Genomic DNA, 55697 nt, shown 5'->3' on the forward strand with positions numbered 1-55697 from the left:
TTTTAGATAGTCAAAAAACAAAATTTAAGTTGTTTAACATTAATCTAAAATTGTGGCATCTCCAATCATCCATCTTGAGTGCGAGGGCTGCAGACCAATTTCAAGTTTAAAATTAACCTAGGCTGAATTACAATTAATGGCGGAAAACAGATGGAAATGATGCCAGACGAGGAGTATACAATCCTTGCAGCCCTTCAAGCTCTCGATACCCTCGACGAGTCAGAACGTGGCGCATTTGCAGAGAAATTGAAAGAGTCCCCAGAACTTACAAGTGAATTAGCTGCTTTGGAATCCACAATTGCCGCGATCGCCTACACAGCCCCCCCAGTTCCTGTCGCCCCCGACCTCAAAAACCGCCTGTTCCAGCGTATAGCCCAACTGCCGCCCACCCTGGCCGAATCAGGCAATATAAAGCCAATTGTTACTTCCCCAACCGAGAACAATACTCCATCTTTAATAGTGCGATCGCACGATGTCAAATGGAAATCTTATGGAGTTCCGGGAGTCTCGTTCGGCAAGCTTTACATTGACAAAAAAAAGCGCGAAATTACCTGCTTGATGCGCCTAGAACCTGGAGTAACATTTCCCATGCACCGACACGCTGCCTCGGAGGAAGTGCTTGTATTAGAAGGAGACTTAATTGTAGAAGGGGAAATTTGCCATCAAGGCGACTACATTCGATCGGTTCCCGATTCCACACATTCGCCCCTCACACAAGGGGGATGTTTGCTGTTAATGAAAACTTCCCTAGACAACGAAATGTTCGTCTGATATTATTTTTGTTGAATTGCCGACAGCTTGGAGGGCGGATTTATGTAGATTTTTAGTTAGAAGTATAGATGGTTGGTGAAACCCGCCCCTACAATTATTTCGGTTAATTTACCGGACACGCTCTAACTCAAAAACACCACATTGCTCCGCATTCGGCGGTTAAGAATCCCAAATATATCACGTAATTCCCATGCTAAATTACTCGCGTTTAACTGCTGTTCTGTCCGCCGTTATTATTATACAATTTGTACCCAGCAACCAAAGCGCGAGCGCCCAAGAACGCGAAGGATGTTTTCTTGTCAATTCAGTAGGAGAAGTAATTAACTTAAATTTGTTGTGTTCGCCCCAAGAATCCGACATTAAGCTGACAGGAAACGATGGGAAATTTCTCGAAGACTATCAACGCTTAGCAAAAAGCTACTCTCCCGAAGCAACGGACAATTTACTGCAAGCAATCCGAAGGGCCCCTGGTCAAAAAATTGCGGCCGCTAAAAGAATGTGTGCGGAAGCAAAATCGGGACTTTCTCTGCCGGAAGTTAAATTAAGAGCGATCGGGCAAGCTGTCAGTATCGAAAATCCAACTGCCAAAGAAAGTTTTCTCGCCGATACGGATATTATTACCACCCTTGCCGCCAATCATTATTGCCCGGAATTAGCCAGTAAGTAATATCATGAAATCTGTAGGGACACGGTAAGGCATATTAGTGTCAACTTAAGCTTTTAGTCCGCCATTCCTCCCGTTCACCCGGCATTCCGCCAGGGAATGAATTCCCTGTCTCATAGCGAAAGTCCTCTTAAGAGGACTGAAGAACTCATTAGTCCTCATAGCGAGGAATTTAGCTTTGAGGCAGGGGTTTCAACAAGAGCCGGACTATGGGTTTAACGTTAAGTTCGCCTTGGGTAAGGCAGCATCTCTGTTTTGATTTTACAGGAGTGCAAGGGGGACGATCGCACTTCTAAAAAACCCTTTTTCCAAAACAGAGATTCTCCCACGGTAATACGGCGTCTTTACTGGCAGTTACAATATTAATTGTCATTTTGTCGCGCAACGATCCATGAAATTACCGGACATGAGATGAAACATTTAAAATCAAGTTCCGCCGACTTGCGGGATTTATTCAAAGACAGCATTACAGTTAAATACCTCGCGGAACCGCTGAAAGCTGTCCCCGCTTGCGAAGATGCCGCCAAATTGCGATCGTGGATGGAGGCCCGCGATTTTGACGTGCTCGGTATCGAAGAAAACGGCACGGTTTGCGGCTATGTAGAACGATCGCACTTAAAGACAGGCAAGTGCAGCGACTACCAGCAAATTTTTCACCCCTCCCAATTAATTGCCGCCGCCACTCCTTTGATGGAATTGCTGCCGCTGCTGCGAGAAAAACCGAGATTATTTGTATTGGAAAGCAACAGGATCAACGGGATTGTTACCTGCGGCGATTTACAAAAAGCACCAGTGCGGATGCTGCTGTTTGGATTGGTGACGCTTCTGGAAATGAATTTATTGCGGATAGTGCGGATTTACTTTCCCCAAGATTCTTGGCAGAAATTGCTTAAGGGCGATCGCATTTTAGCCGCAAAACACCTTTGGGAATTGGGGCGATCCAGAAATGAAGCAATTGACTTAATCGATTACCTGCAATTCTGCGACAAGCGAGATTTAATCCTGAGTTCGGCTGAAATAGTCGATCGGCTGGGGCTCAAATCCAAACGCTACGGGGAGCGTTTTTTAAAGTCAGCAGAGGCATTGAGAAACAAATTAGCTCACGCTCAAGATTTAATCAACGGTTCTTCTTGGCCGGAAGTAATTTTTTTAGCTCAGGAAATAGAAGCGCTTTTGCAGCGATGCGAAGAAATTGAAATGGCCGCACCTAATGAAGTAGAGAGCATTTAATCCTCGTCTTTTATAGAGAGACTTTGTTTGTAGTGTCGCCATTTCAATCGCCTATTTTGATAGAGGAAGGTGCGCCGAAGCGCACCATACATTTAGTTTTTAATTTTTAGTTTCCTGTTGGTATACTTAGGAACCCAGCCTTGAGCACTCGTGTAATACTGCAAGGCTTTCAAGTACAGCGACGGAGTGAGATAAAACCAATGTTCGGTATTAGCCGGCACTTTAATGTATTCTTCAGCTTGCAGCATTAATTGTACCTGAGAGCCGTTAGAATACACAAACCCAAAAACGCATTCCCCAGCTAAAATGTGAAGAACTTCTGCATCTGTGTGGGTATGAGTGCGATCGCTTTGAGTCATCAGTGCGTAAATCTGCTGCGAACCTGGATGCAGCACTTTTAAGTCGCACCACCGATATCCGCTGGCGCGCTTAAACTGTTCAAACTCACTATTATATGCTGCGAGAATCTGCTGTTTTTCTGTAACATTGAGAATGTCTTGAACGAGCAGTTCTTGAAACGCCGGATTTTCGTTAGTGGGCAGGGAATCGATCTCAATATTTAAAACTGCCAGTTGACTCGCGATCGCCCGGATATCCGTATATGTTCTACCGTCTTCTAGTTGCAGAACAGCCATATTACCACCTAATGTGTTGAGCTTTGAGGGAAATTTAGTTTCCATTTTTAAGCTGCTGTTTTAAGCTTTCGTCAAAAACTAAACTCCTGCTTGTTTTCAATAATAGCCGATCGCTAAAATTCCATGTCCTGCCTCGCCAATGATCAAAGTAATACCACCCATCAAATAATTTGGTGGGTTTTTTAACTTTTATTTAATAAGATTTACTGGAGTTAATGTAAGGTGCGCCATAAGCACCGCACAGCTTAACTAAAAACTCAAAACTTTCAAATCAGCATCCCCGCGATACAAGCAGTCATAAAACAAGCCACAGAGCCAGCAATCATCGCCCTCACGCCCAACCTCGCCAAATCGCCTTGCCGCTGCGGGGCCATCGCGCCAATTCCCCCAATCTGAATCCCGATCGAACCAATGTTAGAAAACCCGCACAAAGCATAAGTCGAGATAATTTGCGATCGTTCAGAAATCGCCTGTTGTTTCACCAATTCCATCAAATCTAAATAAGCAATAAACTCATTCAAAATCGTTTTTTTTCCCAAAACAATCCCCACCTCTGCACAATCAGCCCAAGGCACCCCCATCAGCCAAGCAACCGGAGCCATCAAATAAGCAAAAATTAATTCTAGCGACAACTGAGGCAAACTAATTAGCCCTCCAAACCACCCCAAAAGCGCATTAAAAAAAGCCAACAAACCCAAAAAAGCAATCAGCATCGCGGCCACATTCGCCGCCAACTTCAACCCGTCGCTAGCACCCGAAGCCGCCGCATCCACCGCATTAGCATAAACCTGTTCCACCTTCACCTCCACCTCCCCAGCAGTCAGCGACTTTTCAGTTTCTGGGTACAGCAATTTAGAAATAGCCAAAGCTGCTGGTGCAGACATCACCGACGCCGCAATTAAATGTTGAGCCGGTACTCCAAAAGAAATATAAGCTGCCATGACTCCGCCGGCAATTGTGGCAAATCCTCCCGTCATGACAGCATGGAGTTCCGAGAGCGTCATCGCCGCCAAATAAGGTTTAATTAACAAAGGAGCTTCCGTTTGCCCGATAAAGATATTCGCAGCACAAGAAAGCGTTTCGGCGCCAGAAGTTTTCATGGTTTTAATCATCAACCATGCCACTGCTTGCACAACTCGCTGTAAAATGCCGTAGTGATAAAGTAGGGTGATAAACGAAGAGAAAAAAATGATAGTTGGCAGCACTTTAAAAGCGATAAAGTGTTCTGCAAAATTATCTCCAAAGATAAACTTTGCCCCCGCATCCGAAAAATTGAGAAACTGCGTCACCATATCTCCCAAAAATTTAAATACAGCCAAACCCGGAGCAGTTTTGAGAATCAAAATAGCAAAAATTAGCTGTAAAGCAATTCCCCACAATACGGGCGGCCACTTGACAGCGCGCCGATCGACTGAAAAGACGTAGGACAAACCGACAAAAACAGCTAACCCGAATACAGAAATAAGTCGTTCCATTTAGCAATTTTTAGAGAAGGTGCAGCAAGCTTTTATCGTTACCAGGCTCTGGTAATCCAGATTAACAGTCCGAGCCTTCTTTATCTCGTTTCCAGAGGTCGCCATGAATTCGCGGCGCGGGCCACACAGCCCCGGAGGGCCTATAATACACGATGCAGCCCGATCGCATACAATCTGGGCCAGTTTCGCTTACAATAAAAGGCTAAACCTCAAAATTACGGCGCAGCCTTATTGCTGCTACTTTTATGTCTCTACCTATAGTTGCTATTATTGGACGCCCCAATGTAGGCAAATCGACGCTCGTCAACCGTTTAGCCAACACCCAAGACGCGATCGTCCACGACGAACCGGGAATCACGCGCGATCGCACTTACAGACCAGCATACTGGGGCGATCGGGAATATCAAGTCGTAGACACCGGCGGGCTAGTATTCGACGACGAGACAGAATTTCTGCCTTTAATTCGCGAACAAGCAATGGCGGCCCTCGCAGAAGCCAGCGCAGCCATTTTCGTAGTTGACGGAAAAACAGGGCTCACCGGCGGCGACGAATCGATCGCATCTTGGCTGAGACTGCAAAAAGTCCCAGTCATTCTCGCAGTCAACAAATGCGAATCCGAAAATACAGGACTCACCCAAGCTGCAGACTTTTGGCAATTGGGGCTCGGAGAACCTTTCCCAGTTTCCGGCATTCACGGCAACGGCACCGGCGAATTGCTTGACAAATTAATAACTTATCTTCCCACGGAAGTATTACCAGAAGTTGAGGAAATTAAAGTAGCAATTATCGGTCGTCCCAACGTCGGCAAATCGAGTTTGTTAAACGCATTTCTAGGAGAAAATCGCGCTATAGTCAGCCCGATTTCCGGGACAACCCGCGACGCGATCGACACCTTAGTAGAACGCAACGGTAAAACCTACCGCCTGATCGACACAGCCGGAATTCGCAAAAAGAAAAACGTCGAATACGGCGCAGAATTTTTCGGGATCAACCGCGCTTTCAAAGCCATCCGCCGCGCCAACGTCATACTGTTAGTAATTGACGCAATTGACGGCGTTACAGATCAAGACCAAAAATTAGCCGATCGCATCAGCCAAGAAGGTCGAGCCTGCATCATAGTCGTCAACAAATGGGATGCCGTAGAAAAAGACTCCGACACAATCTACGAGTACGAAAGAGAAGTCAGAACCCGACTTTATTTCCTCGACTGGGCAGAAATGATTTTTGTTAGCGCCATGAGTGGACAGCGTGTTGAAAAAATCATTGAATTAGTAGACAAAGCCTCCGACGAACACAAGCGCCGCGTCACTACCGCCGTCATTAACGAAGTCATAGAAGAAGCCACAACCTGGCACTCAGCCCCAGTTACCCGCCAAGGAAAACAAGGCAAAATCTATTACGGTACTCAAGTGCGATCGCAGCCACCGACAATCGCCCTATTTGTCAACGATCCCAAACGCTTCACAGAAAATTACCGCCGCTACATGGAAAGCCAATTCCGCAAACACCTCGGCTTTACCGGTACACCAATGCGGCTACTTTGGAGAGGCAAAAAAGTTCGTGCCACCGAAATGAGCACAACAAATAGAGCACTGCGCGTCAAGTAATTTTCGATTTTCGATTCAATAAAAAAGGCTCTTCCGTACTTAGTGTGCCAAACTATTAGTTTAAGTAGTTAAAACCCAAGCTATGTATGAATCGAAGGAAAAAATGGCTCCAAATTAACTAAAGTAAGACCGGAAATCCTGGTTGTGTAAAAATTTAAGCCATTAATTTCAGATAAATTAGTACACTAAGTACGGAAGACCCATAAAAAACGCAATTTAACGATCAAAGCAAATTGCGTTTTTTTCTATTCTATTCTCTTTCTTCTCTTGTCTTGCTTCGCGTCCTTCGCGTCTTCGCGGTTCAATAAATTAGTATTATTAATAATCGACAATCTAAAATCTAAAATCTAAAATCTAAAATCCCAAATGGACTTACTTAGATCGCTCCCCATAGGACTTTACCTAGAACAACCCGTAACCTGGCTTCACCGGCTAGACTCCCGCGTAAAACTAGCCTGGTTGATGACATTTCTGATTGCGCCCATACTCGCCAATCCCATCTGGCGGCTGATGCTAGTAGGAATGTTAATCGTACTGACACTAACAGCAGCCATTCCCCTGCGCGTGTGGAAACAGCAAATGGGACTGCTGCTGCTATTCTGCCTATTAATATTTTGCCTCAGCGCGATCGCCCCCGACGGACTCCCCGCAGAACACCAGCCCCGCATCCCCGCCGACGAATTAACCTTTTCCCAACAGCCCGCAACTCTTCCACCCCCGCCCCAACCAAAACCCTGGTATAAACCTTTTAACTTAGGCTCAAACTCCCCAATCCCCAATCCCAAAGCCCAAAGCCCAAATCAACTCCCCCAACCCACAAACTACCGCTACGTTTTATTAAAACAAGGCCCGATTAAAATCACCCGCAAATCCCTAGATTTAGCTATCAACGTCAGCACCCTATTTTTCACAGTAATTTACAGCACCAACCTCTACCTTCTCACCACAGCCAGCGAAGAAATTACCGCCGCCCTTGAAAACTTAATGCAGCCCTTGCGTCGCTTGAACTGGCCTATTACCGAAATAGCCTTAACATTAACTTTATCTTTGCGATTTATTCCCCTAGTATTGGAAGAAATACAAAATTTAGTGCGATCGGTCAGAACCAGAGCGATAAACTGGAAAAAACTCGGATTTCGCAGCGCCGCTCAAGTGTGGTTGATGATAGCGGAGCGGCTGTTAGAAAACTTGCTCCTGCGAGCTGAACAAATAGCCAGCGCCATGAAAGTTCGCGGCTTCACCAGTCCCGATCGACACCGTGTAGAATGGCACCAGTTGCAATTGAAAATCCGAGACTGGATCGCCCTCGGCTGCTTGCTCATCCTCTGGAGCGCCCGCTTTGTTTGGGGTTGGGACAGTTAAGATTTTAGATTTTAGATTTTAGATTTTAGATTGATTGATTGATTGATTAGATTTGAGATTGAAGAATTGGGAAGGACTGATTCGAGTTTCAGATATCGGGGCTCTTCACGAGGGATTGACCCTACAAGAGAATGAAACAGCCCTGGATTCGAGCGGGGTTTGGAGCACGGGCCTAGATTTGAGTAAGTTTTGTCTGGTACGCGACAGTCCTGCTAAAGTAATGGAGGCAAATATTTAGAGAACCCAGACCTTGAACATCTATCTTGGGACAGATATCGTATATGTTCCGCGCATTCAAGCCGCATTAGACCGGTTTGGCGATCGCTTTCTCGAAAAAGTTTACACACCCGCCGAACAAAGGGATTGCGGGCAACTAAATTCTCAACACAGCAGCATTAAAGGTAAAATGAATCGAGTTTCCTGCAACCAGCTAGCGGGTCGCTGGGCAGCAAAAGAAGCCGTTGTCAAAGCTCTAGGCACGGGATGGCGGGGAATACGGTATGCAGATGTGGAAATTCGGCGCTCCGAAAACGGTGCTCCCAATGTGCAACTGCACGGAACCGCAGCAGCACAAGCCTCTGTTTGGGGAAATTGCCAGTGGCAATTAAGCCTCAGCCACGACGGAGACTATTGCACGGCTACGGCGATCGCCCTTTGTACCCCGCTCTCAAACAACGCCGTCGGGCGATCGAGCGAAACTAAAATCTAAAATCTAAATCTTTAATCTAAAATTGATCGATTGTGAGTGTTAATGACTACCGAAACCTACCTGAATCATCCAAACTTTGGGCTCCTCTTCAGGGTATCCCAGGTTGAAGACAGCCAAGAATTATTTACCACCCTATACGCCCAGCGCCTGTTTTTTTTGGTGACAAATGGCCCTGGGGGGCTGAGATTTGAACCAATCAGTCGCTCCGACGCTCGCCTGATGGTCGAAATTCGCCTGCGAACCCTGCGTCGCAGCGGTCAATATCAGGAGTACGACCAATTGCAGACCATTCACCAGCGCACATTTCAATAACGAAAATCAGTAATTTTGTAATTGGTAACTGTCTAAATTTTCCTTCCCTCCCGTCAAGAGCGTTGAGCACCCATGACCATAGCCTCTCGAATTAACAGCATTCGCCAACACTTGCCGGAATCAGTGCGGTTAATTGCCGTTACCAAACAGGTACCGACTGATGCTATCCGCGAAGCATACGAGGCCGGTATCCGGGATTTTGGTGAGAGTAAGGTTCAAGAGACTGCCGAAAAACAAAGCCAACTGCAAGATTTACCGGATATCAACTGGCACTTGATCGGTCACTTGCAAGCCAACAAAGCCGCCAAGGCCCTAGAGCATTTCCAGTGGATTCACTCTCTCGACAATTTAAAACTCGCTCAGCGACTTTCGCGCTTGGCGGGGGAAATGTCCTGCTCTCCCCAAGTCTGCCTGCAAGTCAAAATGTTGCCCGACCCGGACAAATACGGCTGGAGCGTTCCAGAACTGCTTGCCGACCTTCCAGAGCTCAACAAATGTCAGCATATCAAAATTCAAGGTTTGATGACAATTCCTCCGCTGGGATTAGATGACTCGCAAATCCTAGAATTATTTAACAGCACTCGCGAACTTGCACAGAAAATCCAGCAGCAAAATTTGCCCTGCATTCAAATGCAGCAGCTCTCGATGGGGATGTCGGGAGATTATCATTTGGCAATTCAAGCAGGTGCTACTATGGTACGGCTAGGACAAACCTTATTTGGCTCTAGGAGGGGATAAATAATTGAAATCTTCTGATAAAGACAATTTGGGTTAAATATAGAATAGTCAGCCACCCGCGACTAACGCGCAACGCGAGTATAGTCGGGGCAGCAAAGTCGTGAAGGAGCGTGAATCATGAATATTTTTTCTAAACTGCGAGATTTTGTAGGCATCAACAATGAGCCTGAGTACGATGACGTATACGACGAAACTGAAGGGGAGCGGTATCAGAACTTTTACCAAGCGCCTGAACCCAACCCCGCTGCCGTCGCAGCAGCCGAAGAAGAACGTCGTCAAAATCGTAGAATGCGAGAGCGGTCAGTAGTAGGATCGACAGGTATGGATGTCGTTGCACCAACCGGGGGAGTAGGGTCAGTAATGAATAACGTGATTGGAATGCCTGGAGCTATGAACGGGATTTCGGAAGTAGTAGTAATGGAGCCGCGCACTTTTGAAGAGATGCCGGCAGCAATTCGAGCCCTTAAGGAACGGAAGTCTGTGGTTTTGAACCTGACGGTGATGGATCCAGACCAAGCGCAAAGAGCTGTGGACTTTGTGGCGGGCGGTACTTATGCCCTTGACGGTCATCAAGAGCGAATTGGCGAAAGTATTTTCTTGTTTACGCCTAGCTGCGTGCAGGTGAGAACTCAGTCTGGTGTGGTTCACGAAGTGCCTCCTGCTCAAGGACGCCCTCGTGCTGCTGCTCCTGCACCGACAGTCTGGCCGGCAGAACAAGCTCCAGTAGCTCAGTAGTTATTAGTCAGCAGTTATTAGTCATTAGTCATCTGTCTTTAGTCTTTAGTTATTAGCCAGTAAGCTTTTAACTAGCCAGCTCCTGAATTTTGTATTCTGCAAGTTCTGGGCGCTTAACTCTTAGCTAAGACAGTTGACTGATAACTAATGGCAACTAATAATTAATGACTAATGACTAGCATAAAATAGTAAGGTGCGTCGCTTTCAGATGTTCGAGAAAACTTGTAGATTGTTGCGGGCGACGCACCCTACAAGGTAGCACTGTAGACTAATGACTAATGACTAATGACTAATGACTAATGACTAATGACTAATGACTAATGACTAATGACTAATGACTAATGACTAACATAAAATTTGGTACGATCGGCGGTGGGGTAATGGGAGAAGCTCTCTTATCCCGCTTAATAGCACAAAAAGTTTATTTGCCTTCAGAAATATTGGTGAGCGAGCCTGGGGTAAAGCGCCGCGAGTTTTTGGCTAACAAATACGGGATTGGAACAACAGCCAGCAATCTAGAAGTTGCTGCGGCTACAGAAGTGCTGTTTTTGGCGATTAAACCGCAAGTTTTTGATACGGTAGCTTTGGAGTTGGCGGTGGCGGCCGATCGCAAACAAGGAAATAATGGAGAAACGGCTAATTCCCAGCCAGAAGCGCTGGTAGTGTCGATTTTGGCAGGAGTGCCACTCAGCAAGCTCGAACCAGCTTTTCCGGGGCGGGGAGTGCTGCGGGTGATGCCGAATACTCCGGCAACGGTAGGGGCGGGAATGAGCGCGATCGCTCCGGGAAAACTCGTGCAACCGGCTGATTTAGAATTGGTAAAGCGCATCTTTCAGGCCGTGGGAGAAGTGGTAGAAGTACCTGAGAGTATGCTCGATGCGGTGACTGGGCTTTCGGGTTCCGGGCCTGGTTATGTAGCAATTTTGATAGAGGCCTTGACAGATGGCGGAGTTTGTGCAGGACTGCCACGGGCGATCGCCTCTCAATTAGCTTTACAAACAGTATTTGGTACAGCGAAGCTAATGCAAGAAACGGGAATGCACCCGGCACAATTGAAAGATCAAGTTACGAGTCCCGGCGGTACAACTATTGCGGGAATTGCTAAATTAGAGAGTAACGGCTTTCGTTCTGCCCTAATCGAAGCAGTGAAAGCAGCTTGTTTGCGTTCTCAAGAATTAGGTAAATAAAAACAGAGAATTTAAGATGGCTTATAGCGACTTCAAGCTGAAGGAACTTGTCAAGCAATTTGACTTAACTCTTAACGAAAATCAAGATTTGTTTGCCGATATATCAGAAGTAGAATCTAGCGAAATCCTGAAAGTAGCGTTGAAAGAAAACGCAGCATTAGCAGTAGATATAAATACGGAAAAAGCTCGATCCGAACTGATTATTGCACCAATTTTACTTGAAGTTAGGCGGCAGTTAAATTATCAGATTGGTTTATTTTCAGGTTCCGAGTTTAATGTAGCTCCTGAAAAAGGATTAAATGGAACCTGTGATTTTTTAATGAGTTTGTCAGCGGAACGGCTGTTTATCAGCGCCCCTGTGATTACCCTTGTTGAAGCTAAAAAAGAAGATATTAAGGCTGGTTTCGGGCAGTGTGCAGCGGAGATGTTAGCGGCTCAGTTATTTAATGAGGAAGAAGGAAATCAGATTCCCATCATTTATGGAGCCGTGACATCGGGTACTGTGTGGAGATTTTTGAAGTTAGAGGGCAATATTGTTTCTATTGATGCGATCGAGTATTATCTGAGCGATGTCGGAAAAATTTTAGGGATTTTATTAAGCGCTATACCCAAATCCCCGACTTCGCCGAATTTGTCTGGGTTCTAAAAAGGCGATCGCATTTTACATTCACAGGAGTTATATCATGTCCGGTCGATTACCCTGATTCCTGTAGGGGCGGGTTCACCAATAATATTTGCCAAAAACGGACAATCTCACAAACCCGCCCCGGCAATTGTATTATGGGCGATCGATCGGACATAATATTACGCATCAATACCAAAAAAACCGGGTTTTTCCTCAGTGTTAAAGGCTAAAATGCACTATTTCCGTAAAAAACCAGGTTTCTGTATCTAGGACTAATTCAGCAACGGAGGACACGGCAATGCCGTTTCCCTACCGCAAAATAATCAATCTTCCTGGCTTGGATGTAACCATCACCCGATTAATTGTAGTGCCGTGTCCTGACTGTGGGTAATATCAATCGCTAGCTGCTGTTTCCAATTTCTGCCCAATTCTCGGTTCCGTACCATTCAACAGACGCTGAATATTGCTCCGGTGCCGTACAATTACAAACACACCGCCCGCAATTCCAAACAATACATAAGCCAGCGGCTGATGTAAAGCAAACATCAATCCAGCAACGCTAATTGCCCCTATAATCGAACTTAAAGAAACAATTCGCGACACCGCAAATACTATCCCGAAAATTCCGAAAGTTCCCAAACCAACTGGCCAGTACAAACCCAGCAAAACTCCCAAACTCGTAGCCACAGATTTACCGCCGGTAAACCCCAGCCAGATTGATTTGCTGTGGCCCAAAACAGCAGAGAAACCGGCCAAAGTTGCCATCCAAGGGAGGAGAGTTGCAGTATTTTCTAAACCTGCCGCGGTTGCTAGCTGGCTGGTAAAAGTGAGAGAGTAAATGTAGCGGATTAGGACGATCGCACTTACCCCCTTCAACACATCAACCAACAAAACCCCCAACCCCGGCCACTTCCCCAAAGTCCTCAGTACGTTAGTCGCACCAGTCGAACCCGAACCAACCTCTCGAATATCAATTCCTAGCATCCATTTCCCCAAGGCGTACCCCGTAGGAATCGAACCCAGCAGATAAGCTGCTATTAGCAATGCGCCATTTAAAATTATCCAGCTAGCCATTTTTTAATTTGATATTTCGTGTACAGCAGAAGGAAGAAGGCAGAAGGAAGAAGGAAGAAGGAAGAAGAAGGAACAACCAATTCCGGTCAATTTCCCTCTGAGTTTCTTCAGTCCGCGCAGGCGGACGAAAGTTTGTATAGCAGCGAATTATATTCGCCCGGACTTGCTCAAAAATCCTTAGCAGTCGTCAAAGTTTGCGGATCGGCAGCAAAGGCCAGCCATAACGGAAATTGCAGGATTGACAAACTAATTAAATCCTCAGTTTCATCAATGACAATTAGTGGCAATTTACCATCTTTCACCAGTCGATCGGCTTTTTGAGCCAAAGCCTCCGCAGACTCAAACATAATAATCCCCCTTTCCGGGCCAAAATCGCTGCGAGTAATGCCCAAACAGTCCTGCAAACCCCGGCGCCACTCTCCCAAACGTTCGGGACTGTTGGCGAGCACCAAAGTCCGCACCCGTCCGCCGTAGACGCTTCTGAGTACAGAAATAATTGTCGAAGTAATCAAGATATTTTGCAAGCGCGAACCCATAGTCCGCAAAGCACCCCTTCCTCCTTGAGTGAAAAACCAGTTAGAAACTCGTTCTGCGTGGATGGGTTCAAAAGTGCGGCGGAGTTGCCAAGGCGGGCCGTAGTAGTCGGGGACAGTACGGTATTGATCGAGGGTGCGGCGAATTTGTTTGGCTTGTTCTTGAAATCCCTGTTCGGCAAATTTGGGATTTACCGGTGCTGAGGATTGAGACTCCTCAGCAGCAGTTCGCTGTGGTGTCTCTTGCACTGGCGGTGTCAAATCTAAGAGTTCTGCGGTGGCGGCCAAATCCTGCAAACTCCCTACTAAATAGTCTTTGAAACCCTGAACTCGAATTGCTAAATCTTGGGAAACGCCGGCAAAAGTGGTTCGCATTTCCTTCTGAATTCGATCGCGCCGGCGTTCTAGTTTTTCTACTTCGATTTGTAGCGCTTGTTTGCGCTGATCTAGTTGAATCAAGCCGTCTTGTACCAAACGCCCGATCGATGCTTGAGCCTGGCCCAACGCTTCTATAGCATTGGCTTTGTCGGCTTCCAATGTGGCAATTTTTTCAGTCAAAGCTTGTTCTTGCTGCTGCAATTCTTGGACTCTCTCTGCCAACTGTTCGGTAATATTTTCTGGGATGTGCGTTACCGTTTCTGGGATTGCTGTTGGCTGGGAGTCTGTGGGAGGCTCGATTTGAGCGATCGGACTTTCTGATTCGGCCTCGTCGGTGTTGGGTGGAATTTGGGCGATTGCGCCTGCTTCGTCCACGAATTGGGCGATTTCGGCATCTTCCTCGTCCAGCGGCGGGTCTGTTTCCGGCGGGAGTTGGGCTGGCAGTTCATTTTCGTCGATCCACAAATCTCGTGTTTGAGATAGAACTTGGTACTCCGTCTCATTCACGGGTAAATCGACTTCGCCGTCACCGCTTGGGGCGACTGGTTGTGGTTGCGGTTCTTGGGTTGGAGATTCGTCTGAATTCATGGGAAATTTTGTTCGGCGTGGGCACGGAAAAGTTAAAAATTTAAAATTAACAACTTTTTTAGTCTTGACGGGGACAGCGCTGTTCTAAGCAAGCCTGTAGCATTTTACGATCGAACAGAACCGGCAGAAAGTGAATGCTGTTAATTTCTTTGAAATAGAACAAAATCGGCACAGCGGGCCAAAATATCCGCCAATTTTGCCATTCTCGGTAAGGAAAGCGGCGGATTAAGTTGGACGATCGATAAATGTCCAAATCAGTTGGGGTAAATTGCAGCCGGATGGTGGCAGCTTGGTACATCAGAAACAAGCCGAACAGCGAAAGTGGCAAACTCACCCACTTCTGCACGAACAGCAGCGCTAGGCCCGCCAGTACCAGGACTAGGGGAATGGCATAACTCGGGGCGAGTTCGATCGTACTTGCCGGCGCAGTCGAAGAGGCAGTGCTATTCACGGGTTTAAGTTAAACGAATTTTGTCAATACTTTATATTTTACCGTTTCCTAGCTTACAAGCCTTTGAGTACGCTAGAGCCCGTCCCCTGAAACATCAGCCAAGTCAGGAAAAAGTTCACAATAAAAATAGCCAGTAAAGCCGTCACCACCGCCGTAGTAGTCGATTGGCCGACGCCTTTTGCCCCGCCGGTGGTGGTCAAACCCCAGCTAGTGCCGATTACAGCAATCAAACCACCGAATACAAAAGCCTTAATTGCCGCGCTGCAAATATCCCACAGACTCAGGAAATTGCGGACTGATTCTAAAAACACGCTTTGAGAGATGCCGTACATCGTCGTAGCAATCAGCAGTCCGCCCGCGACGCCGGTGACGAGACACATGATAGTTAAAATTGGCAGCATCAAGCAGCAAGCAAGGACGCGGGGAATTACTAAATAGTCGATCGGGTCTGTTCTGAGCATCAGCAGGGCATCTATCTGTTCTGTTACCTGCATCGTGCCGATTTCCGCTGCAAAAGCCGAACCTACCCGTCCCGTCACGATTACGGCTGTTAAGACGGGGCCGAGTTCGCGCGTCAAAGACAAAGCCAAAACGCCACCGACGACATTGCCTGCACCGAGGTTAATAAACTCCCTCGCTACCTGAATAGTAAATACCATGCCGACAAAACCCGCAGTCAGCAAAGCAATCAGCAGAGATTCCGGGCCGACTGCTGCCATTTGGTCGAGGGTGTTGCGGCGGTGAATTTTGCCCCTCAGCAAGTGCAGCATGACTTGGCCGCCCAATAAAGCTGCTGCCAGCAACCGCTGACTCCACAAACTGAGGCTGGAAGATGTAGTGGTGCTCAAGGGGATTTCGAGTATAGAACAACTGCCAAAAATGAAATTTATCTACAAATCTTAAACAAGTTTTTTCTCTAACATTTAAGATTTCTGACAGAACCGGCCACTGAGGGCGATCGCTGCCTATCGTAGAAAAGGACAAGTTTTGTTTGCTTGTACCTTTCGGCAGTTTAGCTGAATTTACTGACTCTTATGAGCATTTTTCCCAATTTTCTTCGCTCTGTACTGCTGACGGGCCTGTTGAGCTTTGTCGCCCCCGTATTGTTAATCGGCGCAGGATTGACTAGCTTTTCGCTGATTGGCTTCGTGCCTGCTCTCCAAGGAGTTGGTCGTTCTGGAGAAGAGCTGATTTTGCAGTTCTTAGCTACTTTCGGCAGCGGCTGTCCCCTCCAGGGTTTTTTCGTTATCGGTCTAACTTTTGGTTTGGTGGGTGCTTTGTTTGATACCTACGCTTCTTATCAGCATTCGCGGTGGAGTTAATCGAACCTTCGATTTTAGATTTTAGATGGGAATTCCTCGCTCGAATCTAAAATCTAAAATTGCTGGGTTCCGGTTGGATCGGATACCCGCCCCTTTTGATGATTTTACAATATCGATCGCGAATGTTCGGAAATGCGATCGGCCTTTTTGCGGAAAACCGACTCCCCCAGTTTCGGGAGCTGGAATATATTAAATACAAGTTGAGTCAAGTGTTTCTCAACCCCTAAAAACTTCAGATAGTCGAGGTATTAGTTATGGCACTTATTCGTTGGGAACCTTTGCGGGAAATGGACTCCTTGCAGCGAGAAATGAATCGGTTGTTTGATAGCTTGACACCGGCAACCGATCGCGCATCTAACGGTGTTGCTTTTGTACCCCCCGCCGAACTCGATGAAACTCCCGAAGCCATCCACCTTAAATTAGAAGTTCCGGGCATGGAAGCTAAGGATTTGGACGTACAAGTAACCGCAGAAGCTGTTGCTATCAGTGGCGAACGCCGTCTGGAAACTAAGAGTGAAGATAAAGGCATGACTCGCTCTGAGTTCCGCTACGGTTCGTTTCGCCGGGTGATTCCCCTACCCGCACGGGTTCAAAATGACAGCGTACAAGCTGAGTACAAAAATGGAGTTTTGCACCTGAATTTGCCCAAAGCGGAAGCGGAAAAGAACCGCGTGGTTAAAGTTCAAATCGGTGGCTAATAATTGTTTCCTACTTTAGTTAGTTAATGAGTAGGGGGGCGCAACGCACCCCCTATTTGTTTTGGGAATTGATTATTGGTCATTGGGAATTGATAATTGGGCCGAAAAGCATTGGGCATTGCGAGTTTGAGGAATGATCTTTCCTTCTTCCTTCTTCCGACTTCCCTCGGACTGACATCCGTTACATCCGTTACATCCGTTACATAATCCGTTGCCGAACTTCTTCCTTCTTCCTTCTTCCTTCTTCCGTTACATCCTCAGAAAGCGAATCCGTTGCCGAACTTCCTTGTTCCCATTCTTCAACCGTGCTAAACTCAAAAAGGCAATGGTTGGTGAGGAGACTTGCGTGCCGAGTCAGGGAGTTGGAGGAAATGGAATTGCATCTGAGTTTGGAGACTTAACCGGGATGACTCGCGAAGAAGTCGATGATTTTTTGCGCGGATTGGGTGCTAAGGTAAAAATTTCTTCAGGAAATTATGTTGAATACAAATTTTCTGACAGGTCAAAAGTCATAATTCGCACTAATAGTGAAGTTGTTCGCCTGCGGGCACCGCGATATGGCTCCGATGGTAGAAGAATAAACTGGGGTTTGCGTCTTGACAAAGATGGTAGCGTACTCCAAACACGCGATGAATTTGGCAATCAGATTCCTGATACGCACATTACTGGAGAAAAAGTGAGTAATTAATATGCCTGATGACTACAACTTGCTTAATTTAGGTGGACTTACATCCCTCGTGAAAAATGTCAATGTGTCTTTGTGGGGGAATGAAGTATTACTGGAATGTATCTACGATCCTACAGGCGATCAATTGCCTTACTCTTTAGTTTTTCAAGACTGCCGAGAAATTATGTGGGAGGTGCATGATGAAGAGGAAGTAAAAGAACCATTAGCTGATTTGATTGGTTTTCATTTGGGTGAAGACGCGCACCGGAAAGCAGCTTTAATTCATACTGATATTTTTGAAATTTCAATTTTGTACGGCAGTTTTAGCATTCACAAGGGAGAAAAACTAAATTCTGAAGATTTAGAGACAGAGGTTTTGGTATCACCAGCGCAAGCAGTCGTTTAGTAATTTCGATTGTAGCTGTGAGATTTTAGATAAAAGACTTGGGAATGAGTTGAGAAACAGAGGTTTTGGTATCACAAGCGTATTGCGTAGCTACTTGCAAAAGGTAATGTGCTAAACTAGAAAAGGCAATGGTTGGTGAGGAGACTTGTGTGCCGGGTCAGGGAGTTGGAGGAAATGGAATTGCATCTGAGTTTGGAGACTTAACCGGGATGACTCGCCAAGAAGTCGATGACTTTTTGCGCGGGCTGGGTGCAGAAATCAGAACTACTGAAGGGGGTTATCTTGAATACGAATTTGCCGATCGTTCGCGAGTCAATATCCGTCCTGATGGTGAAGTTGTACGCACCCCAGCTCCCAGATACGGTTCCGATGGCCGAAAAATAAACAAAGGTTTGCGTCTTGACAAAGATGGCAGCTTGGTCAAAACACGCGATGAATTTGGCAATAAGATTCCTGGGACGCACAATACTGGAGAAAAAGTGAGTAATTAATATGCCCGATGACTACAACTTGCTTAATTTAGGTGGACTTACATCCCTCATCACAAATGTCAATGTGTCTTTGTGGGGAAATGAAATTTTATTTGAATGTATTTACGATCCGACAGGCGATCGATTGCCTTATAGCATAGTATTTCATGACTGCCGAGACATCAGTTGGGAGGTGTTCCATCCTGAAGATGTCAAAGATCCTGAAGCTGATTTGATTGGTTTTCATTTAGGTGAAGACGCGCACCGGAAAGCAGCTTTAATTCATACTGATATTTTTGAAATTTCTATTTTGTACGGCAGTTTTAGCATTCACAAGGGAGAAAACCTCAATGCTGAAGATTTAGAGACAGAGGTTTTGGTATCACAAGCGCAAGCAGTCGTTTAGTAATTTCGATGTTAGCTGTGAGATTTTAGATAAAAGACTTGGGAATGAGTTGAGAAACAGAGGTTTTGGTATCACAAGCGTATTGCGTAGCTACTTGCAAAAGGTAATGTGCTAAACTCGAAAAGGCAATGGTTGGTGAGGAGACTTGCGTGCCGAGTCAGGGAGTTGGAGGAAATGGAATTGCATCTGAGTTTGGAGACTTAACCGGGATGACTCGCCAAGAAGTCGATGATTTTTTGCGCGGATTGGGTGCCGAAATCAGAACTACTAGAGATGGTTATGTTGCATATAAATTTTTTGAGAAGTCAACAGTAACGATCCGTCCTAACGGTGAATTGATTAGAACGCCTGCACCGAAATATGGCTCAGATGGAAGAAATATCAACAAAGGTTTCCGTCTCGATAGAGATGGTAATTTATTGCGAACGCGAGATGAATAGGGTAATTTAATTCCAGGTCCTCACAATACGGGAGAAAAATTAAATGAGTGATTGGAAGGATGACTATAACTTGCTTGGATTGGGTGGTTTTACATCTTTAATCACCCAAGTAAACGTATCTTTATGGGGAAACGAAGTATTAATTGAATGCGTCTACAATCCCGAAGAAAGATTGCCTTATATGTTGGCATTCAAAGACTGTCGCGATATTAGTTGGACTGTACAGGATGAAGAGGCAGTTGGCGAACTGGAAGCTGAATTCTTCGGAATTTCTTTGGGCGAGCGGGAACACCGCAAGCCTGCGGTGATTACTACAGACATTTTTGAAATTTCAATTTTGTACGGCAGTTTTAGCATTCACAAGGGAGAAAACCTAAATGCTCAAGTAGCAGATTTAGAAACCGAGGTTTTGGTATCACAATCGCCAGCAGTCTTGTAGCACTTGAAAAGCACCGCGCCGTTAAATTGCCAAGCGGTTAGTAATATTATATCTGGTAAAATAACTATTACAGGACTTACGCACTCCGACACCTCGAAACTGGGTTTTTTACCTAATCTGCGGGTTTTAACGAAGTATTTTCGTAAAAAACCCGGTTTCTGGGCCCCATCTGTAAGTCCTATATTATTAGCTTTGTAGTGAGGACTGAACTCCTAATCAAAAATCTGAGGATTGAAGTCCTCACTACAAAAGAATTACCAATTTTTCAAAAAAGACACTAGGTATTGTTGCCCGCCTCAGTTTACGATACTTAATAGAACTTTTTTCCCAGATGAGGTAAAACACAATGCCTGATATTGTTGATATTGCCGTAGGTGCGGGTTCGTTCCAAACCCTCGTAACAGCCGTGCAAGTAGCTAATTTAGTAGATGCGCTCAAAAGTCCGGGCCCTTTTACTGTCTTTGCACCCAATGACGATGCTTTTGCGAAATTGCCGCCGGGAACTATCACAACCCTAGTGCAGAACGTTCCCCAACTGACTAGGATTTTGATGTTTCATGTCGTCTCTGGCAAGTTTATGAAAGCTGATTTGGCAAAACTCGGTTTTGTTACTTCCTTGGAAGGTTCGCCGATTAAAATTGATTGTTCTGACGGTTTTGAGGTGAAAAATGCTACAGTTGTCGCTGCGGATATCGAAGCTGATAACGGCGTCATTCACGTCATCGATAACGTGATTTTAATGGGATAACTTCGCCGTTTAATCTCGCTTCGGGAGCGAACCTGGTGCTTTGCGGTGCCGATTTGCTCCCGATCGCACGCTTTATTTTATCGGTTGAAGGTAATTTCAATATAAAAAAGTTGTCTTTTCGGCGGATGTATTTTAAGATGATTGTTTGAAAAAGTTTAAAAATTAATAATTATAATATAAGCAAACCAGCGTGGTGAGCACTATGCAAATCCTAGCCGCCAGCCTCAAAGCAAAAGTCCGCCAGCGTACCTTGGAACTGCAAGTTCTCAACGAACTTACGGAGAAAATACAACTCGCGGCTGGCGCTGATGAAATTTGGTCTGCGTGTCTGACACATCTCGATCGCCTCATTCCCACAGAGACGATCGCAATTTTGACGCTACCGGACGATCGACTATACCTGCAACACTTACAGCCCTTAACTGCTGGCGCCAAAGCCGAAATTGAAGGGCGCTTGCAAGCTGCTGGCGCTGAATGGCTCGCCGGCAATCGGGAGTGGGCGCACAACATCGCTCCGCCACCAATTGCTGAGTTTCAGTCGGTCTTGATGGCACCAGCCAACCCAGATGAAAGTGAAGAATTGTTGGGAGTATTTTTCATTGGTGCAGAGCAGCCAACTGCTTTTAATTTGGAACACCTTTGTTTGCTCCACACGGTCGCTCAAATTTGTGCAAAACAGTTAAATATTCTAGCAACTAAAACGACCAGTGTCAAGGCTCAACTTCAAAATAATTTTGCTCTGGATTCGGCAAGTCAAGAACTATTGTTGCGGGCTGTAATGGACGAGGCTCCGGACAGAGTTTTTGCGAAAGATAGAAACTTTAGATACATTTTTGTCAATCAAAGTTTTGCTGAATATGTGGGCAAAAATGTTGCGGAAATTATCGGCAAAGATGATATTGAATTAGGGTTTTGTGCCGAATTAGTATTTGGCGATCGCAACGGCAAAATTAGGGGCATCCGCGAGGAAGATCGAGCTGTGCTGGCTGGGGAGAGGGTTCGCAATCCCTACCAGGCGATCGTCTTTGAAGGTGGCAAACAGCACATCTTTGACACGCAAAAAGTGCCACTGTGCGATGCAGAGGGTAATATATTTGGGGTTTTGGGTTTTTCTAGAGAGATTGGTCAATTGCAGGCCACAGATGAAGCCAGGAATCAAAGCCAAGCCCAACTGCAAAAAATTACTGCTAGCGTACCCGGTACGGTATATCAAATTGACTTGCATCCAGACGGCTCAATGGTCTTCTCGTTTGTGAGCGCGGGCTGCCGAGAATTGTATGAAATAGAACCAGAGGCTGCTCAGCAGAATTTTAATGTAATTGTTGACATGATTCATCCCGAAGATCGAGATGATTTTCTCAACTCGGTGACGCTTTCTGCTGAAAATTTGCAGCCTTGGCGCTGGGAAGGAAGAATTGTCACTCCGTCAGGAAAACTTAAATGGGTGCAAGGAGCTTCCCAGCCCGAATTTCAAGCATCGGGGGAGATAGTTTACTACGGCTTGTTCACAGATATTAGCGCCCGGAAACAAGCTGAACGGAAGCTGCAACTTTATCAACAAATCTTTTTGAAATCCAACGATGCGATCGCGATCTTAGACGCCCAAGGCTATTACTTAGAAACAAATCAAGCTCACACGGCTTTGCTGGGCCACAGTTCGTCTAAATTGTGGGGAAAAACCCCGGCAACTCACATGGGAGAACAGGGATTTGCCTCGGTAATGCAAAGCTTGGCAGAAACTAGGAGTTACCGAGGCGAAATGACCTTTATTAAGGCTGTGCAAGAAGGAACAGTTGAGGTCGAGGTTTCGGCTTTTGCGGTTTTAAATGATGCTGGGGATGTAGTTTGTTATGTAAGTGTCAAAAGAGACATCAGCGAACGCAAGCGAGCTGAGGAAAAACTAAAACTTTACCGAGAAATATTTTTAAACTCCAACGATGCGATCGTCATTATCGATGCTGACGGGTTTTTCGTCGAACAAAATCTTGCTCACCAAACACTTCTAGGATACACAGACGCGGAATTAGAAGCAGAAGCTTCGCCGCTGGTTGCGGGGGAGCGCTTTTTGGCAATTGCCCAAAGTTTAGCAAAAACAGGAAGTTTTCGGGGCGAAATTACTAACTCCACTAAAGGCGGCCAGACGCTGGCGATCGACGTTGCGGCATACTCTGTGATTAACAACGCCGACGATGTAATTTGTCATGTCTGCGTCAAGCGCGACATTACCGAACGCAAAAAAGGAGAAGAAGAACGGCAAAAATTTGTGTCGCTGATTGAAAACAGCAGCGATTTTATCGGTATGGCTACCCTGAAAGGCCAAACGCTGTTTGTCAACGAAGCCGGACGAAAACTGGTGGGTGTAGAGAATCTTTTGGGAGTGCTTTATACGGAGATATGGGATTATATTGGGCCCTATTTTCAACAGAAATTCAGTCAAGAGATTTTACCAACAATTATCAGTCATGGCCAGTGGCAAGGCGAAGGTCAAATGCAGCACTTGGCCACCGGACAACCCATTGATGTTGTGATGAATGCTTTTCTGGTCAAGCACCCTCAAACCACCGAACCGCTGTGCTTTGCTGCGGTAATTCGCGATGTCACCGAACGCAAGCAAGCTGAGAGAAGGCTGCGCGAACAAGCAGAACAAGAACGGCTGGTTTCGGCGATCGCCCAGCGAGTCCGGCAGTCTCTCAACCTCACTCAAACTCTGAGCACTGCTGTACAAGAAGTGCGGCAGTTGCTGGGCACTGACCGCACCGTAATTTATCGTTTTGAGTCCGAGGAAACAGCGCTGGTTGTTGTGGAATCTGTAGGGGATGATTGGATGCCACTGCTGGGCAGAAAAGTTCAAAGAACATCCTTTGGGGAAAGTTTTGTATGGCTGTACAGTGCAGGAACAATTCAAGCAATGGCAGATATTTATACGGCAAATTTGAGCGAGGAACACCGAGATTTACTTGCTAGTTTGCAGGTAAGGGCTAATTTAGTTGTACCAATTTTTATAGGGGATGAAAGTCAGGGGTTGGCAGCCGAATATTCGCCGGAAACTCGAAGTGAACTGCCGGGAAGGAGTTTGGAAACGAGTCAAAATCGGTTGTGGGGATTGCTGATTGCCCATCAGTGCAACGCTCCGCGTGTTTGGACTGATTCTGAGATGGATTTGCTGGGAAGGTTGAGCGTGCAGTTGGCGATCGCCATTCAGCAATCTACTCTTTTTGAACAAGCGCAGCAGGCCCGAGAAGCTGCCCTAGAAGCATCTCGAATGAAGTCGCTATTTTTAGCAAATATGAGTCACGAAATCCGCACTCCGATGAATGGAGTGATGGGGATGACTGATTTGCTGCTGAAAACAAATCTTACTCCCGAACAACTTGACTTTGTACAGACGCTGAAACTCAGCGGCCAAAATTTACTCTCCATCATTAACGATATTCTGGATCTCTCCAAACTGGAAGCAGGAGAAATGCGCTTAGAAACAATCGAATTTAACCTCAGTATCTGTCTGGATGAAGTGCTGGATTTGTTGGCTAATCCAGCACAAGCAAAAGGTATAGAAGTGGTGGCGCTGATTGACAGCGATGTGCCGCTGCAAATTAAAGGCGATGCAGCGCGGTTGCGGCAAATACTCACTAATTTAATCAACAATGCTATTAAGTTTACAGAAGCAGGAGAAGTGGTAATTGAGGTTGCTAATGCTAGTAATCCTGGGTTGTTGGCAGGTAGCGATAATCAGAAAATTTTAGAGAATATCGAACCGTTAAAAATAGAAAACAATGACTCTATGCTCCTGCTGTTTAAAGTCACAGATACAGGAATTGGGATTGCTCCCGAAGACAAAAAAAAGCTGTTTCAATCTTTTACTCAAGTTGATGCCTCTACGACAAGAAAATACGGTGGCACAGGTTTGGGGCTGGCTATTTCTAAGGAGTTGGTGGAGTTAATGGATGGGCAAATCGGTGTGGAAAGTACCCCTGGTCAAGGCTCGACTTTTTGGTTTACTGTGCCGACAGTTACGGAAAATTTAACCGCTGTCGGGACAGCGTGTGACGTGAATTTTGAAACGGTGCTGGCGGGGCGAAAAATGTTAGTTGCCAGCGATAAGCCGACAGTGCGAAAAGTGCTAGTGAGAATGGCTGTTTTGTGGGGAATGGAAGTTGAGGAGGTTGAGAACGGTTGGATGACGATCGCATCTCTGTACAAAGCTGTTAGCGTTAATTCCCCTTACGATATCGTTTTGGTTGATATTCAGTTGCCGGAAATGGTGGCGGGAAGTCTCGAACGCTTGAGGATTTCTGAGCCGGCAATGCAGCAGACGCATTGGGTGGTACTGACTTCAATGACTCAGCTTGCAGAGGCGAAACGCTTGGTTGATAGCGGTTTTAGCGGGTATTTAACTAAACCTGTTAAAGCTCACCGACTATTTGATTGCTTGGCGAATGCGATCGCCCCGATGACGCCGATTGATGAGCCGCTGGCAAATCCCACCTCCAATCGAGCCTCAGCTATTGACAACCGGCAGTTAGGGAGTTTAAAGATTTTGTTAGTTGAAGATACTCCAATTAATCAAAAAGTGGGTCTCAATCAACTCAGAGTTTTGGGATGCGCGGCGGATGTCGCGAATAACGGCGCAGAGGCGCTATCTATGGTTGCTCTGAAAAAGTATGACATTGTGTTGATGGACTGTCAGATGCCGGTTTTGGACGGTTACGAAGCAACGCGGGAATTGCGCCGCCGGGAAGTGGCAGATGATGCTGCTGGGAAGATGGAGCCACATCAAAAGACGGTGGTGATTGCGATGACGGCGAATGCTTTGAAGGGCGATCGAGAAAAGTGTCTGGCGGCGGGCATGGATGATTATATTAGCAAACCTATTGCGATCGAAAAGTTAAAATCGGTACTAGCAAATTGGTCGGCCAAGCTAAAAATTGGAACTCCCAAGTTTAATGGGGAGGAACTTCAAAACTCTGATCCCGATATCGAATCGGTAGTCGATATGGCACGTTTGCACGAAATTTCGGGCGCAGATTTAGAGTTTGAGCGGGAAATACTGCAAGCTTTTGTGGTGGATACTGCTAGTTATTTAGAAGCTGCTAAGGGGGCGATCGCCTCGGGAGATATGGAGACACTCGCCCGCCACGCTCATCAAATTAAAGGTGTCAGCGCTACGGCGGCGGTGCGGTTAATGCCCGATATGGCAGATCAGCTTCAAAGTCGGGCCGAATCTAATGATGTGGAGGGGGCTACAAAAATCATCGCTGAATTAGAAATAATTCTGGCGAGGGTTCAAAAGTTTGTGGCTACTGAGTAGTCAATCAATTTTCTTAAGGGCTAAAGAAATCCTCGGCGGTTGGAAACCGCGTCTACACAAACGATGTCCGCCTCTGCGGACTAAGAAATATGGAATTTTAGAGAAATGTGCGATGGCTTACGCCCCGCTACGCTACGACTCTTCAACCCGCGGAGGCGGGTTTTGTTTGTGTAGACGCGGTTTCAACCGCCGGGTTTCAAACGCCAGGGTTGGTGATATCTGATCCGGTGACATCGGAATCCTTCATCTCTTCCTCTGCATCAAGAGCGGTTTAATCCTTCCGATACAACCCGAATTGATATCAGTCCTCAAATCGCGTGTAAAGATTTTTAATGTTTTATCAAGATTTTGGTCTCAATGTGACAATATTCGGAACTCTTATAACATCTTGTGTGTTGTAACTTGTGACACTACTGTCTTAAGTTATTGTGGTCAAATATAAAATAATCATTAAGCCGATGGATATGAGGGTGCTTTTCGTCTATCGGCTTGAGACACCAAGACCAGCTTTTCGCTATGCCCGCCCATTAAGTGCGTATTTACGCTCAACGAGGTTTTATGACTCCAGTCATGTTACGCCAACTCTGGTCATTAATTGAGACCACCCAAGCTACTCTGTTAGTCAATTTAGACGATGCCACCCTGGTACAGTGGCTGCTGAAACAGTTAAAGACGAACTCTGCGCTTAATGGCAAAGAAGCAGATTTGTTGGACGAATACATCCAGTCTCGGCTGTCCCTAATCCGCGATTTAGCTGAGCAGCGGCTGGCACCAGAGCTACGGTGAGCGGATTCAATCAAAATCGGATAAATATTCCAGGGAAAGGCGATGATCGCTCGCGCTGGGCAGAAATAGCAGAAAAGAAACCGGGTTTCAGGGATAAATTTTAGGTTTGACGACCAGCCCTCCAGCCAGAAACCGGGTTTCTAACTTTGGGCTCCCAGCTTGCTCAAAAAAAACAGGCGGGTAGTCGGTGCACTTGCCGCTGTGCAGCACCGGATGCAGAACGGCTAATTTGAAACCGGAGGCTGTGTAGATCGCCGATCGCCACAGTTCTGACAGCTACAAGGTAGGATTGTCAGGAAAGCGTTCTATTAAAATCTATGCGTAAATGGGGATTTTTGCTACTAGCAAGTGTGTTGTTTGTGGCACCGTTGGCGTCTTGTAGGGATCGATCGGCACAAACCGGACAAACAACAGCAACAACTGCAGCGGGCGGCAACTCGCAACAAGGTTCCAGCCGGATAGATACAATTGTCAGCCGCGGCAAACTGATTTGTGGCGTCAGCGGCGAACTGCCGGGTTTTAGCTTTGTAGACGAAAAAGGCAAATATTCGGGATTGGATGTGGATGTGTGCAGGGCTGTGGCGGCGGCAATATTTGACGATCCCGAAAAAGTCGAGTACCGAAAACTCAACGCTAAAGATAGATTTACAGTTTTGCAGGCGGGAGAAATCGACATTCTCAGCCGAAATACCACCTACACCGCGAGTCGCGACAGCACTACCGGACTGGAATTTGCCCCGGTGATCTTTTATGACTCTCAAAGCATCATGGTCAAAAAAGACAGCGGCATCAAAAGTTTAAAAGATTTTGCGGGCAAATCTATCTGCGTGCAGACAGGTACGAGCACCGAACAAAATTTGTCTGACCAAATGCGAAAAATAGGAGTTAAATACACTCCTGTCGTGTTTGAAGATGTGAATTCTACCTTTGCTACCTATCAAGAAGGTCGCTGTCAAGGTGTTACTGCCGATCGATCGCAGCTAGTCTCGAAGCGGACAACTCTGCCGAATCCCGATAATAATGTTGTTTTGCCGATCGTGATGTCAAAAGAACCCTTAGCCCCAGCGGTAAAAAGCGGCGATCCTAAATGGGCTGATGCGGTGAGATGGATCGTTTTTGCGGCGATTGAAGCTGAAGATTTGGGAATTAATTCAGGAAATGTAGACCAAATTGTGGCAAGCACTACAGACCCCAGCGTCAAACGTTTGCTAGGAACAGAAGGAGATTTAGGTAAAGGTTTCGGACTCCCGAACGACTACGCCGTCCGCGTTGTGAAGAAAGTGGGGAATTACGGGGAAATGTACGATCGCAACCTTGGCCCCAAAAGTACACTCAAGTTAGAACGGGGTCAAAACAGACTCTGGAAAGATGGCGGTTTGCTTTACTCGCCGCCATTCCGCTAATTTTAGTTAACTGTTGACTGTTAACTGTTGACTGTTGACTGTTAACTGTTGACTGTTGACTGTTAACAGTCACGCACCAAAGCTATGTAGGGTGCGTGACGGTGAAAATCCCGATCGCCAATCGAGTAACTATCAAGTCATATCAAATCCGGTAGCATCGGAATAATTCATCTCTGCATTCTCTCCCTCTGCGTTCTCTGCGCCCTCTGCGGTTAAATCATTCCGATGCAACCGGAAACGATATCACGCACCAAAGCTCAATCTCGCCTGGATTTGCCAGCAGATTTATCAAATATAATTTAAATTATGAACCCAGAACCTCAACCGGGCAAAGCCCAGAAATTTCCCTATTTTAAAGATATATCAAAACTCCTGCGGGACGATCGCTTCTGGAAAATTGCCGTACAGGCGATCGCCCTAATTTTAGTAATAGTTGTGATCGCGATTCTCGCGGACAATCTGGGCGCCAATTACTCGCAACTGGGGATTGCATTTGGATTTGACTTTCTCAATTCCCAAGCATCTTTTGACATCGGCGAAAGCGTGATTCCCTACAGTCCCGAAAATACTTACAGACAAGCTTATTTTGTCGGTTTAATCAACTCGCTGCGGGTGATGGGTCTCGGCATTATTTTCGCAACAGTTGCGGGTTTGACGGTAGGAATTGCGCGCATTTCCGACAATTGGCTGCTGCGGAGTTTGGCTGGTTTGTATGTGGAAATTTTGCGAAATACGCCGTTATTGCTGCAATTATTTTTCTGGTATTTTGCAGTTTTCATTTCCCTGCCCAAACTCGAAGACAATCAGCAGATGAGGGGGCCGATTTACTTGACAAATCGCGGCATTGCTGTACCAACAGCGGTGGCTTTGCCGGGTTTTGAGATTTGGTTGATTCTGCTAACTGTCGGAGTTTTGGCGGCGGTGGCGCTGTGGATGTGGCGGGCGCGGGTGATGGTGGAAGAAGCTAAGCCGGGAAGACAGTTGTTTTGGGCTCTAGGTGCGATCGGGCTAAGTGCAATCTTAGCTTGGATTATCACCAAAAATCTGCCTTTTCGCCTAGATTTCCCCCGCCTGACACCAACATTGCAACTCGAAGGAGGATTAAAATTAACTCCAGAATTTGCAGCCTTGGTGACAGGGCTCAGCTTGTATACTGGCAGTTACATTGCAGAAATTGTCCGGGCCGGAATTCAGTCAGTATCCAGAGGCCAGTGGGAAGCGGGAAAGTCTTTGGGGCTCAAGTCTGGAACAATGATGCGGATGGTAATTTTGCCACAAGCTTTGCGGGTGATTGTGCCGCCTTTAACCAGTCAGTATCTGAATTTAGCTAAGAATTCGAGTTTAGCTGTTGCGGTTGCTTATCCCGACGTTTATTTTGTTGTGGGATCTCCCACGTTGAATCAGACCGGTAGGGCGATCGAAGCAATGTTAATTATCATGGTAACATATCTAACAATTAGTTTGATAGTTTCTCTGTTCATGAATTGGTACAATAAAACCGTACAAATTAAGGAAAGATAAATAGGGCAAATTTAATCTATTTTAATGGAAATAAAAGGATAGCGCGTCAAATGGCATACAGTGACTTTAGCTTATACAGACAAACAAAAAAATTTGATTTAACGACTACACAATAATAAGTCACCAACAACAACTATCTTTGGTTTGCTAGTATCAAACTTGAGGGAAATCAAATGACACAAGAATTAATAGCTCTGAGAAATAGCATATTGGAAGGAAGGTATACGGATGCTTTGGCAATAGTCGATGAGTTAGATGGAATGAGCAAACAGGCAATTTTGCGACAAATTCAATCTTTTTTAAATGTTTTGCTGATTCACTTGATTAAAAATCAAGTTGAACAGCGATTAACTGGTTCTTGGGCAAGTTCGATTCGCAATTCAATCAGAGAAATTAAAAAGGCAAATATTAAAGATAATAAAACATCTTATTACATCAATTCTGATGAATGGGAGAGTTTTATAGAGGAGGAGGTGATTGAGGATGCTATTGCAGAGGCTGCGGAGGAAGTATTGAATGGTGTTTATACTCAATTTCAACTTGCAGAGATGATGGATAGAAACCTGATTATTGAGACTGCTGTGAGGTTGTTGAACTTGACTTATATCCATTCCGCCAAAGATTTACCCGCAGTGTTAGCCCAGCATTTAAGTCAGTTACCAGGTGGAGAAGATTGGATAAATCGGCGAAAATAAGTAGGATTTTTTTTTAGCCTGGGCGATTGGAAATCGCGTCTACACAAACAAAACCCGCCTACGCGGGTTAATAAAATAACTGGTTGTTACTCTACGTCATAGGATTGAAAACCGCTATATGGAAACTGCCCCCATATTACCGCCCCCAGCCACCGAATCGCCTACCCCTTGGAATTGGGCGCGCAAAAATTTATTTAGTACCTGGTACAACAGCATTCTGACAGTAGTTTGCCTAATTATCGCCTTCCAAACTATTAAAGGAATTATTGTTTGGGCAACAACAAAAGCTCAGTGGCGCGTATTAGAAGCCAACTTGCCGCTATTTTTCGCCGGCAGATTTCCCAGCGAATCCTACTGGCGGCTGTGGATAGTAACGGCCATAATTGCTTTGTTGGGAGGATTAACTTGGGGAAACATTCAGCGGCAAGAACGTCTTTGGAATCCGCCTTTACTAATTATACTCGGTGCTGCGGTTGTGGGTGCGGTCATTTCGCCGATCGACCTAACCTCTCGCCTTTACCTGCTAGCAAATATTATCGCAGCCGCCGCCAGCTATGCCATCGGAAGGCAAATTCACCCAAAAATCATGGACTGGATGCCTGCAATTTGGGTTCTTTCCTTCCCAATAGTTTTGTGGTTAATTAAAGGCGGGTTGGGTTTGACAGAAGTGTCAACAAATGATTGGGGCGGTTTAGTATTGACGCTGTTTTTAGCAGTTATTAGTATTGTGCTTTCCTTTCCTTTGGGAGTATTGCTAGCACTAGGGAGACAAAGTTCTTTGCCAGTTGTGAGATTGTTATCAACATTATACATTGAAATTATTCGCGGTTTACCATTAATTGGCATTCTGTTTTTGGGTCAAGTGATGCTTCAACTCTTCTTGCCGCCCGAATATCCGAAATTGGATAGAGTAATTAGAGCCATTGCTGGATTAACGTTATTTAGTGCAGCTTACTTGGCAGAAAACGTGCGCGGTGGCTTGCAGGCTGTGCCTAGGGGACAAATAGAAGCAGCTAGGTCGATCGGACTCAATACACCCCTGCTTACAATTCTCATTGTACTGCCTCAAGCACTGCGAATAGTCATTCCTGCGATCGGCGGTCAATTCATCGGATTATTTATGGATACTTCCCTGCTCTCTCTATTCGGAATGTTAGAATTAATAGGAATATCCCGCGCAGTTTTAGCAAATCCATCCTATATCGGCAGATACGCCGAAGTTTACGTATTTGTCGGCATCATTTATTGGATATTTTGCTACTCAATGTCCCTAGCCAGCCGCAAAATTGAGCGAACTTTAGGCGTAGGTCAAAGGTAAAAAAATATCTGCGTTCATCCGCGTTCATCAGCGGTTTAAAAACAAAAAAGTATGGAAACTCAACTAACAGGCCCCGAACAAGTAATCGTAGCAGAAAACGTCCACAAATGGTACGGACAATTTCACGTACTGCGCGGTGTCAGCATGACGGTAAACCGAGGTGAAGTGGTTGTGGTGATGGGGCCATCTGGTTCGGGAAAATCGACGTTTATTCGCACATTCAACGCATTAGAAGAATACCAACAAGGTAAAATTACGATCGACGGCATCGAACTTTCCCACGACTTACGCAACATTGAGACAATTCGCAGCGAAGTAGGAATGGTGTTTCAGCAATTTAACCTGTTTCCCCACTTATCAGTCTTGCAAAACGTCATGCTAGCGCCAGTATGGGTGCGCCGCTGGCCGAAGAAAAAAGCCGAAGAAGTGGCGATGCAACTCTTAGAAAGAGTGGGCATTTTGGAACAAGCAAAAAAATATCCCGGACAGTTGTCTGGAGGACAGCAGCAGCGGGTCGCTATTGCACGTTCTCTAGCCATGCAGCCTAAAATCATGTTATTTGATGAACCGACATCAGCATTAGACCCGGAGATGGTGCGGGAAGTTTTAGATGTAATGCGAAATTTGGCTCAAACGGGAATTACAATGGTGGTTGTGACTCACGAAGTCGGGTTTGCGCGCGAAGTTGCCGATCGCATTGTGTTGATGGATGGCGGCGTTTTAGTGGAAGAAGCGAAGCCGGAAGAGTTTTTTCAGAACCCGAAGGAAGAACGCACTCGCAAGTTTTTATCTCAGATATTGTAACTGATTTTAAAGTGTAGTCGGTGGGTTTGGCGACGGTAGCAGCAGTAAAAATCGGCACAATTAAGGTAAAATAAAAGAGTGTACAATCAGTCTCTATTTTGCTGAGATAGCTTGCAATGCCATCCACAAAAACTCTGCCGTTAGTTAAAGACTCGGAACGCCTAGAAAGTCGCCTCAAAGAAATCCCGGCGGTTCCTGGTGTATATTTAATGCGAGACGAGAGCGATCGCATCCTTTACATCGGCAAATCCAAAAAACTCCGAAACCGCGTCCGTTCATACTTCCGCGAAAGTCAAAATCTCAGCCCCCGCATCGCGATGATGGTGCAGCAAGTGCGCGAAATTGAATTCATCGCCACAGACACAGAAGCGGAAGCTTTGGCGTTAGAAGCAAACCTCGTAAAACAGCACCAACCTTACTTTAATGTCCTTCTGAAAGATGATAAAAAATATCCTTATTTGTGCATAACTTGGTCGGAGGAATACCCGCGCATTTTTATCACCCGCAAACGCCGGGCCGGTAGTGCCAAAGACCGCTACTATGGCCCCTACGTCGATACAGGGGCGCTGCGGAGTACGCTGCATTTAATTAAGCGAATTTTCCCCCTGCGGCAGCGCCCTCAACCGCTGTTTAAAGACCGTCCCTGTCTGAACTACGACATCGGGCGCTGCGTTGGCGTTTGTCAAGGGTTAACTTCGCCGGAGGAATATCATAAAATCATCCAAAAAGTAGCGATGATTTTCCAGGGAAGAACTCAGGAATTACTCGATATTTTAGAACCCCAAATGGAAGAGGCAGCCGAAGATTTAAACTTTGAAACGGCGGCGCGCATTCGCGATCAAATTAAAGGTTTGCAGTCTTTGAGTGCGGGTCAAAAAGTGTCTTTGCCCGACGATACGGTTTCCAGAGATGCGATCGCACTTGCGGCAGACACCCAGCACGCTTGCGTCCAATTGTTCCAAATTCGTGCAGGTCAATTGGTCGGAAGATTGGGATTTATGGCGGAAATACCCTCCCAACCCAGGGCGGGCACGGGGGCACCGCCCCTACAAGCGGGGGGGCAAGAGTTATCTCAATCTCTTGTAAAAGATGGGCAAGAGTTATCTGAACTTTCTCTTTCCTCCCCCCCTTGGCAAGGGGGGGAACGAGGGGGGGTAGAGGCCGGAGCGATTTTGCAGCGGGTGTTGGAAGAACACTATCAAAATGTTGAATCCGTAGAAATTCCCAGCGAAATTTCTGTGCAGTACGAATTGCCAGAAGGAGAAATATTAGCAGATTGGTTGAGCAATCGTAAGGGGCGAAAAGTTACGATTTTGACGCCGCAGCGGCAAACTAAGGCTGAGTTGATTGAGATGGTGGAACGCAATGCTGAGTATGAATTGGCGAGAATGCAAAGATTGAGCGATCGCAATTCTCAAGCAATGGAAGATTTAGCAGAAATTCTCGATTTGCCAGAAGTTCCTCGCCGCATTGAAGGTTACGATATTTCTCACATTCAAGGTTCTGACGCCGTAGCTTCCCGCGTCGTATTTATTGACGGTTTGCCGGCCAATCAACACTACCGCCATTACAAAATTAAAAATCCTGAAATTAAATCGGGTCATTCTGATGATTTTGCTAGTTTAGCAGAAGTTATCGGTCGCCGATTCCGAGGATTGAAGGAAGAAGAAAGAGGAAAGATGGAAGAGGGATTTAGCGAGTTAGAAGAACCGGAAGAACTCAGCAATTTATCATCGGTTTCTCATACTATTTCCGACAAACCCGACTTAATTATGATAGATGGCGGCAAAGGTCAACTGTCAGCAGTTGTGGCTGTTTTGCGGGAGATGAATTTGCTAGAAGAGTTGCGCGTTGTCAGTTTGGCAAAGCAGCGAGAGGAGATATTTTTGCCGGGGGAATCTTTGCCACTTCCAACTAATTCTGAGCAGCCTGGGGTACAATTATTGCGCCGGGTGCGAGATGAAGCGCACAGGTTTGCTGTGAGTTTTCACCGGGATCGCAGAAGCGAGAGAATGAAGCGATCGCGCCTTGATGAAATTCCCGGATTGGGACACCACCGACAAAAACAATTGTTGGCACATTTTCGGTCGATCGACTATCTCCGTTTAGCGACTCCCGAACAGTTGGCAGAAGTTTCTGGGATTGGCCCGCGTCTGGCGCAGCAAATTTACGATTATTTCCATCCGTAAAGCCTTACGCAGCATTGGAGAGAGGGATTTTCGGGGTGAGGGGGCGATCGGGCCGCAAGTCCCGATTCAGCCTGTGTGGGGGAGGTATTCAAAAATTTTGCACAGGCCTATTGCAATCCCCAGAGACTTGTGGTATGTTTAGTTTCTGTGCGCGGGCATAGTTTAGTGGTAAAACTTTAGCCTTCCAAGCTAATTATGCGGGTTCGATTCCCGCTGCCCGCTTGCGCCTATAAAAACCTCAAACTAACGAGAAATCAACGGTTTGAGGTTTTTTATTGCTGATTTTTTGGGTTTTGGCGGGGTCAACTTGACTAGAAATTGGATACAAATTGGAGACAAAATGACTACGATTTGACTACGGAACGACCAAACTGAGTATCAACTGAGTATCAAATGACTACCCGATCGCCCTTTGTGGAGACAATTTGGAGACAAATGAATACAAATTGAATACAAAGCATAACTGTATTCAGTTTGAGCCGTTGAGGTTTGCAAGTATCTCTCAAAACGCCTCCACATCTGAGCTTGTGGTGAGCTCGGTACAAGAACAATTGGTTAACATAGAGTGCCCTGATTTGACAAGCTTGCCGATCGAACTCAGCTTGAGTTATGACTGATTCGGAGTCGCATCAGTCACAAGGAGGGCCCGTGAAATATTTTTCAGTAGTAATGTATTTGCTGCGGGAACGGCAACAGTTTCTCGAAGAAATTCGCCAAGGTGTCAAGCTCAAATCTAAAATTTTCGGTTTGTTGATTTCTAGTACCGTATTTTTTGCCATTTACGGAGCGATATTAGGTGCCTCTAGTACGTGGATGCAATGTCTGGTTTCAGCAATTAAGTTGCCAGCACTTTACTTGCTGACGCTGATTATCTGCTTTCCCACACTTTACTTTTTTAATGTCATGTTTGGTTCAAAACGAACTTTTGAGCAGTATTTGACATTGTTGATGACAGCGATGGCGATGATTAGCGTTTTGTTGTTTGGATTTGCACCTGTTAGTCTGTTTTTTCTTCTGAGCAGTACCAATTACAATTTTTTTCTAGTGTTGAATGTTGCTATTATGGCAATCACAGGATTTTTGGGAGTAAGTTTCATTTATCAAGGAATGCACTTTCTGTCTGAACAAGATGCCGAAGGCAAAGACATCAGGCTAAATATTTTGCGCTTTTGGTTGGGACTATATGCGTTTGTTGGCACTCAGTTGGGATGGACGCTGAGACCGTTTTTTGGGTCGTCGGGAATGGCTTTTCAACTCTTCCGAAACCGAGAAAGCAATTTTTATATGAGTCTGTGGCAATCAATTATGTCTCTGGGAGGATCGTAATTAATCCGAATTTAAGGAGCTTTTAAAGAGTGATACAAGCGGATTTGGAACAGTTAAAAATTCCTGAGAAGGAGTTGGAGGATTTGAGCGGAATAGCTTTGAGCGACGGTTTTGCAGCGGATTTTTACCGACATGCTGCACTCCGGGACGGGAAAAAGCTGTTTTCTCTTTTGTTGAATGAGTTGCTGATATTTTGCCTGACATTAGTTGTTTCGCTGCCGATTGCTTTACTGGCTAATCAACATAAGGTTGGTTCATTTAGCGATGCTGAGATATTTGTCCGGGTTTTACAAATAACTTTGGGTTTGTCGCTGGCGATTACTGTGGCTTGGAATGTCTATAAATGGGTTAAGGCCAAGCCTCTGGCAACGCTAGCCGGTCTGCTGGATGAAGTTGAGAAGTATCATGAGGTGATTCAGGCTTTAGATATTATCGATCGCCTAACGGCTGCTGGCAATTTACAAGCCAATTTAATTAACCGAGGAGATGCAATTGAGGCATTAAAAATTACTAGAGAAAGTTTAGTCTGTGCTTTGAAAACAGAGAGGATTCTCAGGGAAAATCAGCAATTTATCGACCGCCGTTACGAGTTATTTGCTAATATTGAAAGTAATTTGGCTGCTTTGATGGCGGTGGATGTGAGCAATCGGGCGACTGAATACGGGCGGTTGCTGAATGAGGCTTTGGAAATTGGGATGAGCGTACACAAAGAGGTAAGAAAGTTACAAAATAGCAAGTAAATAGGGATTACATACACGCAATGTATTTATGTCTCTTCTAGGATTTTGGTAATTATTGTTGTGAAAAGGCGATCGCAACTAGGAGAAGCCTTGCGTACCTTGTCAACATCTAAAAGTTCTAACAGTTTGGGAGCGTGTCGTGTTTTGTGATATTTACCTTTAGAGGTTTTATTAGTGGCTGATTTCAGCCACTGACTCAGGTTGTATTTTGAAACTTTCTCCACGCTTTGATTTCCCTGCCTTTTGTGAAGATAATCTTCTTTAAATCCGCCCTTATAAAACTTGCTTAAAGCATCAATATCAGCAATAAACCAAGCCTCCATAGTTTGTACCATTAAGTGGCAACAGGCATCATCACGCCCCTGGGTCGCCAAAATCCAAGGTTGGTCTTCTTTTCTGCTCCTTAAATGCTCCCAAGGTGTGTGAGTTTCAGGAACAGGAGATTCAGAATCAACAAGCAAAACATTAAAAGCATCTGGATAAGATTCCATACTCATTAGGAAATCTTCGCAAGCATCGCCGCGAGATCCAGACATGATTGACAGGATTTTTATGCCTTTGCTCTCTGCGAGATCGTAGAGTTATTTGAAGAGATGAACAAAACCCGCTCGCAGCCCCGCTGTTGTCTCTTTTCCTGCCGGAATTTTACTCCTAAATCCCGGACGTTGTTGAGGTATATTTTCTGTTGTACTTTCATCTTCACTTTCATCTCCAATGCCTTCAATATAAATACGAATCTCCCTTACCATCGGTTTCCTCCGATGTGTCCCATCCGCCACAAATCTCCTAGAGTGTACTTTTCCAGCCACTTTTTAAGTTGCTGAGGCTCTAGACGGCGCAAGTGACTGCCTGTGTTATTCTGTTCGCAAACTAAGACGGATTCGGGAACTTCACTCAAACCAGAAACTAAAGCATCAGAATGAGTAGTAACAATTATTTGAGTTCTTTTAGATGCCGCAATTAGCAATTCAGCAACAGTCGATAAGATATCTGGATGCAACCCTAATTCTGGTTCTTCAATACAAATCAGGGGCGGTGGACTTGGGTGGCAAAGTAAAGTCAGCAAGCACAAATAACGAAGGGTACCATCTGATAAACGGGTAGCAGGAATTGGTCGATTGAAGTTTTTATCCCTTAGAAATGTTTGTATTGTACTACCTTCAATTTTAGTTATGATGTCACCTACTGCCTCGTAAAACTTTTGCAACTGCTCGATTAGCAAAGGTTTAATACCTTGGTATTCTAAATTGTTCAAAACATGAGCAAGGTTACTTGCATCTTCTTCAAGAAAGTCATTTGGTAAATCAGATGGTTGGGGCTTTCTTGGTGGCGTGTACCTGCCTAAATTCCATTCCCGATAAATACGGATATTGGAAAACTGATTGTTTAAATAGGCTAACTCAGGGTAAAAATCTTTGTCTTGTTTTTGGGACAAAACTGATTGAGAAGGATTTATCTCGCCACGGCGAAGATGGCGTGGACTCCTATTAGTGTATGTACCTTTTCCCTCTGCTGAGACATTTCTAATATTTAAGACTGGATTTCCATTTTCATAGCGGTAGAAAAAATATACATCTTCATAATTTGGATCTAATTCTAATTCATTTTCTACATATTCATCTACAATTTGTAGTTTTGGACCTTCCATCGTGAAAGAGATTTGATAGCGTAAGGGGATAGTTTCTTCAGGGTAATCTACGGTTGCCTCGATTGTAGCTGTTGGAATATTGTTGGAATTTTTTTCATCACCTTTCCAAAGCCACTCGCCAATACCGCCTCCTTGCCGAAATGGAGTATTTATATCATTGGGTGTTGACTGTAAAATCCCCACGGCATCGATCAAGTTGGACTTGCCCGATGCGTTGGGACCAATTAACACATTCAGGGGTTGAAGTTCTATTTCCTCTCCTTCACTTCCGTAGGATAGAAAGTTTTTTAAGCTAAGAGTTCGGATAAATCTTTTGCCTTGCATCTCATCCTCCTATTTAAAGCTTTTGATATCTGCAAAAATAGTATCACACTTTCGTCATTTTAAGGTCAGTAATCTGGGGATTACTGACCTTAAAATAGAGTTGATAGCTAAGTCCTGGATTCGGAGCGCTCGATCATTTCAATCGTCAAAAATATCCAACTGTTCGCCCTCCGACTCTTTTTTACCATTTTTTTTAACACCTTTCCGCAGCCCGATCGCAATTTTACTATGTTTCTCAATCTGCTTCATCACCTGTCTCGCCCGGTCAATCACCGACGGCGGTAAACCAGCTAATCTGCCCGCTTCAATTCCGTAAGATTTGTCAGCACCTCCCGGCTGAACTTGGTGCAAAAATACGATTTGATCCGGCAATTCTTTCACTGTCACTTGATAATTTGCGACATTATCTAAAATAGAAGCTAACTCATTTAACTCGTGATAGTGAGTCGCAAAAATTGTCCGCGCCCGAATCTCAGTTGCTAAATATTCTGCCACAGACCAAGCAATCGAAAGTCCGTCAAAGGTTGCCGTTCCTCTGCCAATTTCATCTAGCAAAACCAAGGATTGCGGCGTCGCATGATTGAGAATATTTGCAGTTTCGTTCATTTCTACCATAAACGTAGACTGACCTGTTGCCAAATCATCTACTGCGCCGACGCGGGTAAAAATGCGATCGCAAATTCCCAAACTCGCAGCTTTCGCCGGCACAAAACTGCCCATCTGCGCCATTAACTGGATCAAACCCACCTGCCGCAAGTAGCAGCTTTTCCCGCTAGCATTCGGCCCGGTTAAAATAATTAAATCTGGGCGGTTTAGCGATTCTTCCCGACCCAAAAAAGCAGAATTAGGTACAAAAAATCCCGGCGGCAAAGACTTTTCCACCACAGGATGACAACCTTCAATAATTTTAATTTCCCGACTTTCTGTCATAGTCGGGCGGCAGTAATTTTGGTAAACTGCTACTTCGGCCAAACCGCACAAAACATCTGCCGCCGCCACGGCGCGGGAAACGTTGCGAATAATTTCGGCGTGTTCTCCTACCTCCGATCGCACTTTAGCAAAAATATCGTATTCCAATTGATTTAAATCTTCCCGTGCTGTCAGAATTCGCACTTCCCTTTCTTTTAATTCTTCAGTGCTATAACGTTCTTCATTGGTGAGAGTTTGCTTACGGGTGTAGTCCTTCGGCACTTGGTCTACTTTCGATTTGGTAATGCTGATGTAATAGCCGAAAGCTTTATTGTAGCCTACTTTTAAATTAGAAATTCCCGTGCGTTTTCTCTCGGTAGCTTCTAAATTTGCAATCCATTCTTGGTCGGCTGATGCAGTGTGGCGCATTTCATCTAGCATGGCATTGATTCCCGATCGAATCAAACCTCCTTCTTTTAAATGAATCGGCGGTTCGTCAACTAAATGAGCGTGAATTTTACTTGCTAATTCTTCTAAAAGTGGCGGTACATTTTGCAGCGCTTTCAAATAGGGCGAGATCCCTTGGGCTGCGATCGAAGCTAATTCCGGCAGTTTCGAGAGAGAATCAGCTAAAGCGACCAAATCCCGCGCGCTAGCTGTTCCAGAACCGGCGCGGCCTGTCAGTCTTTCGATGTCGTAAATTTGGCGCAGCAACTGCTGCAAATCTTGGCGCAGACCGTTATTTTCTACTAATTCTTGAATCGTGTCGTGTCGGGCGCAAATGCCTTTAATGTTGAGCAAAGGTTGCAGCACCCAGCGGCGCAAAGCGCGGCCTCCCATTGCGGTGCTGGTTTTGTCGATCGCCCACAGCAGCGAACCGTGAAAAACCCCATCTCTCACTGTTTGAGTAATTTCGAGATTGCGGCGGGTTTGGTAGTCGAGTATGAGAAAATCGGTGAGAGTGTAAGTGTGCAATCTTTGCAAAGAAACTGCTTTTTCCTTTTGAGTTTCTTCGATATATTGCAGCAAACCGCCAGCGGCGCGCACTGCGAGGGAAAGGTGGCCGCATCCCATACCTTCGAGCGATCGCACTTTGAACTTTTGCAGGATTCTCTGTTTTGCTTCGGACAAACTAAACGGAATTTGCGATCGCAAAGAATAGCAAAACGAATTCGGCAAACAATCGGGTAAATGCTCGGATTTCTCTCCGGGCCTCAACATAGTCACCAAATCCGGCGCATTAGTCGGTACCAAGACTTCCGAAGGCTGCAAGCGCAGCAATTCAAGGGTTAATTGTTCTAAACTGTCTGCTTGGGTAGTGACGAATTCTCCTGTAGAAATATCTGTATAAGCCAATCCCCAATGTTCCCCAGCGATGACGACTGCTGCTAAAAAATTATTTTGTCTGGGTTTGAGCATTCCGTCATCAGTCAAGGTTCCGGGAGTGAGAATGCGGGTAATTTCTCGCTTGACTTGGCGGCCTTCTTTCGCAGCTATCGAGGCATCTTCTACTTGGTCGCAAACTACCACAGCATAGCCTTTTTCTACTAACATTGAGGTGTAGCGGTCGAGGGCGTGGTGCGGCACTCCTGTCATCGGCACTCTGCCAATTTCTTTGCCGCTTTCTTTGCTAGTACAAACAAGTTCTAATTCCTGCGAAATAGTAACTGCATCTTGGAAAAAACACTCAAAAAAATCTCCGACTCGAAACAATAAAAGTGCGTGGGGATACTGTTCTTTCACTTCCACATACCGCTGCATCATCGGCGTCAGCTTGGTGAATTCTAGTAGGCGGTGGTCGGCATTGCGGATGTTGGGTTGATGGGGATCTGTTGGGGTAGATGCAGTGTAAGGCATAAAAGGCGATCGATAAATTTTAATCTTTAACAACTTTAGCGCAAGCTCGGCTTTTAGCTCTAACTAATATACAATATGTGACGATTAATCCTCCTTAAGCAGGGTGCGTGATTCTCAATATTGAGGAACAGTGTTGAGCTATACAAAATTCACGCACCCTACTTAATAATCGATCAACCCGCTTTTAGTTGAGAATTTTTCGGTCGCTTTTTATCTAATGTGAGCTTAATCCTCGGCTATAGTGAGATTAAGTGCGAAAGTTTTATTTATTGTGAGAGGAGAGCGATCGGAGATCGACAAAAACAATCTCATCCATCTCGCTGTTAGGATCGCGAATTAAATAATTTACACTCTTGAAAGTGGGTTGGGCGTCCCGCCCGCCCTTTCTGGACGGGCGGGACGCCCATCCCACAAGAACCATCACGCATTCTAAGTTATTTAATTCTCATTCCTTAGCTGTTATGGCAGAAGGAAGAAGGCTTTAGTTATCTAGGAGAGAAGGAAGAAGCAAGGATTTCAGCAATTAAGAACGTCCTAACCGTCGGGCGTGGTTGCTATAAATGTTGGTGGTTAACAGAACAATGTGAAATTTCCCGCACTTTAGTAGGAGGATAAACTTTACATTTTTGTTATTGAAAACAGCCGGAAGATAGATTTACAAATTATACCTCGGATAGAGAGATAATATATTTTATAGGCTTAAAATTAAAACATCCAAGCAGGTAATTTATGGGCGTAGTAAATTTAAGATTTAGAATCAAAAATCTGCTAGCTAGTAGTTGACTAGAGGAAAAAAAATAATGAAAGCTCTTTGCTGGCACGGAGCAAATGATGTGCGAGTTGATAATGTACCAGACCCAACAATTATCAACCCGCGCGATGCGATAGTTAAAATCACGTCTACAGCAATCTGCGGCTCAGATTTGCACCTCTACAACGGCTTGATCCCGACAATGCAATCGGGCGACATCATGGGCCACGAATTCATGGGGGAAGTAGTCGAACTCGGCAGCGAAGTCAAGAACTTAAAAAAGGGCGATCGCATTGTCATTCCTTTTACTATTTCTTGCGGCAGTTGCTTCTTTTGCAACCGCGATTTGTGGTCGCTGTGCGACAACTCCAACCCCAATGCAGGATTGGCTGAAAAAATCTACGGCCATTCGCCGGCTGGACTGTTTGGCTTCTCCCATTTAACGGGCGGCTATGCAGGAGGTCAAGCAGAATACGCGCGGGTTCCGTTTGCAGATGTCGGCCCTTTAAAAATTCCCGACGGACTTTCGGACGAACAAGTATTGTTCCTCACCGATATCTTTCCTACGGGTTACATGGCGGCCGAAAACTGTGACATTCAGCCGGGGGATACGGTAGCCGTTTGGGGATGCGGCCCAGTCGGACAATTTGCGATCAGAAGCGCGTTTATGCTGGGGGCCGATCGAGTAATTGCGATCGACCGCGTACCGGAACGCTTGCAAATGGCGGCTGCGGCCAAAGCTGAAATCATCAACTACGAAGAAATGGACGCCGGGGAAGCCGTCACCGAAATGACGGGGGGACGCGGGCCCGACTCTTGCATCGACGCGGTGGGAATGGAAGCCCACGGCACCGGTCTCGACGCTTTGTACGACAAAGCTAAGCAAGCCGTGCGGTTGGAGAGCGATCGACCCACTGCCCTGCGACAAGTGATAGTAGCTTGCCGCAAAGGCGGCACAGTCTCAATTCCCGGCGTTTACGGCGGCTTTGTTGACAAAGTGCCCCTAGGTGCAGCTTTCAACAAAGGCTTGACCCTGAAAATGGGACAAACGCACGTTCACCGCTATTTGCGGCCGTTGCTCGATCGCGTTCAAAAAGGCGAAATTGACCCGTCATTCGTAATTACGCACCGAATGAAATTGGATGAAGCGCCCCACGCCTACGAGATTTTCCTCAACAAAAAAGACAACTGCATCAAAGTTGTCCTCAAACCCTAACTCGCATTCAATTGACAAGGAGAAACTATGCTTTTACAAGAAAAAGAATCAGGCGACTTGATTGAAATCCTCGATGTAGATGCTTTAATCAGCCCTACAAAAAATGAAGTGCCGGGAAAAAATCAAGCTGGTCAAGAAGAGCAAGAGACAGCAACTTTTCCAAAAAGTAATTTAGTCTTTCCTTCCGGTGAAACTTTGCCGCGCTGTTGGACTGAGGAAAATTATCAAACTCATTAATTCTTCTGATTCTCCCCATCCCCTTTAACAAGGGGGCGAGGGCAGGGCAGGGCTGTTTCATTCTCAGAAAAACCAGGGTTTTGTAGGGGCGGTGCGACCCCTACTCCCCGTGCCCGCCCGGCCGATAGACGAGCGGGTAGGGGTTTCAGATATCGGGGCAACCGGGCGTGGGATTGCCCCTACAAGAGAATGAAACAGCCCTGGGGGGGAGGGGAAGCTAGGGGTAGGAACAGGGTACATAGGTGTCAATTTAACCCGAAAAATCGCTCTGAGACTGAAGTCCCTGTCTAAAGGTTCGTAGTGGGGACTTCCGTATCCGATTGACTAATTAAATAATTGTGGACTAAAGTTTTTACTACCAAATAGTTTTTTGGAATAAGTCTAATAACTAACAACAAATAAGTTATGCAATTGCAAGCAGTAATTCTCGATATTGACGGTACTCTGACGCTCAGCAATGACGCCCACGCTCAAGCTTGGGTAGAGTCATTTGCGACTTACGGCTACGAGGTGCCGTTCGAGAAAGTTCGCCCGCTAATTGGCATGGGAGGCGACAAAGTTATACCCAAAATGGTATCAGGACTTTCCGACGAAACAGGCGACGGGAAAAAGATTGCACAGCGGCGCAAAGAACTGATTATTAACCGCTTTTCTCCCGATCTTTCTCCAACCCCCGGTTCGCGGGATTTGCTGTTAAAAATGCAGCAAGAAGGATTGCGGCTAATTATTGCTACTTCAGCTACCACCGAAGAACTTTCCGGTTTGCTGAAAGCTGCACAAGTTGACGATTTATTGGATCAAGCGCAAGCGGCGACATCGAGTGATGCAGAAGCTTCTAAACCGGAACCGGATATTGTGGAAGCTGCTTTGAGCAAATTGCAGATGGAAGCGAGTCAGACGGTAATGTTAGCTGATACTCCTTACGATATCGAAGCTGCGGGCAAGTGCGGGGTGCCAGTAATTGCTTTTCGGTGCGGAGGTTTCGATGATGCTTCGCTGGCAAATGCTGCGGCAATTTACGATCACCCTGCTGATTTGTTGGCGCATTATGACGATTCTATTTTAGGGAAAAAAAATTAGTAGCGCGTTGAAGTAAGATGGCTAACTGGGGGGAATCGCCCCTAAAGTAACCTAATCGGTTACGATCCGATCGACTTGATGCGCTTCTGTGATGTCTGGAATATCCAGCCGCGCAGCTAATTTGCGAATGACTGCTTCCGGTACTGTTGCTGTGCGCGATCGATTCCGGTGCAATACTTCCTCAAAAGGAACTTCCAAGTAAACAATGCGAATTCGCGCTTGATAAGCAGCAAAAAAATCAATTAATTGCTGCCGCATTTGTTTAGTTGTATTCGTGGCGTTCCACACAAAAGAACGCCCCTCGTTCATGTATTCGCGCGCTCTTTTTTTGGCGGCTGTCACCACATTTCCAGGGGTTTCGTCGGGAGGGACATTCATCTCTTTTCGCAGTGCATCCAGCGAGATTACTGGCAAATCTGGAAGATTTTCCCGAATCCAATAATCTTTACCACTTGCGGGCAATCCCGACATCAAAATTACTTCGCATTTAGTGTCGTCAAATGCTTCGTAATCCGGGTTGCCGTTCTCTTTGCGGAAGTAGATAAATCTGCTGTGTGCAGAGGGGAATTGTCGGGGAGAATCCAAACAATTATTTTCTTGACAAAACTCCCGAAATAGTTCTATTTTATCAAGCAATTCTTGTCTGTCGCTACACTGTCGGCCGCGCACGTCTGCTTCGGCTAAAAGTGCGAGGAAATCGCAGCGGACAACTTGACTGACTTTAATTACAGACTGCTGGGGGTTGGGTTTGTCGATCAGCCAGATGGGTAAACTGCCGAATTGGACGATCGCCACAACTGTTTCGCGAATCTCAAACTGCACGGGCGGGTCGAATTGAGATAAAATTTGTCTGACCATTCTCGCACCTTGGCGGGCGTGACCTTTTGAACTAATTCTGCCGTCGGCTTCTATTGTTGTAAAGGCGGGTTTGGCGACATCGTGCAGCAAAGCGGCGGCAAAAAGTATCGATCGTTCTTTTTCGGGAAGTTGCCGCCAATTCGGGGAAGATATTAATGCTTCGCAGACCATTCTGGTATGAATTAAAACGTCTCCTTCGGCGTGATAAATCGGGTCTTGCTGACAGCCTTTTAAGTTTTGAATCCAATCGAAATGATTTTGAATGCTGTCCCAATCCAGAAACCAATCGGGCGGTTGGGGGCAAAAGGGAAAAGTCCAAGTTGGGGATTGTGATAATAGAGCAGTCATGGTTTCACCTCTTTGTTAATATAGTAAGATGTCGAATTGGCACCTTTATTTTTTAGTCCGCGAAGGCGGACTTCGTTTGTGTAGTCGCGGTTTAAACCGCCGAGTATTATAATAGTTATAGTTAGGGCGCAAGTCCTGTGAAATTAAATAAATCTGCGCCGGGACGCAGAATATTGGGTACAATTGGGCGATTGAGCCAATGTCCTTCGGCGTTTTTAATCGCTGTTAAAAAGCTGGCACGCACGTACTTGTAACGCGCCTTGACAATTCCGTCTTCCTCTACTTTAATATACAAACCTTCCATAATATCGCTCTTGTCAGTCTCTTTCAAGCATCGTTCTTCATCTAATCCCAATTCCCCGCAGTACAAACGCAACCGATCCAAATGCCCGGATTGAATAAAATTAGATTTTCCCATAAACTGCATCATGTGCTTGGGAGATTTCAGCACTCCCGAAAACAGCACGGGAACGGACACTAACGGCAGTCCGCTTAACAACTTGCGGCGGGATTCTGTACTCAGAAATTGACTGGTTTCTAAGTCCAGCACATCGTATTCCATAAAATAGTGCGGCAAAAAATCATAAAAAACAGTGTGTTTGGCATAAAGCCATTCGCCGTAAAGAATGTAGCGATTTCCCAGCACTTCTCCCAGGGCTGGGCTGAGACTGAAAGCCCACTGTTTGAATAAGTTAAAATGTTTTTCCCTCGGCCCACCGGTGAGATAGTGGCCGCGACTTTGCAGCAGCATTTGTCCGTCGGGTGCGAAGCTGATGCCTGTATTAGCGCCGTCTACCTTTTCTTCAATCACTGTCGGGCGATCGATCACAGCGCTAAATGGCACGCTGTCGAGGTCTTCATCACCCGGTTGGAAACGCGAACCTTCGATGTGATAAGTTCGAGGATATTTAACAATTTTGACCATCAGCCAATCCCTTTGAGATTTGAGACTTTAGAGGCGACCCAATCTATTTAACCATTATAATGGAATTATCACAAAGGAGCGTGTAAGTTGAAAACTCAAAATTTCCAAAGCATATCATCAGCAATCGCTGGGATTCTATTAGTAGGCGCGCTACTCCTCGGATTAAACTCTTTCGTCGTTATCAATCCCGGTGAAGCAGGGGTGGTTAGCGTTTTAGGAAAAGCCACAGATGGAGCATTGTTAGAGGGGTTTCATCTCAGACCCCCGTTGATATCCAAGGTAGATGTGTACGATGTAACAGTGCAAAAATTTGAAGTTCCCGCCCAGAGTGCTACTAAAGACCTTCAGGATTTAAATGCTAGTTTTGCGATCAATTTTCGCCTCGATGCTGAGAAAATAGTGGAGATCAGAAGGACTCAAGGAACTTTGGAGAATATAGTCTCAAAAATTATTGCTCCTCAGACGCAAGAAGCATTTAAAACAGCGGCTGCACTGAGAACCGCCGAACAATCTATTACTCAAAGAAGTGAACTGAAGCGAGACTTTGATACTGCGCTGAAGGAAAGGCTATCCAAGTATGATGTAATCGTGCTCGATACGAGCGTTGTTAACATTCGATTCTCCACAGATTTTGCGAAAGCGGTTGAGGAGAAACAGGTTGCTGAACAGCGGGCGCAAAGGGCTGTTTATGTGGCTCAGGAAGCAGAACAGCAGGCTCAAGCTGATATTAACCGCGCTCAAGGTAGGGCTGAAGCTCAAAGACTTTTGGCTGAAACTTTGAAGGCTCAGGGCGGCGATTTAGTGCTGCAAAAAGAGGCGATCGAAGCTTGGAGAAGCGGCGGCGCTCAGATGCCAAAAGTGCTAGTTATGGGCCCAGGTTCGAGTCGGGTTCCTTTCATTTTTAATATGAGCGATATTCAGGAAGAACCCGATCGCCCGCCAGTGACCAACGATTAAAATATGGCTGAGGGTAACAAGCCCGGTGTCTGGGAAAATATTGGCTTTGCTAACCAGAAATCTCGCAATAAACCGGGTTTCCTCAGAAAGCACACATAAGTCTTATGAGAGTTACCGGAATATGCTACACTTCTGAAAGCCACAATATAACGACAGTTTGAAACCTGTCGTTATAAAAGCGAAGTCCGCAATTAACACGTAGGCAACACACTCATTTTAGGAAGCAAGGAAAAATCATGACCCGCGCTATAATGGAAACCGACAAAGGCACAATCAATTTGGAATTGTTCGATGCGGATGCGCCTAACACAGTGAAGAATTTTGTTGACTTGGCCGAAAAAGGTTTTTACGATGGATTGGCTTTTCACCGAGTCATTCCTAACTTTATGATTCAAGGTGGCTGTCCAAAAGGCAATGGAACGGGCGGCCCCGGCTACAAAATCAAGTGCGAAATCAACTCGAACAAACATTTGGCAGGAACTTTATCGATGGCTCACGCAGGTAAAGATACGGGTGGTAGCCAATTCTTTATTTGCCATTCTCCCCAGTCTCATCTAGATGGAGTTCACACAACTTTTGGCAAAACTGAGGATATGTCTGTCGTCAATGCTATCCGCCAAGGTGACAAGATTATTTCGCTCAAAATTGAGCATTAATTTTCTCTAATTAGTTGCGTTTGCAATAAGGAATTTAGTCCTTATTGCAAACAAAACGTGTGAAAGTTAAGAGTTTTAATATCTACAATTTATGACCAATAATTTCTTAATGGTACCAGCCCCCGGATTTATCCGTGGAATCAATCCCAAATCCAAAATCCTTGCATCCTCAAGCCCCCGGATTTATCCGTGGTGTCAATTCTTCAATCTAAAATCTAAAATCTAAAATCTAAAATCTAAAATCGAATGACTCTTATCAATGATTCTGCTGTGGTGGCTGAGTTAACTGAACTATATTTAAAATACGAAAAAGCTCTTTGTACGAATGATATTGAAACTCTCGATAATTTGTTCTGGGATGCGCCGGAAGTCGTGCGGTTTGGGGTGACGGAGAACCTGTACGGGAGCGATGAGGTGAGGGCTTTTCGCAAAGGACGATCGCCTGTAAATGTCGATCGAGAAATGTTCAACCTCAAAGTCGTGACATTCGATGCAGACACGGCGGCTGTGACGCTGGAATTTCGCCGTGTAATGGATGGAGTAGTGCGGCTGGGGCGGCAGAGTCAGATGTGGCGCAAGTTTCCTCAAGGGTGGAAGATTGTTTCCGCTCACGTTTCTTTGTTGCCGGTGTAAATGTTAAAGGTAAGGAAACAATAATTGTCTAAAGCAGGCGGAATTTATAACTAAGGATCGCGAATTAAATAACTTACAATTTTAATTGTTATTGTGGGATGGGCGGGACCCCCATCCCACAAACTTGTGGAAATTATTTAATTCTCATTCCTAATAAGACTTACGCACGCACGGGTGGTTAGAAACCGGGTTTTTTTGCGAAAATATTTTGTTGCAGCCCGCATATCCCGTAAAAAACCCGGTTTCTTTAATCGGAGTACGTGGGTAAGTTCTGACTGAATCATTCATCTTATAGAGAAACGTCTAATAGTTCAAGTTCCAGACTTTCTTCCTCATCTTGATAATTAAATTCCAAAGACATCAGCTTCTCTTCACTCTCATCCGGGGTAATTTGCAACCTCCGCAATCCTATTTGTAGATACTTTTCTTGTAATTCTATGCCGATGGACTTTCTGTTAAACTGCTTGGCAACAAATGATGTTGTAAAAGTTCCCGAAAATATATCTAGTACAACGTCGCCCTCATTACTACTGGCTTTGATAATTCTTTCTAACAACGATGTTGGTTTCTGGGTAGGATGTTCCTCATACTCAGGCATACGATATCTAACTCGCGGAAACTCCCAGACATTACCGGGAACTTTTTTAGAATTATATACTGATGGTGTAGCCTTGCGGTAGTCAATTAGTTTCCTAACAGCTCCGGTTTTCGCCTCTACCAGAATATCTGAGGAATTAAATGTATAATTTCGTTTGTCCTTGACGCAATATAAAATTGGTTCGTAAAGAGAGCCGTAAAATTTTTTTGCTTGTACGCCCGAACTGTCATAATACCACACTATTCGAGAAAGGATTGTTAAGCGATCGCGCAAATATAAATCAAAGTAGGGCATACTTTGAGTTGACGCCATTAGATACAAACTGCCGTTATGCTTGAGCTTATTAATACATAAGTTCAACCAAGTATAACTCCATTCTAAATAATCGCTTTCAAATTCCCACTTGTCTTTAAAACCATTGAAATTTTTGCCAATATTATAGGGAGGATCTGCAAAAATTAAATCTATTGAGTTGTCTTCGATTTCACTCCCAAGCACTTCTAACACATCTCCTAAGATGAGTTTGTGGTCGTCAATTTCAAAGATTTTCATTTAGCCTAGCCTCTTCCAATAAATATTGGCTCTTGTCAAGTGTACTCAGATATATTCTATAAATATTTAATACAGTTCATATTTGAGCAAAGTACACGGAATCGAGCCATTAAAAACCGGAATTCGCCGCGATGTCCTGAGTCCCACCTTTTTACCCAACTCCTTATTTCCAGTCAAAATAAACGCATTCCAACCTTTAAAACGATTCTTGAAAATATCCCCTAACATCTTGTACAAATCTCCCAATTCGCTAGCATCTCCCAGGCGCTCTCCGTAGGGAGGATTGCAAATCAAAACGCCTCTGTCTGCGGGTGCTTCCAACTGAGATAACTCGGTTTGAGCAAACTGAATCTTACCGGAAATACCAGCTTGCTGCGCGTTCGTGCGAGCTTGGGTTAACATATCGGAATCGCGATCGCACCCGGCAACCACCTCTTTAAGTTCCGGTAATTCGCTGTTTTCCGCTTCCGCCCACAAGTTATCCCACAAAGGTTCGTCAAAATCCCGCCAACTCATAAATCCAAACTTTTCTCGAAACAATCCCGGTGCAATATTCAATCCCTTTAACGTCGCTTCCAAAGGCAAAGTCCCAGAACCGCACATCGGGTCTAAAAACGGCAAATCTGGCGTCCATTCTGCCATCTCCAACAAAGCCGCAGCTAGGGTTTCTTTGAGGGGAGCAAGCCCCATCGCCGGTCGATATCCCCGGCGGTGCAAACTGCCGCCCGAACTGTCTAAACTTAAAATAGCTCTATCTTGATGAATGTGAAGGTTAATTAGCAAATCGGGATGCTCTACATCAACATTAGAACGCTTGTTAAATTGCAGGCGCTGTTGGTCGGCGATCGCATTTTTGACCTGCAAAGCTGTAAAGTGAGTGTGGTTCAACTTTTCGTTGCCGCCGGTGCAGTTTACTGCTAAAGTATTGTCGGGATATAAGTATTCGTCCCAAGGGATTTTCTGCACTTCGCGGTAGAGCATATCCGAGTTGTAACACCGGAATTCGGCGATCGGCATTAGCACTCGAAAAATTGTTCTCGACCAAAGATTGACGCGGTACAATAAAGCCCGATCGCCCGCAAAGTAAACCCCTGTAAAATCTGGCTTGACATCCTGGGCCCCTAAACGTTCTAATTCTTGGGCGGCAATTGTTTCTAAACCGCGCGCAACAGTAGCAAAATATTGATTCATTGATAATTGGGAATTGGGAATTGGGAATTGGGCATTGTTACTAACAACAGACACCAGACTGATGACTATAATAGCTGGTTTTAATCCTAACTATCAAAATAAATACTCTACCTTTACGATAAATCACTCGCATTAATCTGGGTGGGGGCGGGTTTGAGAGATTGTTCTTTGTTGGCTGTGATTGTTTGTGAAACCCGCCCCTACAGATTGTGAGAAATGTGCAAGTCACAAACTGTCAGTGGGGGCGGGTTTGAGAGATTGTTCTTTGTTGGCTGTAATTGTTTGTGAAACCCGGCCCTACAGATTGTTAGAAATGTGCGAGTCACAAACTGTCAGTGGGGGCGGGTTTGAGAGATTGTTGTTTGTTGGCTGTGATTGTTTGTGAAACCCGCCCCTACAGATTGTTAGAAATGTGCGAGTCACAAACTGTCAGTGGGGGCGGGTTTGAGAGATTGTTCTTTGTTGGCTGTGATTGTTTGTGAAACCCGCCCCTACAGATTGTTAAAAATGTGTGAGTCACAAACTGTCAGTAATACTCGTGAAATTAAAAGCTTTCACGCGCACTCCGGGCACGACACTACCCCCGTAACGCTTCACCGTACTAACTGCATCCACATCGCGCAACATATCAGGTAAAACTTGATTGAAACGCAGGTTTTTAATCGGGTAAGCAATTTTGCCATCCTCAATCCAAAAAGTACCGTCGCGAGTCATTCCCGTTACTTCCAAAGTTTTCGGATTAACGTAGCGCACGTACCAAGCTCGACTGACAAAAATCCCTCGCTCGGTTTGAGCAATTAAATCTGCTAAACTTTGGTCGGAACCTGTCATTACGATCGGGTAATAAGCACCTTTCGCCTCTTTGCCTTTTTGTGCCGCCCAGTAGCGGGAATAAGACAAACTTTGAGGGACGCCATCTTTGATGATTTCCAAATAGTTATTGCTCAATCCGTCGCCGAAAAAAGTATTCGATCGCAACAAAGGATGAGCCGGATCGCGCTGCACTTGCACTAACGGGCTGAAAATTTGTTCCCCCGCGCGGTTTCCCTCTGCATCGGCGATCGACATAAACGATCGCCCCTCATCCGCCGCCCTCGCATCCAAACTCCAAATTACCCACGGTAGCAAGCCCGCAAAAGCAGCACCGTCAAAGATTACCGGATAAACGCCGGGAGTGATGGGGCGCGGGTTGCGAGATGCGATCGCCCGATCGAGCACTTGTTCTGCTAATTGGGCGATCGGCAATTCGTTGATACTCCAAGCAGTGCTCTTCGCCCAACTAGAACCGTCTTCAACGCGAGCAGTAAAGCTGAAATCCGCATCTGTAGACTGGTTGCAGGCGCGGAGTCCGGTTGACGAGGCGATCGCGTACAGCGACGCCTCAGTGCTCAAAGTGCCCGAACCATGAGCGCCCCCCTGGGAGGATCTGGCGCACGCTTGCTGCACCATTTCGGCCCGCGCTAGAGGCGATACAGTTGCCGTTGCTGCGTCGAATGCGGGCGATCGCAAATCGTAGGTTTGAGGTGGCAGCAGCGGCATCCATTCGGGGTCTGCCGGCGCAATTCGGGCCAATTCTTCCGATCGCTTGACTGCGGAGGCGATCGCATCTTCATCAAATTCTGTAACAGCAGCAGAGGCGCTTTTGTTACCAAAATAGCTAGTAATGCTCAGGTTAAATACAGTTTTGCTGATATTTTGGCTGATTTGATTTTCCGAGAAGCGGGAAAGAGATTCCTCGCCAGTAGAGAGACTGACAAATACTTCCTCTGCTTTGGAGAGTTTGACTGCTTTTTCTACTAAAGATAAGGCTTGGTCTTCACTTAAAAGTGCGGGCGATGTTGTTACGAGCATAAGCTAAAGTCCCGGAATATTTGTTGTATTTGAAAATAGGTTTAGCCGCAATATAGCAATCCTAAATCATTTGCATAATTATTGTAGGGGCAATCCCCCCGTGGTTGCCCGATAGATAGGGGGTAGCCACGGGGAGTAGGGGTAGCACTACCCCTACAAATTTATCTGAATCATTTAGGAGTGCAATACTACGGTTAACTCGCCTGTACTAAAGAGCGTACTGCTAACACTTCATCTGCTCGCAGAGGTTCCACATCTGAAGGAGAAACAGCCACAACTAAAATCGATTCTCCTAAAGCATTAAATATTTCTAGAACGCAGCCATCATCTTCGCCTTCCCTTGGATGAGGTACCCGATCGACTAGCATGGCTACATCACCTTTTTTTAGCTGATATAGCGGCATATCCCGACACAATGCTACACGCTGGTAAAGTTCAAGTTTCACGTCGAGACTCCTTTTTGGGTTTGAGAGTAAGCTGTCGGGCATCTAAGTTGTCAGTCCGGGACGCAATTGTCATAATTAGTAAGGTGCGTCGCTGCGATATTTTAGATTTTTTTGAGGATTTTTGATGGCGACGCACCCTACAGCTCCTTTATAATTCTCACTTTAAAAACCTACAATCTAATTAAGAATTTCCCCCAATTTGAATATCCCTCACTCGCACCGGCACACAAGCGTGAGTCATTTGAGCAACCTGCATCGGCTCGCCCTTTCCGCATATATTAGTACCGCACTGAACCAGCTCCGACGCCGGCCCGATCGCATCTATTTGATTCCAGAAATCAGTAGTCATCGCCTGATAAGTTACATCCTTCAACATACCGACAACTTTACCTTTTTCCACTTTCCAAAAAGCATCGCCGCCGAATTGAAAATTGCGCCGCTGCTGGTCAATCGAATAACTACCCATACCGTCGATTAAAATCCCGTCTTCCGTATCAGCAATCATCTGGGCCAAAGTAGCAGTATGGCTGCCGCCATCCGGGCCCGGCTCCAATCCCAAATTGGGAATTCTCACCATCGGCACGCTAGACCAACTGTCAGCGTAAGCAGAACCGTTGCTGCTGGCACGTCCGAGGCGATAAGCCGTCTCTCTGTCAGTGAGATAATCAACTAAAATTCCATCCTTGACAACGTACCACTCTTGTGATTTTACGCCCTCATCATCGTAACCCATTGTACCGCGGCCACCTGGTTGAGTGCGATCGCACTTAAAATTCACCCAAGGTGCAGCGTATTGCAGTTTATTTAACTTATCAGTAGTAGCAAAGCTAGTGCCAGCAAAATTAGATTCGTAACCGTAAACCCGGTCTAATTCAGTTGGATGACCGACAGATTCGTGGATTGTCAAAAACAAATTTGTCGCCTTAAGAATCAGGGATTTGCAAATACCAGCCGGGATTTGGGGAGCGCGCACTTTCTCAATAGCTTCAGCGGCAACTCTTTCGACTTGACTCAACAAATCATCGGGATTAATATGTTCGTAACCGATATTCAGCGGCGGGCGTTCGTAACTGCGACTTTGGGCATCGCCGCCCGCAATTGCCGTACAGTCAAAACCCGGATAGCTGCGGTAGATTGTTTGTTCGATTAGCGAGCCTTCTGTGGAAGCAAAAACCTTGTCTTCGCGGCTGGACTGCAAAAAAGAAGAAGCTTTTTTGATGCCTTGTGCGCCGTGTGCTAGTAGCTTCTCGTTGATAGTTAGCAGCAGTTCGGCTTTGTCAGCAACGGGTACAGAAAAAGGATCAATGGTGATGGGAGTAATGTAGGTATCGACATATTTTTCGACAGGCACTAACCGCACCGGTTCCTTCTGAGTTAGGCGGCTGCCTTTAGCAATTTCTACAGCCAAAGCGACTATTCTTGCAACCTCTGCGGGTGTTTTGCTGTGACTGGCGGCAAACCCCCAAGCGCCGTCTAGAAGCACCCGCACGCCAAAACCGGAACTTACATTATCTGACAGTTGACTTAAAGATCGATCGCGCGCGTAAAGATTCTGCCTTCGATAAGTGCAAAAACGCACATCACCGTACTCGCAACCTGTTTTCCGAATCAAATCTACAGCCAAATTTGCTAACTCGTTAGCAGAGATTTTTGCAGTTAATTGCACCATAGTTATTCGTCATTCGTCATTAGTTGTTAATTATTATAGCGCTTTTCAATTTTTTGAACCCTTTTCAATAAGCTTTCTCTGGGCGGGCAGGATGCCCAACCCCTACTCCCCACAAGAAATTTACTGTTTGTGGAACAGGCATCTTGCCTGTTAATGTGGAACAGGCATCTTGCCTGTTAATGTGGAACAGGCATCTTGCCTGTTAATGTGGAACAGGCATCTTGCCTGTTA

The 55697-nt window shown here is 45.6% G+C and carries 54 protein-coding genes and 1 tRNA gene (1 of these 55 cut by a window edge); 38 read left to right on the plus strand and 17 right to left on the minus strand.

Translation table 11 applies throughout. From position 1 onward, the window contains the following. The 4 genes from QT990_RS02970 to QT990_RS02985 all read left to right on the plus strand — a co-directional run. Positions 1 to 6, plus strand: partial view of a sigma-70 family RNA polymerase sigma factor gene (locus QT990_RS02970; protein ID WP_333288130.1) — the end only. The gene continues 561 nt to the left of window position 1, outside the view; 6 of the gene's 567 nt are visible here — the last part of the coding sequence; its start codon lies off the left edge, out of view; its stop codon occupies positions 4 to 6. Positions 7 to 156: 150 nt separating this feature from the next. Next, complete coding sequence (locus QT990_RS02975) at positions 157 to 771, plus strand: cupin domain-containing protein (RefSeq protein ID WP_333307458.1); 615 nt, start codon at positions 157 to 159, stop codon at positions 769 to 771. A gap of 190 nt (positions 772 to 961) precedes the next feature. After that, positions 962 to 1438, plus strand: coding sequence for a DUF732 domain-containing protein (locus QT990_RS02980; protein ID WP_333307456.1), 477 nt, complete (start codon positions 962 to 964; stop codon positions 1436 to 1438). A gap of 408 nt (positions 1439 to 1846) precedes the next feature. After that, entirely contained in the window at positions 1847 to 2665 is an 819-nt protein-coding gene (locus tag QT990_RS02985) for a hypothetical protein (protein WP_333307453.1), read from the plus strand. A gap of 92 nt (positions 2666 to 2757) precedes the next feature. Here the strand turns inward: QT990_RS02985 and QT990_RS02990 are convergent, their stop codons facing one another. Both QT990_RS02990 and QT990_RS02995 read right to left on the minus strand, forming a co-directional pair. Continuing rightward, complete coding sequence (locus tag QT990_RS02990; protein ID WP_333141039.1) at positions 2758 to 3345, minus strand: acireductone dioxygenase; 588 nt, start codon at positions 3343 to 3345, stop codon at positions 2758 to 2760. A gap of 221 nt (positions 3346 to 3566) precedes the next feature. After that, positions 3567 to 4775, minus strand: coding sequence for a NupC/NupG family nucleoside CNT transporter (locus tag QT990_RS02995; RefSeq protein ID WP_333141037.1), 1209 nt, complete (start codon positions 4773 to 4775; stop codon positions 3567 to 3569). A gap of 245 nt (positions 4776 to 5020) precedes the next feature. On the opposite strand from QT990_RS02995, the gene der reads away from it, so the two are divergent. The 8 genes from der (at position 5021) to QT990_RS03035 (ending at position 12071) form a co-directional block, all read left to right on the plus strand. Further along, complete coding sequence (der, locus tag QT990_RS03000; protein WP_333103879.1) at positions 5021 to 6382, plus strand: ribosome biogenesis GTPase Der; 1362 nt, start codon at positions 5021 to 5023, stop codon at positions 6380 to 6382. 366 nt (positions 6383 to 6748) lie between these two features. Further along, positions 6749 to 7744, plus strand: coding sequence for an energy-coupling factor transporter transmembrane protein EcfT (locus tag QT990_RS03005; RefSeq protein ID WP_333141034.1), 996 nt, complete (start codon positions 6749 to 6751; stop codon positions 7742 to 7744). Positions 7745 to 7994: 250 nt separating this feature from the next. After that, positions 7995 to 8453: a holo-ACP synthase gene (gene acpS, locus QT990_RS03010; protein ID WP_333103882.1), complete on the plus strand. Its 459-nt coding sequence runs from the start codon at positions 7995 to 7997 to the stop codon at positions 8451 to 8453. Positions 8454 to 8495: 42 nt separating this feature from the next. Beyond that, entirely contained in the window at positions 8496 to 8765 is a 270-nt protein-coding gene (gene pipX / locus QT990_RS03015) for a transcriptional coactivator PipX (RefSeq protein WP_006634205.1), read from the plus strand. 72 nt (positions 8766 to 8837) lie between these two features. Then, on the plus strand, positions 8838 to 9503 hold the full coding sequence (locus QT990_RS03020) for a YggS family pyridoxal phosphate-dependent enzyme (RefSeq protein ID WP_333464899.1): 666 nt from the start codon (positions 8838 to 8840) through the stop codon (positions 9501 to 9503). Between the two features lie 117 nt (positions 9504 to 9620). Further along, the gene (locus QT990_RS03025) at positions 9621 to 10238 is read left to right on the plus strand and encodes a cell division protein SepF (RefSeq protein ID WP_333080778.1); all 618 of its coding nucleotides are present in this window, start codon (positions 9621 to 9623) and stop codon (positions 10236 to 10238) included. Positions 10239 to 10579: 341 nt separating this feature from the next. After that, positions 10580 to 11425, plus strand: coding sequence for a pyrroline-5-carboxylate reductase (proC, locus tag QT990_RS03030; RefSeq protein ID WP_333141028.1), 846 nt, complete (start codon positions 10580 to 10582; stop codon positions 11423 to 11425). Between the two features lie 16 nt (positions 11426 to 11441). Then, positions 11442 to 12071: a hypothetical protein gene (locus tag QT990_RS03035; protein ID WP_333141026.1), complete on the plus strand. Its 630-nt coding sequence runs from the start codon at positions 11442 to 11444 to the stop codon at positions 12069 to 12071. Positions 12072 to 12443: 372 nt separating this feature from the next. Here the strand turns inward: QT990_RS03035 and plsY are convergent, their stop codons facing one another. The 4 genes from plsY to QT990_RS03055 all read right to left on the minus strand — a co-directional run bounded on the left by plsY (position 12444) and on the right by QT990_RS03055 (position 15922). Beyond that, on the minus strand, positions 12444 to 13124 hold the full coding sequence (plsY, locus tag QT990_RS03040; protein ID WP_333141024.1) for a glycerol-3-phosphate 1-O-acyltransferase PlsY: 681 nt from the start codon (positions 13122 to 13124) through the stop codon (positions 12444 to 12446). Positions 13125 to 13291: 167 nt separating this feature from the next. Then, the gene (locus QT990_RS03045) at positions 13292 to 14623 is read right to left on the minus strand and encodes a DUF3086 domain-containing protein (protein ID WP_333288116.1); all 1332 of its coding nucleotides are present in this window, start codon (positions 14621 to 14623) and stop codon (positions 13292 to 13294) included. Between the two features lie 58 nt (positions 14624 to 14681). After that, the gene (locus QT990_RS03050) at positions 14682 to 15074 is read right to left on the minus strand and encodes a DUF3119 family protein (RefSeq protein ID WP_333141020.1); all 393 of its coding nucleotides are present in this window, start codon (positions 15072 to 15074) and stop codon (positions 14682 to 14684) included. Positions 15075 to 15127: 53 nt separating this feature from the next. Beyond that, on the minus strand, positions 15128 to 15922 hold the full coding sequence (locus QT990_RS03055; RefSeq protein ID WP_333141018.1) for an MlaE family lipid ABC transporter permease subunit: 795 nt from the start codon (positions 15920 to 15922) through the stop codon (positions 15128 to 15130). Positions 15923 to 16108: 186 nt separating this feature from the next. On the opposite strand from QT990_RS03055, the gene QT990_RS03060 reads away from it, so the two are divergent. The 20 genes from QT990_RS03060 to QT990_RS03155 all read left to right on the plus strand — a co-directional run bounded on the left by QT990_RS03060 (position 16109) and on the right by QT990_RS03155 (position 36760). Beyond that, positions 16109 to 16396, plus strand: coding sequence for a hypothetical protein (locus QT990_RS03060; RefSeq protein ID WP_333141016.1), 288 nt, complete (start codon positions 16109 to 16111; stop codon positions 16394 to 16396). A gap of 254 nt (positions 16397 to 16650) precedes the next feature. Further along, entirely contained in the window at positions 16651 to 17094 is a 444-nt protein-coding gene (locus QT990_RS03065; protein WP_333141014.1) for an Hsp20/alpha crystallin family protein, read from the plus strand. Between the two features lie 325 nt (positions 17095 to 17419). After that, positions 17420 to 17782 carry a hypothetical protein gene (locus QT990_RS03070; protein ID WP_333288112.1) on the plus strand — a complete coding sequence of 121 codons (363 nt, stop codon included), beginning with the start codon at positions 17420 to 17422 and terminating at the stop codon, positions 17780 to 17782. A gap of 1 nt (position 17783) precedes the next feature. After that, on the plus strand, positions 17784 to 18167 hold the full coding sequence (locus tag QT990_RS03075) for a hypothetical protein (protein WP_333141010.1): 384 nt from the start codon (positions 17784 to 17786) through the stop codon (positions 18165 to 18167). 128 nt (positions 18168 to 18295) lie between these two features. Beyond that, on the plus strand, positions 18296 to 18658 hold the full coding sequence (locus QT990_RS03080) for a hypothetical protein (RefSeq protein ID WP_333141008.1): 363 nt from the start codon (positions 18296 to 18298) through the stop codon (positions 18656 to 18658). 1 nt (position 18659) lies between these two features. Next, positions 18660 to 19043 (plus strand): hypothetical protein, encoded by a 384-nt coding sequence (locus tag QT990_RS03085; RefSeq protein WP_333288108.1) that lies wholly within the window; start codon positions 18660 to 18662, stop codon positions 19041 to 19043. Positions 19044 to 19171: 128 nt separating this feature from the next. Further along, positions 19172 to 19483, plus strand: a complete 312-nt coding sequence (locus QT990_RS03090) for a hypothetical protein (RefSeq protein WP_333464900.1) — start codon at positions 19172 to 19174, stop codon at positions 19481 to 19483. Positions 19484 to 19526: 43 nt separating this feature from the next. Next, positions 19527 to 19922 carry a hypothetical protein gene (locus tag QT990_RS03095; RefSeq protein WP_333464901.1) on the plus strand — a complete coding sequence of 132 codons (396 nt, stop codon included), beginning with the start codon at positions 19527 to 19529 and terminating at the stop codon, positions 19920 to 19922. A 346-nt stretch (positions 19923 to 20268) separates the two neighbouring features. Continuing rightward, a complete protein-coding gene (locus QT990_RS03100) occupies positions 20269 to 20670 on the plus strand; it encodes a fasciclin domain-containing protein (protein WP_015178455.1) in 402 nt (133 codons plus the stop codon). A 202-nt stretch (positions 20671 to 20872) separates the two neighbouring features. After that, positions 20873 to 25978 (plus strand): PAS domain S-box protein, encoded by a 5106-nt coding sequence (locus QT990_RS03105; protein WP_333464929.1) that lies wholly within the window; start codon positions 20873 to 20875, stop codon positions 25976 to 25978. A 558-nt stretch (positions 25979 to 26536) separates the two neighbouring features. Beyond that, positions 26537 to 26764: a hypothetical protein gene (locus tag QT990_RS03110; protein WP_333141000.1), complete on the plus strand. Its 228-nt coding sequence runs from the start codon at positions 26537 to 26539 to the stop codon at positions 26762 to 26764. 317 nt (positions 26765 to 27081) lie between these two features. Continuing rightward, a complete protein-coding gene (locus tag QT990_RS03115; RefSeq protein WP_333140998.1) occupies positions 27082 to 28167 on the plus strand; it encodes an amino acid ABC transporter substrate-binding protein in 1086 nt (361 codons plus the stop codon). Positions 28168 to 28473: 306 nt separating this feature from the next. Further along, positions 28474 to 29688, plus strand: coding sequence for an ABC transporter permease subunit (locus QT990_RS03120; RefSeq protein ID WP_333140996.1), 1215 nt, complete (start codon positions 28474 to 28476; stop codon positions 29686 to 29688). Positions 29689 to 29861: 173 nt separating this feature from the next. After that, on the plus strand, positions 29862 to 30383 hold the full coding sequence (locus QT990_RS03125) for a DUF29 family protein (RefSeq protein WP_333140994.1): 522 nt from the start codon (positions 29862 to 29864) through the stop codon (positions 30381 to 30383). A gap of 118 nt (positions 30384 to 30501) precedes the next feature. After that, positions 30502 to 31701 (plus strand): amino acid ABC transporter permease, encoded by a 1200-nt coding sequence (locus QT990_RS03130; protein WP_333140992.1) that lies wholly within the window; start codon positions 30502 to 30504, stop codon positions 31699 to 31701. Positions 31702 to 31752: 51 nt separating this feature from the next. Continuing rightward, complete coding sequence (locus QT990_RS03135) at positions 31753 to 32505, plus strand: amino acid ABC transporter ATP-binding protein (protein WP_333140990.1); 753 nt, start codon at positions 31753 to 31755, stop codon at positions 32503 to 32505. Between the two features lie 116 nt (positions 32506 to 32621). Continuing rightward, positions 32622 to 34694: an excinuclease ABC subunit UvrC gene (gene uvrC, locus QT990_RS03140; RefSeq protein ID WP_333140988.1), complete on the plus strand. Its 2073-nt coding sequence runs from the start codon at positions 32622 to 32624 to the stop codon at positions 34692 to 34694. A gap of 151 nt (positions 34695 to 34845) precedes the next feature. Beyond that, positions 34846 to 34916: transfer RNA gene (locus QT990_RS03145), tRNA-Gly, on the plus strand. Between the two features lie 426 nt (positions 34917 to 35342). After that, positions 35343 to 36020, plus strand: coding sequence for an actin-binding WH2 domain-containing protein (locus tag QT990_RS03150; protein ID WP_333144893.1), 678 nt, complete (start codon positions 35343 to 35345; stop codon positions 36018 to 36020). A gap of 29 nt (positions 36021 to 36049) precedes the next feature. Beyond that, a complete protein-coding gene (locus tag QT990_RS03155; RefSeq protein ID WP_333144891.1) occupies positions 36050 to 36760 on the plus strand; it encodes a hypothetical protein in 711 nt (236 codons plus the stop codon). A gap of 26 nt (positions 36761 to 36786) precedes the next feature. Here the strand turns inward: QT990_RS03155 and QT990_RS03160 are convergent, their stop codons facing one another. The 4 genes from QT990_RS03160 to mutS form a co-directional block, all read right to left on the minus strand. Beyond that, on the minus strand, positions 36787 to 37296 hold the full coding sequence (locus QT990_RS03160; protein ID WP_333144890.1) for a DUF4276 family protein: 510 nt from the start codon (positions 37294 to 37296) through the stop codon (positions 36787 to 36789). 45 nt (positions 37297 to 37341) lie between these two features. Beyond that, positions 37342 to 37509, minus strand: a complete 168-nt coding sequence (locus tag QT990_RS03165) for a hypothetical protein (protein WP_333144889.1) — start codon at positions 37507 to 37509, stop codon at positions 37342 to 37344. After that, positions 37503 to 38732, minus strand: a complete 1230-nt coding sequence (locus QT990_RS03170; RefSeq protein ID WP_333144888.1) for an AAA family ATPase — start codon at positions 38730 to 38732, stop codon at positions 37503 to 37505. The genes QT990_RS03165 and QT990_RS03170 overlap by 7 nt, the downstream gene beginning before the upstream one ends. A 138-nt stretch (positions 38733 to 38870) precedes the next feature. Further along, entirely contained in the window at positions 38871 to 41498 is a 2628-nt protein-coding gene (mutS, locus tag QT990_RS03175) for a DNA mismatch repair protein MutS (protein WP_333464902.1), read from the minus strand. A gap of 800 nt (positions 41499 to 42298) precedes the next feature. Between mutS and QT990_RS03180 the strand changes: the two genes are divergently transcribed. From QT990_RS03180 to QT990_RS03190, 3 genes are all read left to right on the plus strand, one after another. Beyond that, a complete protein-coding gene (locus QT990_RS03180) occupies positions 42299 to 43465 on the plus strand; it encodes a zinc-dependent alcohol dehydrogenase (RefSeq protein ID WP_333280169.1) in 1167 nt (388 codons plus the stop codon). A 27-nt stretch (positions 43466 to 43492) separates the two neighbouring features. Then, positions 43493 to 43702: an acetyltransferase gene (locus QT990_RS03185; protein WP_333144887.1), complete on the plus strand. Its 210-nt coding sequence runs from the start codon at positions 43493 to 43495 to the stop codon at positions 43700 to 43702. Between the two features lie 405 nt (positions 43703 to 44107). Then, positions 44108 to 44782: an HAD family hydrolase gene (locus tag QT990_RS03190; RefSeq protein ID WP_333412219.1), complete on the plus strand. Its 675-nt coding sequence runs from the start codon at positions 44108 to 44110 to the stop codon at positions 44780 to 44782. A gap of 51 nt (positions 44783 to 44833) precedes the next feature. On the opposite strand, the gene QT990_RS03195 is transcribed toward QT990_RS03190, so the two are convergent. Next, entirely contained in the window at positions 44834 to 45988 is a 1155-nt protein-coding gene (locus QT990_RS03195; RefSeq protein ID WP_333464903.1) for an AAA family ATPase, read from the minus strand. Positions 45989 to 46109: 121 nt separating this feature from the next. Then, positions 46110 to 46913: an RNA ligase family protein gene (locus QT990_RS03200; protein ID WP_333464904.1), complete on the minus strand. Its 804-nt coding sequence runs from the start codon at positions 46911 to 46913 to the stop codon at positions 46110 to 46112. A gap of 87 nt (positions 46914 to 47000) precedes the next feature. Between QT990_RS03200 and QT990_RS03205 the strand changes: the two genes are divergently transcribed. The 3 genes from QT990_RS03205 (at position 47001) to hpxZ (ending at position 49159) form a co-directional block, all read left to right on the plus strand. Beyond that, positions 47001 to 47870, plus strand: coding sequence for a prohibitin family protein (locus tag QT990_RS03205; protein WP_333464905.1), 870 nt, complete (start codon positions 47001 to 47003; stop codon positions 47868 to 47870). Positions 47871 to 48106: 236 nt separating this feature from the next. Then, complete coding sequence (locus QT990_RS03210; protein WP_332982885.1) at positions 48107 to 48526, plus strand: peptidylprolyl isomerase; 420 nt, start codon at positions 48107 to 48109, stop codon at positions 48524 to 48526. Between the two features lie 246 nt (positions 48527 to 48772). Further along, positions 48773 to 49159 carry an oxalurate catabolism protein HpxZ gene (hpxZ, locus tag QT990_RS03215; protein ID WP_333412223.1) on the plus strand — a complete coding sequence of 129 codons (387 nt, stop codon included), beginning with the start codon at positions 48773 to 48775 and terminating at the stop codon, positions 49157 to 49159. 289 nt (positions 49160 to 49448) lie between these two features. Here hpxZ and yhdJ read toward each other — a convergent pair whose 3' ends face one another. From yhdJ to QT990_RS03240, 5 genes are all read right to left on the minus strand, one after another. Next, positions 49449 to 50309: an adenine-specific DNA-methyltransferase gene (gene yhdJ / locus QT990_RS03220; protein ID WP_333412224.1), complete on the minus strand. Its 861-nt coding sequence runs from the start codon at positions 50307 to 50309 to the stop codon at positions 49449 to 49451. Between the two features lie 66 nt (positions 50310 to 50375). Further along, complete coding sequence (locus QT990_RS03225) at positions 50376 to 51500, minus strand: THUMP domain-containing protein (protein WP_333412225.1); 1125 nt, start codon at positions 51498 to 51500, stop codon at positions 50376 to 50378. A 516-nt stretch (positions 51501 to 52016) separates the two neighbouring features. After that, positions 52017 to 53351 carry a TldD/PmbA family protein gene (locus QT990_RS03230; RefSeq protein WP_333464906.1) on the minus strand — a complete coding sequence of 445 codons (1335 nt, stop codon included), beginning with the start codon at positions 53349 to 53351 and terminating at the stop codon, positions 52017 to 52019. 194 nt (positions 53352 to 53545) lie between these two features. Then, positions 53546 to 53797, minus strand: a complete 252-nt coding sequence (locus tag QT990_RS03235; protein ID WP_333144873.1) for a DUF4926 domain-containing protein — start codon at positions 53795 to 53797, stop codon at positions 53546 to 53548. Positions 53798 to 53978: 181 nt separating this feature from the next. After that, on the minus strand, positions 53979 to 55466 hold the full coding sequence (locus QT990_RS03240) for a TldD/PmbA family protein (RefSeq protein WP_333464907.1): 1488 nt from the start codon (positions 55464 to 55466) through the stop codon (positions 53979 to 53981). Positions 55467 to 55697 lie beyond the last annotated feature (231 nt).

The organism is Microcoleus sp. T3_B1, from assembly GCF_036700445.1.
Lineage (GTDB): Bacteria > Cyanobacteriota > Cyanobacteriia > Cyanobacteriales > Microcoleaceae > Microcoleus.

Bases quoted from the DNA above. Each gene is read 5' to 3' on its own strand.
- QT990_RS02975 (WP_333307458.1), top strand. From the start codon at position 157: ATGATGCCAGACGAGGAGTATACAATCCTTGCAGCCCTTCAAGCTCTC.
- QT990_RS02980 (WP_333307456.1), top strand. From the start codon at position 962: ATGCTAAATTACTCGCGTTTAACTGCTGTTCTGTCCGCCGTTATTATT.
- QT990_RS02985 (WP_333307453.1), top strand. From the start codon at position 1,847: ATGAAACATTTAAAATCAAGTTCCGCCGACTTGCGGGATTTATTCAAA.
- QT990_RS02990 (WP_333141039.1), bottom strand. From the start codon at position 3,345: ATGGAAACTAAATTTCCCTCAAAGCTCAACACATTAGGTGGTAATATG.
- QT990_RS02995 (WP_333141037.1), bottom strand. From the start codon at position 4,775: ATGGAACGACTTATTTCTGTATTCGGGTTAGCTGTTTTTGTCGGTTTG.
- der (WP_333103879.1), top strand. From the start codon at position 5,021: ATGTCTCTACCTATAGTTGCTATTATTGGACGCCCCAATGTAGGCAAA.
- QT990_RS03005 (WP_333141034.1), top strand. From the start codon at position 6,749: ATGGACTTACTTAGATCGCTCCCCATAGGACTTTACCTAGAACAACCC.
- pipX (WP_006634205.1), top strand. From the start codon at position 8,496: ATGACTACCGAAACCTACCTGAATCATCCAAACTTTGGGCTCCTCTTC.
- QT990_RS03020 (WP_333464899.1), top strand. From the start codon at position 8,838: ATGACCATAGCCTCTCGAATTAACAGCATTCGCCAACACTTGCCGGAA.
- QT990_RS03025 (WP_333080778.1), top strand. From the start codon at position 9,621: ATGAATATTTTTTCTAAACTGCGAGATTTTGTAGGCATCAACAATGAG.
- proC (WP_333141028.1), top strand. From the start codon at position 10,580: ATGACTAACATAAAATTTGGTACGATCGGCGGTGGGGTAATGGGAGAA.
- QT990_RS03035 (WP_333141026.1), top strand. From the start codon at position 11,442: ATGGCTTATAGCGACTTCAAGCTGAAGGAACTTGTCAAGCAATTTGAC.
- plsY (WP_333141024.1), bottom strand. From the start codon at position 13,124: ATGGCTAGCTGGATAATTTTAAATGGCGCATTGCTAATAGCAGCTTAT.
- QT990_RS03045 (WP_333288116.1), bottom strand. From the start codon at position 14,623: ATGAATTCAGACGAATCTCCAACCCAAGAACCGCAACCACAACCAGTC.
- QT990_RS03060 (WP_333141016.1), top strand. From the start codon at position 16,109: ATGAGCATTTTTCCCAATTTTCTTCGCTCTGTACTGCTGACGGGCCTG.
- QT990_RS03065 (WP_333141014.1), top strand. From the start codon at position 16,651: ATGGCACTTATTCGTTGGGAACCTTTGCGGGAAATGGACTCCTTGCAG.
- QT990_RS03070 (WP_333288112.1), top strand. From the start codon at position 17,420: ATGGTTGGTGAGGAGACTTGCGTGCCGAGTCAGGGAGTTGGAGGAAAT.
- QT990_RS03075 (WP_333141010.1), top strand. From the start codon at position 17,784: ATGCCTGATGACTACAACTTGCTTAATTTAGGTGGACTTACATCCCTC.
- QT990_RS03080 (WP_333141008.1), top strand. From the start codon at position 18,296: ATGGTTGGTGAGGAGACTTGTGTGCCGGGTCAGGGAGTTGGAGGAAAT.
- QT990_RS03085 (WP_333288108.1), top strand. From the start codon at position 18,660: ATGCCCGATGACTACAACTTGCTTAATTTAGGTGGACTTACATCCCTC.
- QT990_RS03090 (WP_333464900.1), top strand. From the start codon at position 19,172: ATGGTTGGTGAGGAGACTTGCGTGCCGAGTCAGGGAGTTGGAGGAAAT.
- QT990_RS03095 (WP_333464901.1), top strand. From the start codon at position 19,527: ATGAGTGATTGGAAGGATGACTATAACTTGCTTGGATTGGGTGGTTTT.
- QT990_RS03100 (WP_015178455.1), top strand. From the start codon at position 20,269: ATGCCTGATATTGTTGATATTGCCGTAGGTGCGGGTTCGTTCCAAACC.
- QT990_RS03105 (WP_333464929.1), top strand. From the start codon at position 20,873: ATGCAAATCCTAGCCGCCAGCCTCAAAGCAAAAGTCCGCCAGCGTACC.
- QT990_RS03110 (WP_333141000.1), top strand. From the start codon at position 26,537: ATGACTCCAGTCATGTTACGCCAACTCTGGTCATTAATTGAGACCACC.
- QT990_RS03115 (WP_333140998.1), top strand. From the start codon at position 27,082: ATGCGTAAATGGGGATTTTTGCTACTAGCAAGTGTGTTGTTTGTGGCA.
- QT990_RS03120 (WP_333140996.1), top strand. From the start codon at position 28,474: ATGAACCCAGAACCTCAACCGGGCAAAGCCCAGAAATTTCCCTATTTT.
- QT990_RS03125 (WP_333140994.1), top strand. From the start codon at position 29,862: ATGACACAAGAATTAATAGCTCTGAGAAATAGCATATTGGAAGGAAGG.
- QT990_RS03130 (WP_333140992.1), top strand. From the start codon at position 30,502: ATGGAAACTGCCCCCATATTACCGCCCCCAGCCACCGAATCGCCTACC.
- QT990_RS03135 (WP_333140990.1), top strand. From the start codon at position 31,753: ATGGAAACTCAACTAACAGGCCCCGAACAAGTAATCGTAGCAGAAAAC.
- uvrC (WP_333140988.1), top strand. From the start codon at position 32,622: ATGCCATCCACAAAAACTCTGCCGTTAGTTAAAGACTCGGAACGCCTA.
- QT990_RS03160 (WP_333144890.1), bottom strand. From the start codon at position 37,296: ATGTCTGGATCTCGCGGCGATGCTTGCGAAGATTTCCTAATGAGTATG.
- QT990_RS03165 (WP_333144889.1), bottom strand. From the start codon at position 37,509: ATGGTAAGGGAGATTCGTATTTATATTGAAGGCATTGGAGATGAAAGT.
- QT990_RS03170 (WP_333144888.1), bottom strand. From the start codon at position 38,732: ATGCAAGGCAAAAGATTTATCCGAACTCTTAGCTTAAAAAACTTTCTA.
- mutS (WP_333464902.1), bottom strand. From the start codon at position 41,498: ATGCCTTACACTGCATCTACCCCAACAGATCCCCATCAACCCAACATC.
- QT990_RS03180 (WP_333280169.1), top strand. From the start codon at position 42,299: ATGAAAGCTCTTTGCTGGCACGGAGCAAATGATGTGCGAGTTGATAAT.
- QT990_RS03185 (WP_333144887.1), top strand. From the start codon at position 43,493: ATGCTTTTACAAGAAAAAGAATCAGGCGACTTGATTGAAATCCTCGAT.
- QT990_RS03190 (WP_333412219.1), top strand. From the start codon at position 44,108: ATGCAATTGCAAGCAGTAATTCTCGATATTGACGGTACTCTGACGCTC.
- QT990_RS03195 (WP_333464903.1), bottom strand. From the start codon at position 45,988: ATGACTGCTCTATTATCACAATCCCCAACTTGGACTTTTCCCTTTTGC.
- QT990_RS03200 (WP_333464904.1), bottom strand. From the start codon at position 46,913: ATGGTCAAAATTGTTAAATATCCTCGAACTTATCACATCGAAGGTTCG.
- QT990_RS03210 (WP_332982885.1), top strand. From the start codon at position 48,107: ATGACCCGCGCTATAATGGAAACCGACAAAGGCACAATCAATTTGGAA.
- hpxZ (WP_333412223.1), top strand. From the start codon at position 48,773: ATGACTCTTATCAATGATTCTGCTGTGGTGGCTGAGTTAACTGAACTA.
- yhdJ (WP_333412224.1), bottom strand. From the start codon at position 50,309: ATGAAAATCTTTGAAATTGACGACCACAAACTCATCTTAGGAGATGTG.
- QT990_RS03225 (WP_333412225.1), bottom strand. From the start codon at position 51,500: ATGAATCAATATTTTGCTACTGTTGCGCGCGGTTTAGAAACAATTGCC.
- QT990_RS03230 (WP_333464906.1), bottom strand. From the start codon at position 53,351: ATGCTCGTAACAACATCGCCCGCACTTTTAAGTGAAGACCAAGCCTTA.
- QT990_RS03240 (WP_333464907.1), bottom strand. From the start codon at position 55,466: ATGGTGCAATTAACTGCAAAAATCTCTGCTAACGAGTTAGCAAATTTG.